This window comes from Arthrobacter sp. Y3221087 (genome assembly GCF_059089905.1).
Map to the genome: position 1 here is coordinate 1,811,510 of NZ_JBNHFE010000001.1, position 55,131 is coordinate 1,866,640.

Below are 55,131 nucleotides of genomic sequence, written 5' to 3' on the forward strand. Positions count from 1 at the left end.
CGAGGTGCTCTTGAAGTAGTTCAGCGAAAGGCCTGGGAACGGGTACCGGATGGGCGCCGAAGCTGATCCTCACGTTGCCGTTGGTTTCGCTGGTTTCGACGGCATCGGTCCGGAGTTTTGCTACCCGCACGAGCGGTTGGGCGTAGAGAAGAAGCAGGATGCCAGCGACTCTGTAGGGCAGGGATTCGCTGGTGCCGGTGAGCAGTTCCCGCAGCCATGCCACGCGTTGGTCCTGGGTGATTGTTGGGCGGGTTTTGGCGCTGTAGTGGCCCATTTCCACCCGGTGGTTTGTGCCGGTGTTGTTGATGAACACGATGAAGGTGCGGATGGCTTTTCTGGTTGTGGGGCCGGTGGCGAGCCAGGTTTCGATGTCCTGCTGGGTGCAGCTCGTTGCGGTGCGCTGGTGGGTTTCCCAGAGCCAGTCCAGGAACTTGATGGTTTCGGTGATCTCTTGTTTGGCGGAGTGCACCGGGGCTTGGGCACTCTTTTCGGGGGTTGTCATGGACCGTATGCGGCGGAGGTGATGCCAGGTGGCGAATTGGCTGACGGGTTTGGCGATCTCCTCGGGCAGGGCGCGGAGCTTGTTCTCAATCCAGGTCTCGAACCGGGCCAGGTGCGGGTCTTGATAGGGGAGGAGCCCGTGATGGATGAACAGGGCACGCAGGTGATTCGCCGGTCGTTCCGCCGACTCAGCCACGGCGTCGAAGCCTTCGTGAGTCAAGGGAGTTTCACCGCGTGACAGAGATGTCAGGAGGGCTTGGACTTTGGGGGAGCGCTTCCAGGTGATGATGCTTTCGGGCCGGTCTGCCTTGCAGAGAACATCGACGATTTTGCGGGCAGTCTTCGGGTCGGCAGGTTGTGTGAGCAGTAGTTTGTTGAGGTCGTCCCGGAGGCCGCAGCGGGCGCAGATGCCGCGCCGGTAGAACTCGCCTTCCGTGTTGCAGCGGGTGCAGTGAAAGTCGTGGAGGATGCCGGCGCATGGTGCGCAGCGGGGCCCTCCGGCGGCCGCGGGCGGCCCGGGCAGCAGCCGCTGCCGACCGCAGCCGGGGCAGATCCCGTGGGTGCGGGTGGCAGTGGTGAAGCAGGGGCCGCAGATTCGGCCTTCGGGCCAGGTAGCGCGTGTTCTGCCCGCGTTTCGGCCGCATCGTGCGCAGGTGGCGGTCCCGGTGGTGCGCGGCCTGCCGAGCTTGGTGTTGCGGGGCGTCAGTCCTTCGGGCGAATCAGTGGTCATCGTCGATGATGCGGGCCCGTCGCGGGCGGACGGTGCGGTTCAGGTCGACGACGTTGGGGGCGCTGGTGCCGGTTTTGCGGGCGCGGACGTCAGCGGCTGTGACGGTGATGAGGTCCTCGGGGCCGCAGGAGAAGATGTCGCAGATCGCAGCGATAACCTGCAGTGCGACGCGTTCTGGTTTCTGGTTGACGAGCCGGTAGACCTGTGGCCGGGACAAGGTGATGCCGCGCTCGGCGAGCAGAGGGATGAGGTCGGTGGTGTTGTGGAGTCCCCGCGCTGCCATGAGCTCGGAGAGCCGCCACTTGTATTCGACTTCGCGTCTCACCATTGACCTCGCATCTGCACGCCCAGGATTTCGTCGATGGTGCGGTCCAGGGCTGCCCGGAGGGTTGTGTTGCGGAAGTCGTCGCTGACGAACTGGTAGATCCCTGTGGTGGAGGCGTGTTCGTGGCCCATTTGATGTTGCACGAATCTAGGATCCCATCCGTCCTCCAGCAGGTGCGTTGCGTAGGAGCGCCGGAGCGAGTGCAGGTCCAGGCCATCCATTGGCAGGCCCAGCTCGGCCAGGTAGCGCCGGAGCCGGCGCAGCAGGGTGGATTCACAGATCAGGCCGCCGCGTTCGCTGGGGAACAGATCCAGGGTTTCGAGCGTGCCTCGTCCGTTGGCGAGCCAGTCGTCGATGACGCCGGCGGTCCAGTCGAAGACCGTCAGGACGCTGCGGGGTTTGTGCGGGGAGCCCTTGCGTGACTTGCCGAACCGGACCTTGCAGACGCCTGCCTTGCCGAACCTTCGTGCCTGGGGGTTGGTCGCAAAGTCGATGGTTTGCAGGTGCCTGAGTTCGTTGAATCTAAGCCCGTATGAGTAGGCGACTTTCAGCATGACGGCGTCCCGGTAAGCAGCTTCCCAGCCTTTCTTGCCTGAGGCGGCGATGACTTCGACCTGGTCGTCGGCGTGATCGAACAGCATCTGCAGTTCCGTCTTGGTGAAGGGCCGCTTGGAGGGGCGTCCCTCGTACTCCTGTGTGTGGGAGGCGGTGTTCCAGTCAAAGAAGACCTGGGACGGGTGCGTTCCGAAACGCTGTTCACAGACCCGGTCCCAGCCGTAGTCGGGGTTCGACACGTATGACGTGAACCGGCGGAGCGTGGACTGGTAACCGCGGACGGTGGAGTGCTTCAGCTGGTGGATCGAGCGGCTCCGGTGCCCAGTTCCACGGGAACTCGTTCACATGGTTGACGAACCGGCGGACGCACTCGATGCCCTTGTCGATAGTGTCGAACTGGAGGTTCCTGGAGAGCTGCTGGTTGCGCCACCCGGTCAGCATGTCCTCAAGCGTCTGTTCCTCGGGATACAGCAGCTGAACAGCGCTCAGCTGCAGCACACGCCCGGACGCGTCGACCGCCATTTTCGCCCCACAGTTCCGTCGAAGTTTGTGCTCAAATCCTGAATCAATGATTCATCAAATGCATCATCAGCACAAAACCGCAGGTCAGAGACACGTATTAGCCGCCTTCGAAGTTGGGAGTTGCAGCCGTCAGGAGCGCCTGGGCAGCGTCACACAAAGCAGTCAGGCCGCAAAGTCTGCGGAATCTCAAGGAAGTCGGAGAACTCCGTTGCGTATCCGGGGGATCGGGCCATTGATTCATCTGATGCAATACGCAGAGTACAACTTGACATAATGTAGATTATCGGCGTTTTGGGGACCCCGGCGAAAGTGGGGGCTGAGGCCTCTGAGCTTCAGTGCATCCGGAGCCGTCGGTCCAGCAATTCCGCAGGTCGGCGGCACACGCCATTGTCTTAATGTGGGGCCTCGTTAAGAATGGGTCAATGACGGTCTATGTGCGATCACTCGAAACTGCGGTCCCTAAAACCATGCTGGTCCAGTCTGAAGCCCGTGACGTATTTGCCGCCCAGCCAGGCCTCACGAGGTTGGGTTCGCGGCTGGTCAGCACCTGCTTTGACTCGGCCGCCATCGATACGCGGTTCACAGCCGTCGAGGAACTGACCAACGACTTCCGCTCCGACGACCCGCAGTTCTACGACCCTTCGTCGGGCCTTCTGCTCAACCCGAGCACCAAGGTCCGCAACGAGATCTTCGCCCGCGAGGCCACCAAGCTGTTCGTGGAAGCCGCCCGGGCAGCCCTGGCCTCCGCCCCTGAACTAGATTTACTTGACATAACTCACCTCGTGACCGTTTCCTGCACGGGTTTCTTCAATCCTGGCCCGGACTACAAGATCGTCCGTGAGCTTGGCCTGGATCCGGCAGTCCAGCGCTACCACCTCGGATTCATGGGCTGCTATGCCGCCTTTCCCGCACTCCGCGCTGCGAAACTCTTCTGCGAGGCTGACCCGAACGCCGTGGTCCTGGTGGTGTGCGCCGAGCTGTGCTCGCTGCACGTCCGGACGTCGAACGACCCCGACACCATCATGGGTTCGGCGCTGTTTGCTGACGGTGCAGCCGCCGCCGTGGTCACCGCCCGGCCGGACGCGGCGGAAAACGCACTCCTGCAAGTGGACCAGTTTGAGACGGTCCTCACGCCGGTTGGCGAGGACTCCATGGCATGGAACATCGGCGACAACGGCTTCGAGATGGTCCTCGGAAACTACGTCCCGCACATTATTGACGACCACATCGTGGGAGCACTGCAACCACTCCTGGCGCGGGAGCCTGAACTGGCAGCACTCCCCTACACGTCCATCCAGCACTGGGGAATCCATCCGGGCGGGCGGAGCATCCTCGACAAGGTCCAGTCCCGGCTCGGCCTGACGGACCCACAGCTGGTGCCCGCGCGCGAAGTCCTGCGGAACTACGGCAACATGAGCAGCGCCACTGTGCTCTTCGTCCTCAGGCACATCCTTCAGCAGGAAGGACAGCCACAGGACGGTGCCGGCGGCGGCCGCATCTGCTCCATGGCATTCGGGCCCGGCCTCACGGTGGAGACGGCCCTGTTCACGAAATTGCGGCAGGCACCTGCGGACGCCACCGCCTTGCAGGGCGTTCGGACCGCGGAGATCCGGCAACCGCTGGAAGCGGAAGCCCCGGTGGCCTGACCGGCGTGGATTTCCTGATGCGGGAGCGCGACACCACGGCAGTGGAGCTGATGGACCTGCCTGATTGCGACCCCCGCCGGCTGGACAACACCTACCGCCAGTTCGGCGTCGTCAACCGGGTCCTCAGCGGCTGGCAGCGGCTCTACCGGCGGGAGCTCCGTCCCTTGCTGGCGGCACAACCGATCCGGCTCCTGGACATTGGCTCGGGTGGCGGCGACCTTGCCGTCCTGCTGGCCCGCTGGGCCCGGCGCGACGGGCTCACCCTCACCATCACAGGAATTGATCCCGACCCCCGCGCAGCTTCCTTCGCGCAGAAGCGGCCTCCCGTACAGGGCGTTCAATTCCGGCAGGCGCACAGCGCGGACGAGGTGGCCGTGGGCCGGACCTATGACGTGGTGATCTCCAACCACGTCCTCCACCACCTCCCGGTAGAGGAGTTCCAGGTCTTGCTGGCACACTCGGAGGTGCTCGCCGGGAAAAAGGTCCTGCACAACGACCTCCGCCGAAGCCCCGCAGCCTTCACCCTGTTTGGCGTAGCGGCCCTCCCCTTTGCCGGCTCCTACATCCGCGTGGACGGGCTGACCTCGATCCGCCGAAGCTACACTCCTGCTGAACTTTCCGCCCTCGCTCCCCCGGGCTGGACTGTGGAACGCAGCGCGGCCTTCCACCAAGTCCTCACCTACCGCCAGGGCTGACCATGGCGGTGGATGTTGTGGTGGTGGGCGGCGGTCCGGTGGGCCTGTACCTTGCGGCGGCGCTTCTCCAGCAGGGCATCAGTGTCCGGGTGCTTGAGCGGCGGCAGTCCCGGGACCTTCACACGCGCGCCATCGGCATCCATCCGCCGGCGCTCTCTGCCCTGGATGAGGTCGATGTGGCCTCCGCCCTGGTGCGGGAGGGCGTACCGATCCGGACGGGGATGGCGGTCAGCCGGGGAAAGACGTTGGGCGTCATGGCGTTCGACGGCGTCTCGGACACCTTCCCGTTCGTGCTGGCACTGCCCCAGTTCCGGACCGAGCAACTGCTGGAGGAACGCCTCCGTGCCCTGGACAGCGACGCGCTGGTGCGGGGCGTGGAAGCCACGGCGGTGAACGACGACGGCGGCCGCGTCACCATAGAGGTCCAGCGGGCTCCGGGTACCCCGGCAGGAATCACGTCATTCAGCGCTTCCATGGTGGTGGCTGCAGACGGCGCACGGTCCAGGTTCCGGGACCTCCTGGGCGTTCCGGTACAGAGGAAGACGTATCCGGACCACTACCTGATGGGGGATTTCGCGGATCCCGGCCGGCACGGGGACATGGCGGTCCTCTTCCTGGAGCGCGGCGGGATTGTCGAGTCGTTTCCCCTCCCGGGCGGCATCCGGCGCTGGGTGGTCCGCCTGGGCTGGCCGGCACGAGATGCAGGGGCGCCGGACCTTGTAAGAATGGTGGGCCAGCGCACCGGCATCCTGCCCGACGCCGGCACCAACAGCATGCTCAGCGCATTCAGCGTCCGTTCCACCCTGGCGCTTCAAACAGTAGTGGGACGGACCGTGCTGCTCGGCGACGCCGCCCATGAAATCAGTCCCATCGGAGGCCAGGGCATGAATCTCGGCTGGCTGGACGCCCATGCCCTGGTTCCGCTCCTGCGTGAAGCCCTCGCAGGAGGGCGTACCGATACCGGCTTCGAGCAGTTCGAGGCGGACCGGCGCCGGGCTGCGCTGCTGGCCCGCCGACAGTCAGAGATCAACATGCTGCTGGGGCGCGCGCTGCCGCCGCCCCTGCTGCACCTGCGGAATTCGGCCATCAGGGCCGCAGCGTCAACGCCGGCCGTGAATGCGTGGGCGGCGCGGCGGTTCACCATGCAGGAGGAACGGCTGCACCCCGGCGGCTCCGTCCAGGCTCACCGGAAGTAGCAGTCATAACTGTCCTGGCTGACGATCAAGCCGTCGCTGACTTCGAACACGGACGACGTCCTTGCCCGGATGGTTTCCCCTGCATCCCAATACCGGAGGTCCATCAGCACCGTGGCGGACCAGTCCGCTTCCACGGCTACCCGGCCCGCCTCGCAGGTGGTGCGGCGGATGGCGAACTTCTGGTCCCGCACAACTGTGGCGCTCTGGTCTGCGCCGGCCAGGACCTCAGCCAGCGTCCGCGTGGCCCCCTCGGGAGCCAGCAGGTGCGGGGCCTCGACCAGGACGAACGCATCGGCAAGGAGCGGCTTGATGCCGGCCGCTCCCCCGCCCGATTCCAGCACCTTGAGGAAACCCAGGACACAATCGAGTGGCGACGCGCCGGGCAGCGGGGAGATGGCCATGACATCGACAGTAGCAAGCCGCCCGCTTTCCCGGTCCCCAGTAGGCTTTCGTCATGACGCCAAGCACGCCCGGGACCGCCATGAACGACGAACAGATCCGTGAACTTGTGGAGCGTATCCTCTCGGCCGGCATGATGCCGCCCATCGTCCAGGCGGGCCATCCGGCCCTTCGCCAGCGCGCGGCCGCCTACAACGGGCAGCTGCCCGCGGAGCAGCTGGCCCGGCTGATCGAGCTCATGCGCCAGGTCATGCACGAGGCGCCCGGGGTGGGGCTGGCAGCGCCCCAGCTTGGCATACCCCTTCAAATTGCGGTCCTCGAAGACCTGTACGACGTCGACCCGGAGGCGGCCGCCCTGCGCAACCGGAGCCCGCTGGAGTTCCTGGCGATCCTCAATCCCCGCTATACGCCGCAGGGCAGCGGAACCGCCGCTTTCTACGAAGGGTGCCTCTCCCTGAACGGGCTCCAGGCCGTGGTGGCCCGCCCGGACAACGTGCTCCTTGACTATGAAACGCCCGACGGCACGGCAGCCCAGCGCCAGTTCGCCGGCTGGCAGGCCAGGATCGTGCAGCACGAAACCGACCACCTCAACGGAATCCTCTACATCGACAGGGCCCAGCTGCGGTCATTGAGCAGCAACAGCGAATACGCGGCACATTGGGCCGCGCCCGGAATCAGCAGGGCCCGGGAGGGCCTCGGCTTTGACGACCGGCCGGCTGGCATCAGCATCAGTTGACGGTCCCGGCCGGATGGACCCGCCGCCTAAGATGGTGCAATGCCCCCTGCATCGGACCTTCCCCTGCTGTGCCCGGTCTGCGCGGCTCCGTTGACCTTCGCCGCCGCCCAGCCGCCGAAACCAGGAAGGCTCGCCTGCGCGTCACGGCACAGTTTTGATGCCGCCCGGCAGGGTTACTTCAACCTGCTGGTCGGAAAGGGCACCGCCTTCGAGGCTGATTCCGCCGCGATGGTGAATGCCCGCTTCAACTTCCTTGGCCGGGGCCACTACCGGCCGCTGGCACAAGCCGTGGCGGCCGCCGTCGTACCCGTCCTGTCCGACCGGGCAGCCGTGCTGGACTCGGGCACCGGAACAGGGCACTACCTGCGCGAGCTGCTGGACACCGCCGCCGCTCAGGGCCGGACAGTGGCTGCCGCAGGGTTGGACATTTCCAAATTCGCCCTGCGCCGCGCCGCCCGGCTCAACCCCGAAGCCGTCAACCTGGTCTGGGACATTTGGCAGCCGCTGCCGTTGGCGGCCAACTCTGTTGACGCCGTCACGGTAATCTTTGCGCCCCGCAACGCTGCCGAGTTCGCGCGTGTGCTCCGGCCCGGCGGTCGCCTGGTGGTGGTCACCCCGCGCAAGGGCCACCTTGCCGGCATCGCAGCCCTGGCAGGCATGCTCGCCATCGAGGAAGGCAAGGACGCCCGGCTGGCTGCCGCCATGGCGCGGCACTTCGAGGTGGAGGAAAGCTCCGACGTCGACATTCCGCTTGCGCTCAACCACCAGGAAGCAGCGGACCTGGCATTCATGGGACCGGCAGGCCATCACACAAGCCGGGATGCCATCGCCGTCCGCCTTGACGGCACCCCGGAGCCCCTCCGGGCCGAGGCGAAGTTCCGGCTGATGGTCTTCCGGCCCAGGCTGCCCGCCGGCACGTAACGACTTGGCCACTATCGCCTCTACCGTCTGCATGACCCAGCCCACAGGCGGGGGCCCCGGACTAGGATAAGAAGACAGGTACCGAAGGGCCCGCGACGGCGCCCGGTGTCCAAGGGGGCGGCAGTGTTCGAATGGTTGGGGGAAAACTGGTGGGCCCTGTGGCTCACGGCTTTCCTGGCATTTGCAGTGGTCGAGATGATCACGCTTGACCTGTTTTTCATCATGCTCGGCGGCGGTGCCCTGGCTGCCCTGGTAGCCGACTTTGCCGGTGCCGACGGCTGGCTGCAGATCGTGGTTTTCTGCGTGGTGTCCCTGCTCATGATCGCTTTCGTCCGTCCGGTGGCGCTGTCCCACTTGAAGAAGGGCCCCGCAGAGCAGCGGAGCAACGTCGACCGGCTGATCGGCGAGCAGGCAGTGGTGATGGAGGCCGTGACGTCGGACGGCGGCCTGATAAAAATCGGCGGCGACATCTGGAGCGCGCGTTCTGAGGCCGGGGTTCTTCACGCCGGACAAAAAGTGGTGGTGGCGGCGATCGACGGCGCCACGGCTGTAGTTTCGGTGCCACCCGCCAGCGGCGCGTCCTGACACAGCAATATCAATTGGGGAACAAGGGAGACGCATGGAAAACGCAGGAGGAACGGCTTTGGCCGTCGTGCTGGTAGTCCTGATCGTGTTTGTGATCATCGTCCTGGTGCGGGCGGTCCGGATTATTCCGCAGGCCCGGGCCGGCGTGGTGGAGCGGCTCGGCAAATACCAGCGCACGCTGAATCCGGGGCTGACCATCCTCATCCCCTTCGTGGACCGGCTCCTTCCGCTGCTGGACCTCCGCGAGCAGGTGGTGTCGTTCCCGCCCCAGCCGGTGATCACCGAGGACAACCTGGTGGTCTCGATCGACACGGTCGTCTACTTCCAGGTCACCGACCCCCGCGCCGCCACCTACGAAATCGCCAACTACATCCAGGCGGTGGAGCAGCTCACCACCACCACGCTCCGTAACGTGGTGGGCGGATTGAACCTCGAAGAGGCGCTCACGTCGCGTGACCAGATCAACGGCCAGCTCCGCGGCGTCCTGGACGAGGCCACCGGCCGCTGGGGGATCCGCGTTTCGCGCGTTGAACTCAAGGCGATCGATCCGCCCCACTCCATCCAGGACTCGATGGAAAAGCAAATGCGCGCCGAGCGTGACCGACGGGCAGCCATCCTGACGGCCGAGGGTACCAAGCAGTCTGCCATCCTGACGGCAGAGGGCCAGCGGCAGGCTTCCATCCTTGCCGCGGAAGGTGACGCCAAGGCCGCTATCCTTCGCGCCGACGGTGAGGCCCAGGCCATCCAGAAGGTCTTCGATGCCATCCACCGCGGCAACCCGGACCAGAAACTGCTGGCCTACCAGTACCTGCAGACCCTGCCGAAGCTCGCGGAAGGCACCTCCAACAAGCTGTGGATCATCCCAAGTGAAGTCGGCGAAGCCCTCAAGGGAATCGGGAACGCGCTGGGCGGAACCAATCCGGATCCGGGGGCAGCGGGCGGCCTTTTCGACGAAGTGGGATCGAAGTCCACCGAACCATAAGCAGTACGGCTGACGGGAAGGGACCTGCCCTGCGCGGGTCCCTTCCTGTTTTGGTTCCCGCGGCATGACCCACGTATAATTGGGTATTTGTCCGGCAGGAGCAGTCCGCTGGAACAACAAAGCTTCGCAATGCGTTGAATCCTATGATGCAGCGCAGAGCAAACAGTAGCCCGGTGGTGCTTCATCGCCACCGGCAGGCGCGGGGTCCTGCCCCGCGAACCGAGAAGAGGGAGAAATCATGAGCGATCGCAGCCTGCGGGGTATGCGCCTTGGTGCGCAGAGCATGGAGACCGAGTCCGGGGTTGAGCCGGCTCCGCGCCAGCGCGTCGAGTACCGTTGCGAGGACGGCGAACAGGTTTTCGTTACCTTCTCCTCCGAAGCCGAGATTCCGCCGGTATGGGTTTCCAAGACCGGCAAGGAAGCCCTTCTGGTTGACGGCGAACGCCCGGACACCAGCAACGACAAAGCTGTCCGGACCCACTGGGACATGCTGCTGGAACGCCGTTCCCTGCCCGAGCTTGAGCAGATCCTTGAGGACCGCTTGACCATCCTCCGTGAACGCCGTGGAGAACGCCGCTCCGCTTAGGACCATTCAAAAGGGGGCCGTTCCCGCACTGCTGTGCGGGAACGGCCCCCTTTTTTGTTGCCGTACGGCGCGCGGCCTACGGCTGGGCTGAAGCCTTTTTCCGGGTGAGCGCGTTCCAGCGGGCAGCGAGCCCCCACTTGGTCACGTTGACCATGGCCTCGAGAACGATATTGCCGCTCATCTTCGATGCGCCGAGTTCACGCTCCACGAAGGTGATGGGACGTTCCTCGATGCGCAGGCCCATCCGGGACACCCGCCAGGCCAGGTCCACCTGGAAGCCGTAGCCCACGGAGTCCACCTGGTCCAGGTTAAGTTTCTCCAGGGTTGTCCGGCGGAACGCACGGTAACCGCCTGTCACATCCTTGATCTTCAGGCCCAGCATGAGGCGCGCATACGTGCTGCCCACGCGGGAAATCGCCTGGCGGTACAGCGGCCAGTTCACCACGCGTCCGCCGGGCACCCAGCGCGAACCCATCGCCAGGTCCGCGCCGTGATCGATGGCTTCCAGGAGCTGGGGCAGCTGCTCCGGCTGGTGGGAGCCGTCCGCGTCCATTTCCACGAGCACGTCGTAGCCGGCATCCAGGCCCCACTTGAAACCCGCGATGTATGCGGCGCCCAGGCCCTCCTTGCCCTTCCGGTGCAGGACGTGGACCTGGGAGTCTTCGGCAGCGATAGCGTCCGCAAGCTGGCCGGTGCCGTCAGGGCTGTTGTCATCCACCACCAGGACATCCGACGCCGGAACAGCCGAGCGGAGCCGCTGAAGGGTCTTGGGCAGCGATTCCAGTTCGTTGTAGGTGGGAATGATCGTAAGGACGCGCACAAAGGGCCTTTCCTGGGAGGAGCGGTCGGTGTGCACCTGACGGCCTGGCTAGCCGCCGGCAGGCGCAGCTACCCATTATAGGGCGGCGGGGTGCAGGCTCAGGAACGCAGTGCCTGGCTGGAGAACAATTCGACGCCGTCCCGCACCGTCTGCAGGCATACCGGGTCTTTGCCGGTATCCAGGGCGGGCAGCAGAGGAGTCCGGGCGCGGGGGTCGGTGCTCCACGACTGGACGCGCCCGTCGGCCACCTGGACCATCAGTTCCTCCACCTCCCAGACGGCGAAACTGGCGGGGGCACCCGGCACGAGCTGGCCCGCCATGGGGTTGTGGTATCTGGCCGCCCGCCAGCCGGCACGGGTGTGCCCCAGGAACGCGGCGCGGGCAGAAATCCGCTCCTCGGGGTTGTGGTGCTCCAAGCACGCCCGGACACTGGACCACGGCCGCAGCGGGGTCACCGGACTGTCGCTGCCGAAGCAGACAGGGACGCCGGCAGCGTAGAGGGTGGCGAAGGGATTCATGGCAGCACTCCGCTCCCCCAGTCGCTGCTGGTACAGCCCCCCGGCACCGCCCCAGGCGGCATCGAACGCGGGCTGGGCGCTGACTGTCACCGAGTAGCGGGACAGTTTTTCGATTGACGCGGCGTCGACCATCTCCACGTGCTCGAAGCGGTGGCCCGCAGCCCGTACGCGCTGCTCCCCCACCTGCCCGGCGGCGAGGTCCAGGGCGGACAGGGCAGCGTCCAGGCCGGCGTCCCCGATGACGTGGAAGCCGCCCGGGATGCCCAGCAGGGAACAGGCGGCGAGGTGGGCTGCGGCCTCGTTCACACCCAGGTAAAGCGAGCCCCTTTCGTCCGGGGCGTCACTGTAGCCGGACCGCAAGGCGGCAGTCCGCGACCCGACCGATCCATCAATGTTCAGGTCGCCGGCCAGTCCGCGGAGTCCGAAGCCAAATCCGTCCAGCACGCGGCGGGCGTGGTCTTCCGAGGACACAAGTTCGCCCCAGTAAGCGAGGACCTCCGGGACGAACGGGGCCTCGGGCCATGCGCTGTTCCACGATGCTGCCAGGCGCAGGTCGTCGGCCCCGCCGATATGCGGAGCGCCCATCTCCGCCACAGCAACATAGCCGTTGGCGGCCGCCTCGGACAGGGCACGGGCCTGGTGGCGGCGGAGGTCGGCCGCCGGAAGCCGGCGGGCGGCCTGCCTCGCCGCAGTATGGGCGGCACGCCTGACCCGCGGACCGCCGTCGAACCCGTCCTGGTCCTGCAGCCCGGCGGACCGGGCCAGCGACGCCGAAACCAGGGCCGAGTGCACGTCCACCCGGGAGAGGTAGACGGGCCTGCCGGCTGACGCCCGTTCCAGCTCCTCAGCCGTGGGCAGGGCGGCGTCCGCCCAGGTAGTCTCATCCCAGCCGTGGCCCAGGACCGGTCCGTCGCCGGGCGCTGCTGCCACTGCATCCAGCAACTCCCGCGCGGAGGAGATTCCGCCCAGCTGCAGGGATTCCAGCGCTATCCCTGTCTCGGTCAGGTGCATGTGCGAATCGACGAATCCGGGCGCGACGAGTGCGCCCCGCAGGTCGATGATGTCCATGGAATTGTCGGCTATGGACGAGGCGGCCTGCTCCGAGCCCACCCACGCCACAGTGCCACCGTCCACGAGCATGGCGGTGGCGAAGGGGTCGGCAGCGCTGTAGACGGAACCGTTGCGGTAGAGGACAACTGGCGGACGGGACGGGTTTGCGGGACCGGGCTGGGTCATATCGGGGCAGGGCTCCTGGAAATTGCATGCCGGCGGTTGGGCCGGGGGAAAGTTAGAGGACGGAGGAATATGCCACGACGCCGCGGCGGATCAGGGTGATGGCCTCGGCGCACAGCCGGGCGAGCCGGGGTTCAAGGCCGGGGATCTTGGCCAGCTGGTCCAGCAGGTCCACCACCTGTTTCACCCAGCGGACGAAGTCGCCCGCCGCCAGGTCCGTCCCGCTCAGGACATCCTGGAGATGCCGGCCGCGTGCCCACTTGTAGATGGGCCACACCAGTCCCAGTTCCGGTTCGCCGGTCAGCGGAAGCTTGTTCTCCTCTTCCACGTCCTCCAGCGCCGACCACTCCCGCACCACGATGTCCACCGCGGTCTCCAGGGAGACGCTGGGCATCCGGGGCCGGAGGCCGCGGTCTTCCCGCTTGGCCTGGTACACCAGGGCACTGGCAAGGGCTGCGACTTCCACCGCGTCAAGATCGTCGAAGGCGCCCAGCCGCAGGGACTGGGAGATCAACAGGTCCTTCTCGCCGTAGATCCGCCGCAGGCGCTGGCCGTCAGGGCTGATGAGCAGCCGCCCCTCCCCGGCGTCCTCCAGGTAACCGTAGGCGGAGAGGACATCGCAGACGCGGTCGAAGGTCTTGGCGATAGTGTTGGTGCGGCCCTGGATCTGCCTGACCAGTCCATCCGTTTCCCGCCGGAGCTTCCACCAGCGCTCCGACCACCGCGCGTGGTCCTCACGCTCGCTGCACCCGTGGCACGGGTGTGCGCGCAGGGCCCGCCGCAGGTCCGCGATGCGTTTCTCCTGGTTGGGCATGGCGCTGGCGCGGCCGAAATCGTTGTTGCGGTTATGTCCCGGTGCTGGCGGGCGGTTTTCCCGCAGCGCGTTCCGGGCTGAAGACGCCAGGTCCCGGCGCGACTTTGGCACCTTGGCGTTGAACGACTTCGGAATCCGGATCCGGGTAACGGGCGAAATAGGGCCTTCCAGATCGTCGGTGCTGATCCGGCGCAGTTGGTTGTCCAGGGTGAGGACGGCGGGCCGGGGTTCCCGGCTGCTGTGGTCGGAACTGAGCACGATGGCCGGGCCGGGCGCCCTGCCGCCCGGGACGTTGACCACGTCGCCTGGCAGGAGCCGGGCCAGCGAGTCGTCGCTGAGCGACTTCCTGGCCCGGGACTTCGCCCGGGAGGTGGCGTTTTCCGCATCCGACAGTTCCCGGCGCAGCCGTGCGTATTCGGTGAAGTCGCCCAGGTGGCACGTCATGGATTTGGCGTAGCCGGCGAGGGATTCCTCGCGGCTGCGAACCTGCCTGGCCAGGCCCACCACGGACCGGTCGGCCTGGAACTGGGCGAACGAGGATTCCAGGATCTCGCGCGCCCGCGCACGGCCAAATTGTGCCAGGAGGTTGATGCTCATGTTGTAGGTTGGCCGGAAGCTCGAGTTCAGCGGATAGGTGCGCCGGGATGCCAGGCCCGCCACCGCCGTCGGATCCGTGCCCGGCTGCCACAGCACCACCGCATGGCCTTCGACGTCGATGCCGCGCCGGCCGGCACGGCCAGTCAGCTGCGTGTACTCGCCGGCCGTGATATCCACGTGGGCTTCGCCGTTGAACTTGTCCAGTTTCTCGAGCACCACTGAACGGGCCGGCATGTTGACGCCCAGGGCCAGGGTTTCCGTTGCGAAGACGGCCTTGACCAGGCCATCGGCGAAGAGCTTCTCCACCACTTCCTTGAACGTGGGCAGCATTCCGGCGTGGTGGGCGGCGAACCCGCGGAGCAGGCCGTCCCGCCAGGTCCAAAAGCCCAGTACGTCCAGGTCATCCGGGGGAATATCGTAGCCGGCCTCGTCCACCCGCTGGGCGATGATCCGCTGTTCCTTCTCAGTGGTCAGCCACAGCCCCGAGCCGACGCACTGGGCCACCGCGGCGTCACAGCCGGCACGGGAGAAGATGAAGGTGATGGCCGGCAGCAGGTCCATTTTGTCCAGGCTGGCGATCACCTGGGGCCGGCTGGCCCTGCGCACGCCGTTCGGTTCGGCTCCCCGGACAGGGCGGTCGTTGCCGCGGCGGCCGCGCTGTCCCGGGCCTCCCGGGCCTGGCCTGCTCCGGAAGCCTTGCTGGCCCTCGCTGCGGGCAATGGCCAGGAGGTCCGGATTCACATCGAACCCCCGGCCTGTGCTGGTGTTGCTTTGCACCTGTGACTGCCCGGGATCGTCGGCATCCACCGGCGGGGCAATCTCGTCGAACGTGGTTTCGCCGGCGAACAGGTCCATGATCTGGCGGCCCACCATGACGTGCTGCCAAAGGGGAACAGGGCGGTGCTCGGACACAATGATGTCGGTATCGCCGCGGACAGTGTCCAGCCAGGCACCAAACTCCTCAGCGTTGGAGACTGTGGCACTGAGGGAAACCACCTGGACCTCGCTGGGAAGGTGGATGATCACTTCCTCCCACACGGCACCGCGGAAGCGGTCGGCAAGGTAATGCACTTCGTCCATCACCACGTAGCCCAGGTCGTCCAGGGTGGCGGAATCGGCATACAGCATGTTCCGCAGGACCTCGGTGGTCATTACCACCACGGGGGCATCGCCGTTGATGCTGGTATCCCCCGTCAGCAGGCCCACCTTTTCGGCGCCGTACTTGTCGGCCAGCTCTGTGAACTTCTGGTTGCTCAGCGCCTTGATGGGGGTGGTGTAGAAAGCCTTGAGGCCCCGCTGCAGGGCGAGGTAGATGGCGAACTCGCCCACGATGGTCTTGCCGGCGCCCGTGGGTGCAGCCACCAGGACACCCCTGCCGTCCTGGAGGGACCGGCAGGCCTGCTTCTGGAAGTCGTCCAGCTCAAAGTCCAGCGTGCGGATGAACGCTCCGAGGTCCGAGGAGGCCTCGGCCCTGCGCTCGGCGCTGGCCCTGTACCGTTCCGCCGGTGAGAGCTCGTCATCGCCGGGAGCCGTGGAGGAAGGTCCGCTGGAAGATGGGCCTGAAGCAAACGGCCCGGTGTTGGTGGACATACACCAAGCCTAATGGGAGCTCAGAGGTTCTTCAGCTCACTGCTCGGGGTGGCGATGTCAGCCGTGGCCTCTGTTTCCGCCGCCCTCTTGGCCTGGCGGCGGTCACGGCGCTTGTCATTCATGAGGCAGATGCCAATGGCCGCGAAGAAAAGAACAAGCAGCGGGCCCGCCAGCATAAACATGGAGATGGCGTCAGCCCCGGGGGCCGCAATTGCGGCAAGGACGAAGACCAGGAAGACCGTTATGCGCCACGCCTTGAGGATGGTGCGGCCGGTGATAACACCAGCCATGTTGATGCCTACCAGCACCACGGGAACCAGGAATGCGATACCCAGTACCAGAACCATCCGGGTGACGAACTCGATGTACGTTCGCGCGTCGATCACGCTCGACGAGCCGTCCGGCGTGAACTGGGTCAGTGCCCGGACCACCTGTGGCACCACGAGCCAGCCCGCCCAGATTCCGGCGAGGAACAACGGAACCGCTGCCGCCATGTAGCCCAGCGTGTACCGGCGCTCCTTGGAAGTAAGCCCCGGAGTGATGAAGGCCCACAGCTGGTAGATCCAGATGGGGCTGGAAATAACCGCCCCGATGAGGAGCGACATCTGCAGCTTGAAGTCGAACGGGGAGGCAATGGTCCCGAAGTTGATCGCCGAGAGTCCCCCGGTCTGCTGGGAAATGCGGTTGACCGGGTCGGCCAGCGCCTTCAGCAGCGGATCGTAAAGTATCCAGCCCCCAATGCCGCCAAGGACCACGCCAATGGCCGACTTGATCAGCCGGTTCTTGAGTTCCTTGAGGTGGTCCCAGAGCGACATCCGCCCCTCAGGGTTGGCTTTACGGGCCCGCGACAGTGCCACTGGGGGTCAGGCGCGGTTCGACGGCGGGACGTCCGTGCCGTCTGTCGGCTCACCGGGCTTCGCCTTGGGGTGGTTCACGATGGTGCCTTCCACCGGGCCGGAGGCGTCGGTGGTGTCGGTCTTGCCGTCGTTCTTCATTTCCTTGACCTCGGACTTGATGATCCGCATGGACTGGCCGAGGCTGCGCGCCATGGCCGGAAGTTTGGGCGCGGCAAAGAGAAGCAACGCGACGACGATGATAATGACGATTGGCCAGGGGCCATCAAAGAGTCTTCCCATGGGAAATCCTTTCCTCTAAATACATCCTACTTCTATGTGAAGTCGAGATCCCCGAGCGCCTGCGGCTGGCCCCGGTCCGCTTTGCGCTGGACCCTCCGGCGGCGGCGTTCTTCCCGCCGCGCTGACGTGGATGCCTCGTAATCATGTCGCATGACGGCAGGCGAGGCAAAAACCGCGGATCCGGGCATGGTGGCCAGCGCTGCTGCCGGCTCCTCCTGCTCCTGGAACGGGCCCAGCTGCCCCAGCTTTTCCCCCGCCGCCCCCAGGTCCTTGACCGTCGCCATGAACTGGCGGAAGAGGCGGATGCCCAGCAGGACATAGAACAGCAAGGAGAGCGCGACCAGCGCCACCCACAAAAGAATCCAGGACCACCAAGGCATGCTGAGAAGTCTATCCGCCGTACCGGGCCAGCGACGCCGCCAGCCACTCCCGCGCCGCTGACGCCAGATCCTCCGGTGCCAGGATCCGCGCCGCACCGCCGTGCTGGGCTACGAACATCGGGAGCCACGCCGTGTTGCCAAAGCGGATCTCGGCAACCAGGTTGCCGTCAGGAAGCTCTGCCGTCCGCTCGGCGTAGTAGTCGTCTGCCAACCCCCTCCCCTGCCGGGTGAGCTGGACGGTGACCGTGGTGTCGTCGTCGTTCGGGGTGAAGAGTTTGGCGGGGACTCCCGCAGCAGGCGTGATGCCCTCCGCCACGGGCCGTCCATTGGGACGGACATCCTGGACGCGGTCAAGGCGGAAGTTCCGAAAACCGTCCACCAGGTGGCAGTACGCCTCGAAGTACCAGGTGTTGTCGAGGGAGTAGAGCCTGAGCGGATCCACGTCACGTTCGGTGACCTTGTCGCGTTGCGGGGAAAGGTATGTCAGATGCAGCTGGGCTCCTGATTCGATGGCCTGCCGGACGGTGGCGTGGGTGGCGGCATCGGCAGGTTCCATCTGCGGTCCGGCGAGGGACGCCGCCCGCAGGCCCTCCTCGCCCGCAGCTGCCAGCAGCTTGAGGGTAACGGACTCAAGGGCGCCGCCCTCGGCGATGCCCGGGAGTCCGTTGAGGGTTTCGAGGCCGGTCAGGAGCGCGCAAGCCTCTTCCACCGTGAACCGGACCGGCCGCTTGAGGTCCAGGTCCTGGGTGATGAAGACATGGTCGTTCTCCCACTGGATGTCCAGCAGGTCATCCGGATACCCTTCCGGAAGCCCCGAGCAGATGAGGATCCGCAGGTCGTCTTCGAGCTCCTTCCGGCTCACGCCGAAGTGGCGTGCCACGTCCTGGATGTGTAGGCCCTGGTTGTGCACCAGGAACGGAACCAGTTGGAGCATCCGCTTGAGCTGGTCCTCGGAGGTCCGGGGACGCGCCTGCCGTGCACGGGCCGGCGGGAAGGAGTAGTCCGGCGCCGGCGAGTCACTGAAGGCGGCGGCAGCGCGCAGCCTCCTTCGGACCGCTTCCACCAGCTCTTCCGGGGCGGCAGCGACGGCGTCAGGGCCGTAGGATGCGAGTTCCTCGGCGAGAGTTTCGGGGTCTCGGTAGTGCAGGCTGATCCGGTCATAGCCGGCGGCTGGACCTGCGCCATCAGTGGGAGGGGAAACCGGCAGGGCGCGGCGCCGCAGGGCGAGCAGGCGGCCCTCCCTCACCTGTACGACGGCGGTGCGGAGCGGCAGTTCGGGGAGGCGGTCCAGTTCTGTGCGGATGTTGAAGTCGGCCGGGGGCGAGTACTGGTCGTTGTCCAGGGTGGCCACGGCACTGGTGAAGCGGGACAGGCGGAAGTGTCGTGTGGCCTGGCGTGCCCGGTCGTGGCCCACCAGGTACCACTGCCCGAACCTGCTGCCGAGGCCCCACGGCTCCACAGTCCGCTCTTCCTCCTTGCCGGTGCTGCCCGCAAGGTACCGGAAGGTGACCGGGTGCCGTGCATGCATGGCAGCAACGAGGTCGTCGAAGGCCTGCCCGGCGGGCTTGATGCGCGGCTGCAGGCCGGCGGGCAGTTCCACGTCAGCCATCCGGCCTGACGCCTGGAGCTTGCGGAGGGCGCTTTGCGCGGCTGTGCCCAGGGCGGCGCGCTCCCACAGCTGCGAAGCCAGGAGGAGCACGGTCCATTCTTCCGGGTCCAGCTGGACGTCCGGCAGGCGGTTGGATTCCTTGCCGATGCGGTAGCGGGTGGTGGCGGGATCGTCCCCGCTCCAGCCAAGGTCCGTCAGTGTTTCCACCTCGAAGCCGAACTGGCGCAGGTCGTTCTTGTCCCGCTCGAACATCCTGCCAAAGGCAACATCATTGCCAGAGGTGTCGTGGTACACCTTTTCCCGCAATTCGCTGCGGCGCAGGCCGTACCGGGTGTTCAGGAGCGCGATCAGCAGATTGAGGAGTCGTTCAGTGCGGGATGCGGACACTCTGGCTACGTTACTAAACTCCGGGCGGAACGCAGAAAGCGCGGCAACTGCCGGGAACTGAACGTCCCGGCGGTTGCCGCGCTTCCAAGGGGCGGAACCGTTCGATGCCGCCCGTCAGCAGCTGTAGGGTCAGCGGACGCCGACGAGGTCCACAACGAAGATGAGAGCCTCGTTGGGCTTGATGGCGCCGCCTGCTCCACGGGAGCCGTAGGCCAGCTCGGAGGGGATCTCCAGCCGGCGGCGGCCGCCCACCTTCATGCCCAGCAGGCCCTGGTCCCAGCCCTGGATGACCTGGCCAACGCCCACACGGAAGTCCAGCGGCGCGCCGCGGCCCCACGAGGCGTCGAATTCTTCGCCGGTGGACCAGGCCACTCCGACGTAGTGGGTGGAGACGGTGTCCCCTGCCCTGGCTTCGCGGCCGTCACCTTCGATGAGGTCCTTGATGACGAGTTCGGTGGGAACGTCGCCTTCCGGGAAATCGATCTCGGGCTTCTGGCGGTCGAATTCCCGCTGTCCGAATGACATGGTTGCTCCTTTGTGGGTGCTGATGGTTGGTACCGCAAGCCAGCCGGCTGCGGCCTCCTTGTAAGTCTTGCTACTTGGCGCCGAGGATGTCCACTACGAAGACAAGATCGCCCTTTGCCTCGCCCTGGCCCGCGTCGCCGTAGGCCAGGTCCTTCGGGATGACCAGCAGGACGCGGGAACCGACGGTCTTGCCGGCCAAGCCCTGGGTCCAGCCCTTGATGACACCGGTCAGCGGGAAGCTTGCCGGTTCGCCGCGGTCGAAGCTGGAATCGAACTTGGTGCCGCCGGCCAGGGTCACGCCCACGTAGTTGACGGTCAGGGTGTCGCTTTCCTTGACCACGGCGCCGTTGCCCTTGATGAGGTCCTGTGACACCAGCGCGGTGGGCGCGGCTACGCCTTCGACGTTGATCTCCGGTACGCCGTCCTTCTCGGTCACGGTGGGCAGTCCCGCGGGAGGGGTGACGGTCTCGCCTTCCGGCTTCTCAAGCGCCGGCGTCACATCGGTGGCCGAGAGGACCTTGATCACGAGGAGCTGGGTGGGCTGGGCTTCCGCACCGGCGGTGGCAGCCTGTCCCGGAACTGCCAGCGCAAGGCTTGAGCCCACCTTGGTGCCTACAAAGGCGTTGTAGATGACGGGGCTGCCGGTTTTCAGTTCCTCGTTGAGTTCCAGGGGTTCCGGATCGTTGGGGAACGTATCTTCGAGCGTGGCGCCGTCGGTGCCGTTGAGGGCAAGGATGGAGATGTTGGCGATCTGGTCTGCCTTCACCGTTTCCCCGCTGCCTTCGCTGACCACCTTGATGGTGGGTTCGGCCACCTCGAGCGGCTTGGTGAACTCCACGCCTGGGGCCTTCTTGTCACCGTTGTCGGTCAGTTTAAGGGTGTCGAACTTTGCAGTCTCGCCAGCGGATTGGCTGGTGGGTTCCGGCTCTGCGGGGTTTGAGCCGCCGCAGGCGGTGAGCAGCAGCAGGCCGGGAAGAAGGATTGCTAGTAGTCGGCGCACGTAAGAGAACTTTCGTCGGGGCAGGATGGATGCGATGCTCCGCGTTGCAGCGGCCGTGATCGCGGCAGGCCCTGGTAAAGGGCCTTATCCAGAATAGACCCTGAAGCTGGGTGTCAGCCCATAGAGTCAAGAAGCGCATCCACGCGCTCGTCGACGCTCCTGAACGGGTCCTTGCAGAGGATGGTCTGGTGGGCACGGTCGTTGAGCTTCAGGTGTACCCAGTCCACGGTGTAGTCGCGGCCCAGTTCCTGGGCCCGCCGGACGAAGTCGCCGCGCAGCTTGGCCCGGGTGGTCTGCGGCGGGGCGTCGACGGCGTCCTTGATGACGGTGTCGTCCACGATCCGCCGCACCGCACCGCGGGACTGCAGCAGGTAGTACAGGCCGCGGCCGCGGGAAATGTCGTGGTAGGTCAGGTCAAGCTGCGCAATCCTGGGCGCATCCAGGCCCAGCCCGTGGCGTTCGCGGTAGTTGTCCATCAGCTTTTTCTTGATCGCCCAGTCAATTTCGGTCTCGATACTGCGGGAATCCCCGCTCTCGATCGCCTTGAGCGTGCGCTCCCACAGATCAAGGATCAACGGGACATGCGGGTTGTGGGCACCGTTTTCCTTCACGAAGGCGGTGACCTTGGTCAGGTATTCCTGCTGGATTTCGAGGGCGGTGAGCTGGCGGCCATTGGCCAGCCGGACCAAGGCCCTGCCACTGAGGTCGTGCGAGATCTCGCGGATGCTGCGGATGGGGTTCTCCATCCTCATGTCCCGCATGATCACACCGGCCTCGATCATCCGCAGGACGAGGTCCACCGTGCCCACTTTCATCAGGGCAGTAGCTTCGGACATGTTCGAATCGCCCACGATGACGTGCAGCCGGCGGTAGAACTCGGCGTCGGCGTGCGGTTCGTCGCGAGTGTTAATGATGGGGCGCGAGCGGGTGGTGGCCGAGGAGACGCCCTCCCAGATGTGGTCCGCGCGCTGCGAGAACGCGTACGTCGCCCCGTGCGGCGTCTTCAGGATCTTGCCCGCACCGGCGATGAGCTGGCGGGTGACCAGGAACGGAATCAGGATCTCGGCCAGCCGGGAGAATTCACCGCGGCGCGGGATGAGGTAGTTTTCGTGGCTGCCGTAGGAGTTGCCGGCGGAGTCCGTGTTGTTCTTGAACAGGTAGACGGTGCCGTTGAACCCCTCCGCGGCCAGCCGCGCCTGGGCCTCATCCACGAGGTCGTCCAGGATTAGCTCGCCCGCCCGGTCGTGCGCGATCAGTTGGGCAAGGTCGTCGCATTCGGCGGTGGCATACTCGGGGTGGGAACCCACGTCCAGGTAAAGCCTGGAACCGTTGGTGAGGAACACATTGGACGAGCGGCCCCAGCTGACCACCTTGCGGAAGAGGTACCGGGCCACCTCCTCCGGGGCAAGAGGCCTGGAATCGGGGCTCGAATAGGAGATCCCAAACTCGGTTTCAATACCGAAGATTCTCTTGTCCATGTTTCCTCCTAGGCCAGCAGTGCAGTGATGTCCGCGTCATTCAGCCGGCGGAAGGCGCGCCGGGAGCCGCGTGTACTCTCGGACAGCCTGTCCAGGACTGCAACTTCCAGCGCCCTGGCCGGCATCGCCTTGGCTGATTCATCCGAATCGGCTGCCGGCGCCAGCCCGGACAGGGCCAGCCGGACGGCCTCGGAGAAGCTGAGCGTGCTGCGCCATCCGCCTTCAATGGCTGAAGAAACTTTCTCCGCCTGGCCACCCATGACCACGAAGCTGTGTTCGTCGGCGATCGAACCGTCGAAGGTCAGCCGGTAGAGGTGGTCCTCCTCCTGGGTGGGGCCAACCTCGGCCACAGCGAGTTCCACCTCGAAAGGTTTCTGCTCCGCGGTGAAGACGGCCCCCAGGCTCTGTGCGTAGACGCTGGCAAGGCCGCGGGCGGTGACGTCCTCGCGGTCGTACGAGTATCCGCGGACGTCCGCGTACCGGACGCCGGCCTGCCGGAGGCTTTCAAATTCGTTGTATTTCCCGACGGCGGCGAACGCGATCTTGTCGTAGATCTCGCCGATTTTGTGCAGTGACGGTGACGGGTTTTCTGCCACGAGCGCTATCCCGTCGGCGCAGCTGATGACCACCACGGACCTGCCTCGGGCGATGCCTTTCCGTGCGAAATCCGCACGGTCCTTCATCAGCTGTTCGGGTGATACGTAAAACTGCTGCGTCATCTCAAGCCTCCCGTCCGGCAATGGTGCGGGCGTCGATGACGTTGCGTGCCGCGGCGGCGAGTTCAGCCTCGGGAATCCGGCGGGCGCCGGAGCTGTCCACCGTATAGACCACGGGCCACAGCTGTCGGACGGTGTCGGGGCCACCGGTGGCCGAATCGTCGTCGGCGGCGTCGTACAGGGACTCCACCGCGACGGCAAGCGCTTCTGCCGCCGTGAGGTTGGGCCGCCACAGTTTCTTCAGGGCTCCGCGTGCGAAGACCGAACCGGACCCCACGCTGTGGTGTTCGTGCTCCTCGTACCGGCCACCGGTCACGTCATAGGAGAAAAGCCTTCCCACGCCGGCGCTGGTGTCGAATCCGGCGAACAGGGGGACGACGGCCAGGCCCTGCAGGGCGAGCGGCAGGTTGCCGCGGATCATGGCCCCCAGGCGGTTGGCCTTGCCCTCGAGGCTGAGGAGCGTGCCTTCGATTTTTTCGTAATGCTCAAGTTCAACCTGGAACAACCGCGTCAGGTCTATGGCAATGCCGGCAGTCCCCGCGATGCCCAGAACCGAGAACCGGTCCGCGGGGAACACTTTTTCGATGTGCCTGCTGGCGATGACATTCCCCATGGTGGCCCGCCGGTCCCCCGCCATCAGCACGCCGCCGTCGTAGCTCATGGCGACGATCGTGGTGGCGTGCGGAACCTGCAGCGGGGCGGCTGCGGACGCAGCACCCTGGGGGCTCCGGCTAAAGGGCAAAAGCTCCGGCCGGTCCCGCTGCAGATGTTCGGTAAAGGACGAGGTTGCATTGGCGGCTACCTGGTTGGCGGTTGATTCCTGCACTCATGAACTCCTTGAACGTAGTACTAAAGTCGGTACAGATTCCGTCCGTCCGGGGCTTCCGCCACCTGTCCGGTCCGGGTTACTGGCCGCCTTTTTGGACGAATGCCCGGACGAATTCTTCGGCGTTGGATTCCAGAACGCCGTCGATCTCGTCCAGAAGGTCGTCCACGCCTTCCGTGGATGCCGAAGCTTGGGCTTCCGGCGGTGCGGGTGGCGCCTCAGGAATGTCCTCGTCGACCTGGCTGTCGCGTGTTAGCGGCTGCTGCTGCTCCTGGCCTGCCATCGTTATCCCTCCCTATGTTGGTCATTGGATCCGACGGATCCTCCGATATCCCAATCCTGCCACGCTGGGAGCCGTCCGGCGCGGTTTACGCCGCAGGCGGAGCGGTATTGTGTCCCAGCAACTCTGCGAGGAAGGGACCCGCTTCCCGGTAGCGTTCGAACAACGCTCCGGTGAGGGCTTTGGTTCCCCGCAGGGGCTCCCTGGTGGGGACCCGCTGCAGCCGCCCATATCCGGGTACGTCGAAGATCACCGAGTCCCAGCTCGCGCCCACCACGTCCTTGCCGAAGCTGCTGATGCACTTGCCCCGGAAAAATGCGCGGGTGTCTCCCGGCGGCTCCCCGACGGCGGCGGCGATCGCGGCGTCGTCCACGATCCTTTGCATACGGCCCCTCGCAAGGAAGCGGTAGTACAGCCCTTTTTCGGGCCGGATGTCGGACCATTGCAGGTCCACGAGTCCCAGCCGGGCGTCATCCCAGTCCAGGTTGTCCCGCTGGCGGTATCCGTCAAGGAGCGAGAGCTTCGCGAGCCATTCAACGGAACTGGCTGCCGCCGCCCGGTTGCTGTCCAGCTGGGTGAGCACGGTGGCCCACCGCTCCAGGACATCATGAGTGTGTCCGTCCCCGTCCACGGCATCGCCGACGCCCGTATCCTGTGCCAGCTTGGCTGCGGCCTCGTGGTACATCCACTGCAGGTCCAGGGCGGTGACCCGCCGGCCGTCGAGCAGCCGCAATGTTGCCGTCAACGACGTATCATGGCTGACCGTCTGGAGGGCCTGCACGGGTTCGTACACCTCCACTTTTGGCGCCAGGCCTGCCTCGATCAGGCTGAGGACCATGGCGGTTGTGCCGAACTTCAGGTAGTTGGATACCTGGCTGAGGTTGGCATCGCCAATAATCACGTGCAGGCGCCGGTACTTGTCCGCGGTGGCGTGCGGCTCGTCGCGCGTGTTGATGATGGGCCGGCGGATCGTTGTTTCCAGGCCCACCTCGGCTTCGAAGAAATCCGCCCGCTGGCTGATCTGGTAGCCGGAGGCGGAAGCGTCCTGGCCAATCCCCAGCCGGCCCGCCCCGCAAAAGATCTGGCGGGTCACGAAGAACGGCGTCAGCCCCCGCACGATGTCGCCGAAGGGCACCGAGCGCGGCATGAGGTAGTTTTCGTGGGAGCCGTAGGACACGGACTTGTTGTCCGTGTTGTTCTTGTACAGGTTTACCGGCGGGAGGTCAGGGTCCGCGGCCAGCCGCCGCACGGCCGCCAGCCCCACCAGGTCGCCGGCGGCATCCCAGGTGACTGCGTCGCGCGGGTTTGTGACCTCGGGGCTCGAATACTCGGGGTGGGCGTGGTCCACGTACAGGCGCGCACCGTTGCCGAGGACCATGTTCATCAGGAGCGTGCCGGACTCGTCCTGCCCGTCGAGTTCGAGTTCTTCACGGCCGTACGCCAGGGCTACCGCCTCCGCGTCCAGGACGGGCGGCTGGTCGGTCAGCTGGCTGGGGTGTGCCGCGCCGCGGTCCACGGTCCAGCCGCGGGCGTCGTGCAGCGGCTCCTCGTCCGTGTAGTCCCAGCGCGTTTCGGCGCCCCCGGCCGCGCGCTGTCGGGTGACTTGGGCGTAGGCCTGGACCACCCGGGCACTCATCATGGTTGCGTTGGCGGAGGGCGCGGACGGGGCATGGATGCCGTATTCAGTTTCCGCGCCCATCACCCGCATGGCCCCGCCGGCGGGAAGTGCTCCCCCGGCGGCGGGTTCCGGTGCAGCCGTCATAGATACTGTCCCGTGGTGGGCATGGTTTCGATCGACTTGCCAGGCTCCTGGCCGGCCTTGCCCTGCACGATGGTGCGGATGTAGGTGATCCGCTCGCCCTTCTTGCCGGAGATCCGGGCCCAGTCATCGGGGTTGGTGGTGTTGGGCATGTCCTCGTGCTCACGGAATTCGTCCACGACAGCCCGCAGCAGGTGCTCGATCCGGAGCCCCTTCTGGTGGGTGGTCAGGAGGTCCTTGATGGCGTACTTCTTGGCGCGGTCCACAACGTTCTGGACCACGGCGCCGGAGTTGAAGTCCTTGAAGTACAGCATCTCGGTGTCACCGTTGGCGTAGGTGACTTCCAGGAATTCGTTCGACTTGTCGGTGGAGTACATGGCCTCCACCGTCCGCTGGACCATGGCGTCCACCGTTGCCTGGACATCGCCGTCGTGCTCGGCCAGGTCGGATTCGTGGAAGGGCAGGTCGGTGGTGATGTACTTGTTGAAGATATCGGCCGCCGCTTCGGCGTCCGGACGGTGGATCTTGACTTTGACATCCAGCCGGCCGGGCCGGAGGATGGCCGGATCGATCATGTCCTCGCGGTTGGACGCGCCAATGACAATGACATTGTCCAGCCGCTCCACGCCGTCGATTTCGCTCAGCAGCTGCGGCACGATGGTGGTTTCGACGTCGGAGGAGATGCCGGTGCCGCGCGTGCGGAACAGCGAATCCATCTCGTCGAAGAACACTACTACCGGGCTGCCGTCCGAGGCCTTTTCCCGTGCCCTGGAGAAGATGAGGCGGATGTGCCGTTCGGTTTCGCCGACGTACTTGTCCAGGAGTTCCGGACCTTTGATGTTCAGGAAGTAGCTCTTGAGGTCCACGTTGCCGGAGCGCTCCGCGGCGCGGGCGGCGAGGGAGTTGGCAACGGCCTTGGCGATGAGGGTTTTGCCGCAGCCCGGAGGCCCGTAGAGCAGGATGCCCTTGGGCGCCTTCAGCCCGTGTTCCCGGTAGAGGTCCGGGTGCAGGAACGGAAGTTCGACGGCGTCGCGGATCTGTTCGATCTGCGGGCCGAGACCGCCGATGTCCTCGTAGGTGATGTCCGGGACTTCTTCCAGGACGAGGTTTTCCACCTCGGAGCGGGGCACCTTTTCCAGCGCGTACCCGGTCCGGGAATCGATGGAGAGCGCATCGCCCACGCGGAGTTTCTCAGCAAGGAGGGCGCCGGAGAGGCGGACCACCCGTTCTTCGTCGGCGCGGCCCACCACCAGGGCGCGGTCGGCGCCGAGCATTTCCTTGAGCGTGGCCAGTTCGCCGGCCCGTTCGTAGCCGAGGCCGGCCACGATGAGGAGTGCTTCATTCAGCAGGACTTCCTGGCCCACGGCGAGCTGGTTGATGTTCACCAGCGGGCTGATGCCGACGCGCATTTTCCGGCCGGCGTTGAAGATGTCAGCGGATTCCTCCGTGGCAGCCTGCCCGCTGCTGCCGGGCGCCGGAGGGCGCTTGGGGTTCAGCTGGAGGATGGTGCCGAAGCTGTACGGCGGCTGTCCTTCCTGGTCCAACGCGTTCTTCAGCCGGAGGATCTCGGCTTTCGCGGTCTCAAGCATGCTGACCAGCTTGGTGTTGTTCTGCGTTGCGGCAGCCAACTGTCGGTCGATGTGCCTGAGCTTGTCCCGGAGGATGTTGACCTGGCGGTCGGCAACCGAGAGGTCATTGGCGGCAGACTGCTCTGCCGGTGTACGTCCGGAGTCCTGGTTTGGAGTCTCCATTTGTATCAGCCCCTTCCTGCGCTTCTATTAAGACATTAGCCCCAAGAAGGCAGGTAGGGATGGCGACTCCCGAAATGTGGACTAGTTCGTGACCTCCGGGCCGTCCTTGACATTGGTGCCGGCAATCGCGTCGCGGGCGGCGCGGCGCAGCTTCTTGTCGGACACCAGCCGCTCCCCCACGGCGCCGGGCGTCCAGGCGTTGACGTCTTCTTCGTTGAATTCGGTCTTTGACGGGCGGCGCTTGACCGAGATGCCGGTGACGCCGTCGGCCAGCCTGCGCGTGACCAGGAGGAAACCGGTGTGGGCCACCATGCGGTGGTCGGGGCGGACGGCCAGTCCCTCGAGGTGCCAGCCGCGGACCAGGGACTCCCAGGCGTCCGGTTCGGTGAAACGCCCATCTGCACGGATGGCTTCGGCCGTACGGGAAAGCTGGGTGACCGTGGCGACGTAATTGATCCAGACGCCGCCGGGGGCCAGGACGGTGGCGACGGCGTCGAGGCACTCCCAAGGTGCCAGCATGTCCAGGACCACGCGGTCCACTGAGCCGGGCGCCTCGCTGCGGACCACTTCCTCCTGGAAGTCACCGAGGGAGATCTGCCATGCGGGGTGCGGGCCGCCGAAGATGGTTTCCACGTTTCCGCGGGCGATGTCCGCGAACTCCTCGCGCCGTTCGAAGGAGTGCAGGTAGCCCTGGTCGCCTACGGCGCGGAGCAGGGAGATGGAGAGGGCGCCTGAGCCCACACCTGCTTCCACCACGCGGGCGCCCGGAAAGATGTCCGCCATGGTGACGATCTGGCCGGCGTCCTTGGGGTAGACGACGGCCGCGCCCCGCGGCATGGACAGCACGAAGTCGGAGAGCAGCGGGCGCAGGGTCTGGTACTGCTGGCCAACGTTGTTGACCACCACGGAGCCGTCCACCTTGCCGATGATGTCGTCATGGTTGAGGAAGCCGCGGTGGGTGTGGAACGCGCCGCCGCGCTCAAGGGTGACGGTGTTCATGCGTCCGCGCTCGTCGGTGAGCTGGACGCGTTCGCCTTCCCGGAACGGCCCGCGGCGCCTGGCCGCTCCCACCGGCTGCGAGCTGCCGGCGGCGGCGCCGGACCCGGCTGCTGCTGTGGCGTCGTTGACGGCGGTTTCGCTGCTCATGATGTTCCTCGCTCCTGTAAACCTGTGGGCCGCGCAGAGATGTCCTGTGGCAGACATGGTGGCTTCTGCGGCGGCGATGCACACCGGCAGGTAACTCTACCGGTTCTGGCCCTGCGGGCGCCTATCGGGCCGCGGCCGCTTCCCGGTGATGGCTGTCAGCACCGCCTCCTGCGAGAGCAGGCCGGTGACCCTGCCGTTATGGTCGATCACGGCGTAGTGGTGCCCTGCCACCTGGGACAGGAAGGTGATGAGCTCCTGTCCTTTCGCCCATTCCGGGACGTAGGCGCCGGGGGCCAGCGCAAAGGAGACTGCTGTAACGGGGGTGGAAGGGGCGGCAGCAGGCGGAACGGCAGCCAGTGCCGTGGCATCCACCACAGCCTGGGGCCGGCCGTCAGGTCCGTACACCACCACGAAGCTTTGTCCCGCGGCCCCGTGGCGCAGTGCGTCCTGGACCGTCGCGGTAGCGGGAAGTCCGACGGCGGGGCTCGCCAGGGCCTGCGCGCTGACCAGTGGCAGCCGGCTGCGGAGCGTGCCCTGCTGGATTGAAGCGGAGGCGCCCATCCACAGGAACCCTCCCACCAGGACGGTGATCAGGACCAGGCTGAATTCAGGTTCTTCGCCGGCGAGCAGGGGGCGGAGAAGGAACCAGTACGCAATGGCGATCACGATGATGCGGCCGCCCCAGCCGGCGGCGATGGTTCCCTTGGCTTGGCTTCCGGTGGCTTTCCAGACTGCAGACTCCACCAGCCGGCCGCCGTCGAGCGGCAGCCCGGGCAGCACGTTGAAAACGGCGATCAGGAAGTTGGCCCACATGAAAATGTTGATGAGGATATCCGCCACACTGCCCAGCGTCGCAGAGGAAAGCAGCAGCCAGGCGCCGCCGGCCAGCACAAAGTTGGCTGCAGGCCCGGCCAGGGCCACCAGCACCGACCTTCCCGGCGAAGCGGTGAAGCTTTCGAACTGGGTGTGGCCGCCCCAGAGGTTAAGGACAATCTTCTGCGTGGGCCAGCCGTAGATCCTGGCCGTCAGGGCGTGGGCCAGTTCGTGGACAAGCACGGAAATCAGGAGCAGGACTGCGTAGGCGAACGCAATGATGTAGGCGCTGGCGCCGAGGGCGGGGTTGCTGCGGCCAAGGACCGGGCCGTAAGCGATCACTGTGAAGGCGGCGATGACGAACCACGAGTAGGCGAGCACCACGGGCACGCCGGCGATCCTGCCGAGCGGGATGCCTTCGCGGCGCACTGGAGTGGGGGTCTCAGTCACGGGCATGTCCGACGGCGGAGGCCGGCTCCCCTGCGCTGCCCGCGGCAAGGGCCTGGCTTGCTGGCAGGAGGGCCTCCAGGTCAGGCAGGGACCGGCCGGAAAGGGAGTCCCACACCGTATAGCGGCTGTCCTCCGGCAGCGGAACAATGTGGGGTATTGCCACTGTGGGCACCCCAGAGGCAACGGCTGCTGCCACGCCCGGCGCCGAGTCCTCGAGCGCCACGCAATGCTGGATGCCCAGGTCCGGGTCGCGTTCCTGCAGCCGCTCTACGGCCGTGAGGTAGGCCTCGGGGTGGGGTTTTCCCCGGGACACGGTATCGCCGGTCACGAGGAATTCGAAGTACGGGCGGGGCAGGCTTTCCACCACCTGCCGCGCGAGGGGGCCCTCGGACATGGTGACCAGGGCGCACCGGACCCCGGCCTGGTGAAGCTCCTCAAGGAGTTCCCTTGCACCGGGCCGCCAGGGTACCTGCTGCCGTACGCTGCTGATGACCGTGGAGGTAAGGCTGTCGATGATCTCGCGGATCCCCATCCGGACCCCGGCCTCCTGGAGGAGCCCCGCCGAAAACGTGAGGGACTGACCCACCAGCTGCATGGCCTGTTCATGGGACCATGAGCCGCCATGGGCTTCCACGAGTGCGCGCTCCGCGGCGATCCAGTAGGGCTCGGTGTCCACGATGGTCCCGTCCATATCCCAGAGGACGGCTTTGAGCGGGGAACTGGAGGCAAGCGATCGCATGTGCCCAGTCTACGGGGACTTGCTGGGCGGACCCTGTGGGCTTACGCCCTTGGCCGAATCCGGGATGGTTCCCGGCCGCTGGATGTGTATCCGGTGATTTGCGGCGCTTCAGTCATGCGCGGGGAAGCACCTTGGACGTAGGGTGAAGAAATGAATAGCTTCGAGGGAGACACCGACGCACCGGGTGCCGGACCCGAGCGGGAACGGTTCCTGCAGCCCGTGGCTGACGGGGAACGCGTAACCGTGATGCTTGCCGCCTTTGAAGGCTGGAACGACGCCGGGGAGGCGGCCAGCGATTCGCTGCGCTACCTGAACAAGCTGTGGGGTGGCAAGAAGGTGGCGTCCATAGACGCCGATGAGTATTACGACTTCCAGTTCACCCGCCCTACGGTCCGCAGGAATGCCGCCGGCGAACGCAAGATCAAGTGGCCCTCCACCCGTATCTACAAGGCAAGCGCACCCAACTCCAATGTGGACGTTATCTTCGTCCAGGGTACGGAGCCGTCCTATAAATGGCGCGCCTACACGGCCGAGTTGCTGGTGCATGCGGAAGCGCTGAACGTTGACTATGTGGTGCTGGTGGGTGCCTTGCTGGCGGACGTCCCGCACAGCCGGCCCATCCCGGTCAGCACGTCCTCGGACGATGCGCCGCTGCGGGAACGCATGAACCTTGAAGCCTCGCAGTACGAAGGTCCGGTGGGCATTGTGGGCGTTCTGGCCGAGGTGGCGCTCCTGGCGGGCATTCCCACCGTTTCGCTGTGGGCCGCCGTACCGCACTATGTGGCGCAGGCGCCGTCACCCAAGGCACAGCTGGCCCTCCTGCACCGGATCGAGGAACTGCTCCAGGTGCCGCTGGATACGCACGAGCTGGCAGAGGAAGCGGATGCCTGGGAGCGGGGCGTGGACGAACTTGCCACCGAAGACCCCGAGATCGCAGCGTATGTCCGTCAGCTGGAGGAAGCGAAGGACACCGCGGACCTGCCGGAAGCAACCGGGGAATCCATTGCCCGCGAGTTCGAGCGCTACCTGAAGAGACGGGGCCAGGACAGGCCCTGACCCCGTATAACGCGATACAAAGGGACTTGACGGGAAAAACGTTCCCGTCAAGTCCCTTTGCTGGTAAGCCCCGGAATCCTGTGTGAAGGCCTAGAGCCGGATGCCCAGGAGGGCGTCCACCGCATCCTTCACGAGGTCCCGGTCGGCGGGGCTGGCGGCAGCACCGCCGTCGTTCGCCTCGCGTGCCCACCGCGACACTGCGGCAACGGCCGCCGGTGCGTCAAGGTCAGCGGCCAGCGCAGCCCGCATGTCGGAGATCAGCGGTTCGGCGGAACCTGACGGGGCGTGCTCGAGGGCCCGGCGCCAGGCCGCGAGGTCGGCTTTCGCAGCGCCAAAGCTTTCGTCAGTCCAGGACCAGTCGGAGCGGTAGTGGTGGGCCAGGATGGCGAGCCGGATGGCGCCGGGGTCCTCCCCTGCGGCCCGCAGCTTGGAAACCAGCACCAGGTTGCCCTTGGACTTGCTCATTTTCTCACCGTCGAGCCCCACCATGCCCGCATGCGCGAAGTGCCTGGCCAGCGGCACACCCGCGAGCGAGAACGCGTGGCCGGCGCCCATTTCGTGGTGCGGGAAGATCAGGTCAGAGCCGCCGCCCTGGACGGTGAACGGGGACGGCAGGTACTTCTGCGCGATCACTGTGCATTCGATGTGCCAGCCGGGCCGGCCCGCGCCGAGGCTGCCGCCGGGCCAGCTCGGCTCGCCGTCGCGTGCCACGCGCCACAGCAGCGGGTCAAGGGCCTGGCGCTTTCCTGCACGGCCGGGATCGCCGCCGCGTTCCGCGAAAAGCTCCAGCATTTCGCTCTCCGGCAGTCCCGAAATGCTGCCCAGGCTCCATGCTCCCGGTGCCACAGACTGCTTGCCGGCCGCTTCGACGTCGTAATAGACGTCACCATCCGGCTCCCCGTTGGTGCCTTCAACCGTGTAGGCCAGGCCGAGGCTGACCAGCCGCTCCACCTCGGGCACGATCAGTCCAATGGATTCAACCGCACCCACGTAATGGTCCGGGGAGAGGACGTTGAGCGCCTCCATGTCTGTCTGGAACAGCTCGATCTGGCTGGCGGCGAGGTCCCGCCAGTCCACTCCGGTGGCCGTGGCCCGTTCCAGCAGCGGATCGTCGACGTCGGTCACGTTCTGGACGTAGGAGACGTCCTTGCCAGAATCGCGCCACGCCCTGTTGAGCAGGTCGAAGGCCACGTAGCTGGCTGCGTGGCCCATGTGCGTGGCGTCGTAAGGGGTGATGCCGCAGACGTACATGGACGGCCGGGCCTCAGGCTCAAGCTCCACCTCGCGGCCTGCCGCAGTATCGAACAACCGGATGGCAGGCATGCTTCCGGGCAGGGCAGGAACGGGGCGGGAAGACCAGGATTTCACACACCAAGCCTAGTGCTAGGCGCTGATGACTCCGAAACCGAGCAGCAGGTACAGGCCCAGGCCCAGCAATATGCGGTACCAGACGAACAGGCGGTAGCTGCGGGTGGAGACGAATTTCAGGAACCAGCCGATGATGATGTAGCCCACCACGAAGGCGATGGCCGTCGCCAGGGCCGTTTCAGGCAGTCCGTAGGGTCCGGTGATGCCCTCCTTGGAGACCACCTTGTATAGCTGGTAGAGCCCGCTGCCGAATACTGCGGGGATGGCGAGAAGGAAGGAGTAGCGCGCCGCGGCCTCACGGGTATATCCCATGAGCAGGCCGACCGTGATGGTGCCGCCGGACCGGGAGACGCCGGGAATCAGTGCCATGGCCTGCGCGAATCCGTAGAGGATGCCGTGCTTGTAGGTGAGGTGGTTGAGGTCGCGCTTCTGCTTCCCGACCGCGTCAGCGATGGCCAGGAAGAGGCCGAAGACGATGAGCATGGTGGCCACGATCCACATGCTGCGCAGCACCGACTCGATCTGATCCTGGAACAGCAGGCCGAGCACGATGATGGGAAGGCTGCCCAGGATGACCAGCCAGCCCATCCGGGCGTCGGGATCCTGCCGGGACACTTGTCCACGCAGAGAACCTGCCCAGGCTTTGACGATCCGGACGATGTCCCGCCAGAAATACACCAGCACGGCCGTTTCGGTACCCAGTTGGGTGATGGCGGTAAAGGCTGCTCCCGGGTCAGCGGCGTTGGGAAGGAATTGACCCACGATCCGCAGATGCGCACTAGAAGAAATTGGAAGAAATTCGGTCAGTCCCTGCACTAGGCCCAGCAGGGCCACCTCAAACCAGTTCACGCTAAGACCCTACGGCATGGGTACGGGTGGTTCTGCCCGTAAGCTTGCTGCTATGCAGCAGCGTTACGTCGGCAACAGTGGATTGCGTGTTTCAGCCATCTCGCTCGGCACCATGGACTGGGCCGGCGAGACCGACGAACAGGACGCTTCCGAGCTGCTGCGCACCTTCCTCAACGCCGGCGGGCGGCACGTGGATACGGCAGCCTCCTACTCCGAAGGACGCGCCGAAGCCATGCTGGGTTCGCTGCTGGGCGACGTGGTGGCCCGGACCGAGGTCACCATCTCCACCAAGGCGGGAATGACGACGCCGGATGGCCGTCGCGCCGTCGATACCTCCCGTAACGCGATGCTCACCGGGCTGGAGGCCAGCCTGGCCAGGCTCGGCACCGATTACGTGGACATCTGGTTCGCCCAGGCCTGGGACGGAAACGTTCCCTTGGAGGAAACCCTGTCTGCCCTGGAGTTTGCGGTCCGGACAGGCAGGGCCCGGTACGCGGGTGTGTCCAATTTCACCGGCTGGCAGGCGGCGAAGGCGGCGGCTGTTGCGGGCTTCCCGCTGGTGGCGGTGCAGGCGGAATATTCGTTCGTCCAGCGGAAGCCGGAAGCCGAGCTCATTCCGGCCGTGGAGGATGCCGGCCTGGGCCTGATGGCCTGGGCTCCGCTGGGCCGCGGCGTTCTGACCGGAAAGTACCGCGGCAGCATTCCGTCCGGGTCGCGGGGCGCTTCCGCTTCCGGGGCGGCGTATGTGGAGCCGTACCTGGCAGAGCAGCCGTCCCGGACGGTAGAAGCGGTCTGCATGGCGGCAAAAGGGCTGGGCAGGTCACCGCAGGATGTGGCGCTTAGCTGGCTGCTATCGCAGCATGGCGTGTCCACCGCGATCGTGGGCGCACGGACACCCGTGCAGCTGAAGGAAATACTAGAGGCGCAATTGGCGCCGCTGCCGCCTGAAATTGCCCTGGCCTTGGAGGACGTGTCCGCGGCGCGGTAGCTTCAGTCCGATCCGCTGTCCCGGGAGTTACTCCTCGACGATCTCCAGATCCTCGTCGTCCACGTCGCTCTCCTCGTCCTCTTCGTCCTCGTCATCAAAGACCTGCAGCGGGGTTACTTCGTTGTAGGCCTCGTACAGTGCATCTTCATAAACTTCAAAGGCGTCTGCCACTGCGAAAAATGCTGCCTCAACGGACGGATCACCATCTCCGCGGCGGTTGGATGCTGCTATAAGGTGTTCTTCCAAAGCGGTGGTCAGGGACGAAAGCGCGACACGCGGATCGATGCTCATGACTTCACGTTAGCCGGAAAAGGACGAAAATGGAGAGCAATGAAGGAACAATTTCTCACCAGCTCGGTCCAGCGGGAACGGGACTATTTGAGGCAGTACGAGTACCTCGTACTGACGGTGAGTCCCGACGATTCGCTTCATGACGCACGGCGCCGCCTGGTGGAACACTCCGAGTACGGCAAGTGGGAACTGGAACGCAGCAAGCTGTATGTGGGCGGCGGCCGGCGGTTCTGGCTCCGCCGCAAGGTGTTGCAGGTCCAGCGGACCGTCTAGCTATTCACTCGTCCAGCGGACCGTCTAGGTATTCATCCGTCCAGCGGACCGTCTAGTTCTCGAGTGGCCCCAGCCAGGCGTTCGCCACCGTGTTGTGGGCCGATTCGTCGTCGGACGGGTGGAACATGCCGGCGAGGACATCCCGGTAGAGCCGCTCAAGTTCGGAACCACGAAAATAGCTGGATCCGCCGCTGACCCGGATCGCCAGGTCCACCACCCGCCGGGCCGTCTCGGTCGCATTGACCTTTAGCCCCACCAGCTTCGGGAACCACTGGGCGCCATGGTCGGCAACGGTGTCCACGTCGGCGGCCACCGATTTCAAATGCGGGTAAAGGTTGTCCATGGCCATTGCTGCCTCGGCAACCTTCCAGCGGATGTCCGGATCCTGGGCGTAACTCCGGCCGCCGTTCTTGAATGAGGTGCGGCGAGTAACTGTTTCGACGCCCACAGCCAGCGCCCGCTCCCCCAGTCCCGTGTAGACGGCGGCCAGCAGCGTTTCAAAGCAGGCAAAGATGGCGAAGACCAGGGGATCCGGGTTGGGCCCGACGGGGAGCTTGCGGAAGATCCGTTCCGCCGGGACCTGCACGCCCTCGAGGACAGTGGTGGCGGACTGGCTGGCACGCATGCCCAGGGTGTCCCAGTCATCGAGGATGCGGTAGCCGGCCGTCTCGCGGGTGATGAACCCGTGGACGAGTTCGCCGTCGCCGCCCCTTGCCTCCGGATCCTTTCCGAAAATCCCCAGCCGCGTCCAGGCCGGTGACAGGCTGGTGAAGATCTTCGTGCCCGTGAATGAGTAACCACCATCCGGAAGAGGAGTAGCTTCGGTGCGGGAATCGAAAAGGACCGCGTCGTTTCCAGCCTCGGAATTGCCGAATGCGAAGACCTCGCCCTCTGCCGCTTCCTTGAGGACGAACTCCAGCGAGCTGTCCCCGCGGCTCTTCAGAACATAGGCGACGCCGGTCCATACCAGATGCATATTCACGGCCAGGGCGGTGGCCGGGGCAGCCGTTGCGAGCCTCCGCTGGCACTGCGCCGCCGCTTCCAGGCCAAAGCCCACGCCGCCGTCGGACGCGGGGACAAACAACTTCAGGTAACCTGCGGCAGCAAGCTCCTGCAGGTCCTCGTGGAAAAAGCTGTTGTCCCGGTCGTAGCCGGCCGCCCTGTTGCGGATCCGTTCCAGGAGGGAGTCCGGCAGCACGTCTTCAGGCGTCATGGGCTTCCTTGGTCAGTAGTTGGTGAGCAGGGTGTTGAGGACCCTGGCGCCGAACTTGAGCGAGTCCGCGGGAACGCGCTCATCGACGCCGTGGAACATGCCGGTGAAGTCGAGTTCATCCGGGAGCATCAGGGGTGCGAAGCCGTAGCCGGTGATGCCCAGCCTGCTGAGGGACTTGTTGTCCGTGCCACCGGACAGGGTGTAGGGCAGTACCTTGGCTCCGGGGTCTTCGGAGTGGAGGGCGTCGATCATCGCGTCCACAAGGTTCCCGGCGAAGGGCACCTCAAGGGAAACATCCTGGTGGACGTAGCTGACATCGACGCCGGTTCCGGCCAGTTCGCGGACGATCTCCAGGACCTGCTCCTGCTGGCCGGGCAGGGTCCGGCAGTCTATGAGGGCTTCTGCCGATTCTGGGATGACATTGTGCTTGTAGCCACCCTTGAGCAGGGTGGGGTTGGTGGTGTTCTGGAGGGTGGCGCCCACGAAACGTGACACCGTGCCCAGCTGGTCAAGCAGGCGGTCCGGATTGTCGGCGTCGAACTCCACTCCCGTGAGTTCGGTCACGCCGTCAAGGAACTGGCGCGTGGTGGACGTCAGTTCGATGGGCCACTTGTACTCGCCGATGCGGGTGACGGCCGCGGCCAGGCGGGTGACGGCGTTGTCCGTGCTGATCTGGGAGCCGTGGCCGGCGCGGCCGTGCGCCACGAGGCGGAGCCAGGAGATGCCCTTTTCCGCCGTCTGCAGGAGGTAGGTGCGCTGGCCGCCTATAGTGGCGGAGAACCCGCCCACCTCCGAGATCGCTTCCGTGGCCCCCTCGAAGAGTTCGGGGCGCTTGTCCACAGCGTAGCGGGCGCCCAGGGCCCCGCCTGCTTCCTCATCGGCGAAGAAGGCGAAGATGATGTCCCGCTTGGGCTTCTTTCCTGTCCGGGCGAAGCTGCGCAGGACGGAAAGGATCATGGCGTCCATGTCCTTCATGTCGACGGCGCCGCGTCCCCAGATCAGCCCGTCCTTCAGTTCGGCACCGAACGGGTCCACAGACCACTGGTCGCGAAGGGCGGGGACGACGTCCAGGTGGCCGTGCACCACCAGGGCGCTGGCGGACGGATCCTCGCCTGCCAGGCGGGTCACCACGTTCGCCCTGCCCGGGGCGGACTCGAAGATTTCTGCGTCCAGGCCCACTTCCTCGATCAGCCCGGCGGCGTATTCAGCGGCCGCCCGCTCCCCCGGCCCGGACCCGTCCCCGTAGTTCGAGGTATCGATCCGGATGAGTTCCTGGCAGATCCGGACAACTTCATCCTCGGGCAGGACGTCAGGCATTGAGAGCTCCTCGTTAGGGAATGACTGGCTGGCACGGGCGGAAACCGCTGCCCTCAGCCTACCCATATGGCCCGATTCGTTGTTCCCGGAAAGTCGTGTTAGAGTTTTTCTCGCTGCTTCGGAGAGGCGCGAAACACCGGAAGGTGTGAACGGCTCCCGGAATACCACCTGCGCGGGTGGCGGAATGGCAGACGCGCTAGCTTGAGGTGCTAGTCCTCGAAAGGGGGTGGGGGTTCAAGTCCCCCTCCGCGCACAAAGGGAAGCCCCGGAAAATCAAAGATTTTCCGGGGCTTTTTCGTGCCCTCACCCATACCCTCTCGGGCAGGGTGTGTTGGATACGACATTGCCGCAGGTCCCCGTCCTCCGAGTGCGCGTTTGCCGCTCTCCTGCCGGGGAGTAGCTGGAGAGTGACCGCGGCACGGGCGCCAAAGCACCGGATCCGCTCATGCCACACCTAAGCTGGTCCAGTGGATCCGACTCCCTCCCCCAGCCCCGTCCAAGTCATAGTGGACACCGGTCCGGCTGAGTGGTGGCAGATTCTGGCGGCCCTGGGTCCGCTGGCCGTGCTGCTTGGTGCCCTGCTTGCCGCTTTCATCGGGTGGAACACCCTCCGGCAGCGGACCACGGCCGACGAGAAGGCCCTCGCGCAGAAACGGGAGGCTGACAACCGGGCAGAATGGTGGAAGCGTACGCAGTGGGCGATCGACAGCTCGATGTCCGACGAGCCTGACCGGGCGAAGCTGGGGCTTCGGGTGATGTCGGTTCTGGCCGAGAGCACCCTTGCGGGGCCGGAGGAACTGCAGATCATCACGTCCGCGTGGGTGGACCCGCTGGAAGTAGCGGAGCAAACCCGGGCGGAATTGCGTCAGCAGGCGCGTCCGGGCAGGGTGGACGACGGGCCGGAACCGGGCGACAATGAATCAACAACCAAGGATGAGGTGTAGGAGGCGATGAGCATGATGACCGCCCCGGAATCAGACCGCGACCATGACTCAAACGGCGCCGCGGTGAAAGAACCCAAGCATGCCGCTGGCTCCCCGAAACTCTCCCACCGGCCCGCGTCCTATGACCGCGGTGTGCAGATTGCGGCCGCTCAGTTGAGGCTCGTGACTGACCGTCGGCTCGGAAGAACCACTCCGGAGTGGATCAAGGAACTCGCCCGGGAAGAACCGCAGGCGTCATAACACGAACTTTCCACACGGAAGAGCCAGCTCCACCGCGAACGGGGGCTGGCTCTTCTTGTTGCGGAGTCTGCTACGTCAACATTTGAGTGGAACCCGGCCAGGGCGGCCAACAGCTGTCCCCTTCAAAACAGCTGTAGTGCCTCCTGCAACATCCGGTGGCCCTGGGACTCAAAGCGCTCGTCGCCGATCAGGTATGCCCAAACGGCCGTGCCTACAGCTTCACGCAGCAGGTCAATCCGCCAGACAACGTTGTGCCGGGGGTCGTCACCGTACCCGTCGATAAAAGCTGCTTCGAGGCCCGGGCAATGCTGCCACTGCTGGACCGCCAGCCTGCAAAAGTCAGTGGCTGCAGGACGGAAATCGAAGCGACCGAAGTCTATGGCCCTGACCTCCGCTCCATCGCTGAGCCAGTTCCGGGGCTGCCAGTCCCCGTGCGTTGGCACCACTGCCCTGCAGCCCGGCCGGTACTCTGCAAGGCGCCGCCGGACTTCGCACTCCACCTCTGGTTCGATACGGTGTTCCCGGTCCAGCCAACTCAAGGCCTTAGCCGTGGCCGCGGGATCGTATTCCTCGTCAGCCCGCGAGTCCTGGCTATGTAGTGTCTTCAAAATCTTGCCAGCCTGTGCGTGCGTATCCCCGTCCAGTTCAAGTCCGGTGCCCCCGACCAGTTTCCCGTCCAGGTACTCAAGAACCAGAAGGTTCAGCTCCCGGCTGGAGTACAGCAGCCGCGCCGCCCGGCCCTGGCTGACCAGAGGCCCCGTGTAGGAGGAGTGGGCCGTGATTTCCCGGCCAATATGGTGATTGTCCTGCCCTGCAGCTTTGACGATGACATCCGTGTCGCCGTCGCGTACGTGCAGTACGGTGGTGTCCACCTGGCCCCATGACAGGTCAGCGATGAGCTCAGGCGAGCCGTGCCGGGAGCTGACCAATTCTGCCTGCTGCCGTGACAACCGCCCGGCACCCCATCGCCCCATGCGTCGGACCCTACCAACATGTCGCCGGGAAGCGCAGGTGGTTGTTTTGAACAACCTGCGTGCCCACCATGGAAACGTGGACATGAAGCACAGCCGGCACAGACCTGCGTTTGCGCTCTGCCTGCTGAGCCTGATTTGCGGCACTGCGGGGTGCGTCTATGACTACCCCGAACCCTTGGAGCCAACTGCTTCCGGACCGCCGGTTACGCCAACAGCTGGCAGCCCGTCTCAAACAACCACCCTCGAGCCTTACAGCGATTCGCAGATCCTGGAGCAGGAGGCCCAAAACTACGCTGAGCTGTACCGGCTCCTTAGGGCATCGCCGGGTCCAGTCCTCCTGTTTGAGGTAGGGCCACTGGACGGACCTGTCAGGGGCTTCGGCGCGACGGCTGCGGTGACTGCCTCTGGGCAGTACACCGTCACAGCAGCCTGCGTCGGCGCCTCCGGGGCGAAGGTCTCGGTGGGCCAGGAGCATCCGGGGGCCCCTTTTCGGCCGGTGGAACTCGCGCTGGACTGCACCGGAACCACTTCCGAAGTTATGGCCCTTCAACAGGGGTCCGTGTTTGCTCATCTGGTGTTGCCCGGCCCGGGAGATACGCCGTGGACAGGGGCAGTGGGCGGCGTCCGTGTGACTGGGGCGGGTTGACGCGTCTAACGCTCCCTCTGTGCGTACTCCCCGTCGTCCTTGGACTCGGGCCGGTATCGGTGGCCCGTGGCAGCGCAAAAATCATGATCGGATAACACCCGTCGAGCTGCCATTACGTGTCCGTAACCCTTGGCGCCGGAGCAGCTTTCAGTGGCACACCTGCTCCTACACTGAGCCATGGATACGATCACTGGTGTGGCCCTGATTATCGGTGCCGCCTTGGCCTGGATAGGCATGACGGTTTTCGTGATCCTGAGGCTGCGGCGCCGCCGGAATGGGTCGACGCTCGTGGCCTCCGCTCCCCGGTCTGCTGACAGCGGGAGCCTGCACTACAGGCCCTGGCGGCGCGTCCGTCCAGCGACGACGCGAATTTCCCCGCGGCGCCACCACAGACTGCGCCTGAAAAAAGTCCGGTGATGGCCCTTTCCGCTCTCCGCCGCAAACCCCACAGTTTGCTGGCAGCAAAAAGCCCGCCTCCAGGGAAGCGGGCTTCTTGCTGCTTAGGCCGGGGGCTAATAGCCAACCGGCCGGTCGAAGCGCTGGCCGGCAGGGTTGGACGGCAGGATCGCCATAACGATCAGGGCCAGTGCGCCGAGGAATGGCACCAGAATCAGCAGGGCTAGCCAGCCGCTCAAGTTGGCATCATGCAGTCGGCGGACCAGCAGGGCGATGGACGGAACAATGACGGCCAGCCCCCATACGATCAACAGGATACTGCCCACGAGCGCTCCGGGGCCGGGAACCGGCGTGCCATCGGCTGTCACCGTGGATCCGGCAGCGCCGGCCACGGAAGTGATGATGTTCAGGACGACGCCTACGGCAAAGGCAACAAGTGCCCACCACCAGTATTCGCTCCGGCTGGCCCGGCCGGAAAAGGTGGCGTACTTCTTGAAAAAGCGCCGGACGGCTACGGGCAGCGTGGCCCCGTAGTAGGGCGCCCACAGCGGCGGCTCCCCAGCCGTGCCGGGCTGGTAGGACTGTTGGTGCTGGCTCGGGTATTGCGGATAGCTCATGGTTTCCCCCGGAACTTGTTGAGTGATGAGACCAGCCCATCCTAGGACCACCCCGCACCCAAAGTCCTTTCGATGGATGAACTTCACTAAATATTTCCCCGGCTTTATCGCTGGTAAGTGCCGCCCGCCCGCGGCACCATGGGCAGATGAAGGAGATGACGACGACGGATGCCATTCCCGGCCACGTGGTCCTGCTGGGTGATTCCATCTTTGACAATGCCGCCTACGTTGACGGAGGCCCCGACATCGTTAACCAGCTGAGGCAGGAACTGCCGTCCTGGCGGTGCTCGCTGTTGGCCCTCGACGGCGACACGATAGCGGGCGTCCACCGGCAGCTCCGGGCGCTGCCCGGGGACGCAACCCATCTCGTGGTCAGTGCCGGCGGGAACGATGCCCTTGGCTATGCCCCATTGCTGGAGGAGAAGGCCCCCTCGGTTGCAGGGGCGCTCGCAATGCTGGCACGGGCACAGGAAAGGTTCGCCGCGGAATACGACGCCATGTTCAAACAGTTAGCGGCAACCGGCCTGCCCTGCGCTGCCTGCACCATTTATGACACGCCCCCATCCGGACCAGACCATCCGGTCCTCAAGGCAGCTTTGTGCCTTTTCAATGATCCGATTACCAGGGTGGCCTTCTCCCGGCAGGCAACCCTGATTGACCTCCGCCTGATCTGCAGTGAAGACGGGGATTACGCGAACCCGATCGAACCCTCGTCACAGGGCGGGCTCAAGATCGCCAAGGCCGTCGCTGAGTTCGCGCGAATGCGGCAGCAAAGCGCGAACTCAGTTGTGGTGCTGGGGCGGCCGCAACAGCGGTACCCGCTGCACTAATGGGGTCTTAATCTCCGCGGGCGCCTGCCCCGTTCCCCCGGGTCTGCACCGGATACTGCCGGACGGTACTGAACCCGGCGGTGCTCTATGCGCTCCGCGCGCTTTTGCTGCCGGCGCGCCTTGCGCTCCGAACGGTCGATGGCCGAAAGGATGCTCAGCGTCACCGTGACCCACAACAACGCTGCCAAAAACACCAAGCCAATTTCCATCTCAGTGCCCATGCTTAATTTTAGGCTGCCGGGCTCCCGCCGGCGGGGCTGCGGCGACAATTTATGAGCCGTCCCGCCGATCAGGGTAATCACCACCTAGAACAGGCCCAACTCCCGAACGGCAGCCAGAACGTCCGGGACCTTGATCGCCAGCAAAGCAGGGTCCGGCTCCGCTGAGAACGTGTCACCCCGCCGCAAATCCGCACGCGTCAGGACAATATGCGGGCCCGGCGGCGGCCCCCAGATTTCAGGCGGCGCGGGCCCGAACAGCACCACAGAGGGGGTGCCGTACGCCGAGGCCAGGTGCGCGGCTCCCGTATCCGCAGAGATCACCAGGCGTGCCGCGGCAATCGTCGCCGCGAACTCCCCCAGCGAAAGTTCACCGGCCAGCACAGCCCCGGGCGGGAGGCCGGCCCGGCGGCACACGTCCACGGCCCTGTCCTTCTCCCCGCTGCCCCCCGTAAAGACGACCTTGTGGCCAGCTTCCACCAGGATGGCGGCAACCGCAGCGAAACGCTCAGACGGCCACAGCCGGCTGCCGTAGGCTGCCCCGACGTGCAGGACCGTGGCGCCGGGAACGGGGCTCGGGACGTGCGGCGGGTGCAGCCCTACATCCAACGGGTCCGCGTCGATGCCATGCCACTCCAGGAGCCGGACCCAGCGTTCCCGTTCATGCAGTTCCGCGCGCCACGGCGGCCCCTCCCGGTCCGGGCTGCGATGCCCGATGGTCCGCCGGGCCTTGAGGGCGTCGATCCGTCCCTGGCTTTCTGGACCGCTTCCGTGCAGATTGACCGCAACATCCACCACTCCCGCTTCCATGGCAAGCGGCTCGTCAAGGCCGTGGGTGGGCAGCAGTTCGTAACCGCCCACCAGCCCCAAAGCTTCCGAAAGCCACCCCTGCGCCGCATACCGCAGCCTGTGTTCGGGATACGCCCGCCGGAGCGCCTTCAGCGCCGGGACAGCAACCAGGAGGTCACCCAGCTTCAGGGCACGCAGGACCAAAAGCTCCGGTTTTCCATCGATGACGTCGCTGCCACGTTCAAGGTTCTGCCCCACGCTCATGCGCCCTGCCTGACTGCTGCCGTTGCCATCAGGCTCCGTACATCCTCGTACACATCACGCACCGGGACGCCTGCAACAATGGAGTCGTTGTGCACGCAGCGCGGGGCGGTCCAGCCGACCTGCGTGACATCGATGCCGCAGGTCGGGCACGTGGTCACCCAGGCGGCATGGATCCGGTGCAGGCTTCGGCCCAGTGCCCCTGCATTAATAACGTTCCCTGCCCAGAAGATCCCTACCGTTGGCACGCCGAGGGCCTGGGCAAGGTGGCGCGGGCCGCTGTCATTTCCGACCACCACGGCGGCTTCCGCCATCAGGGACACTAACCCGGCCATGTCCAGTGCCCCGGCCAGCGAGGTGACGGCGGCCGATGCCGCCTGTTCCGCAATCTGCTCCGCCAGTTCCTGCTCGCTCTTGTCCCCGACGATCACCACCCGGCAGCCGTCGGCCGCGCAGGCGCCGGCAAGTTCGGCGAACTGCCCAATCGGCCAACGACGGCGGGGATCAGTCGCGCCGGGATGGATCACCACGAGGGGCTGGCCGCCGTCGTCCGTTCCGTTATAGTCGCCGCGCAACTTTGCGTGAGGTTCGAGGCGGGCCTCGAGGTCAACCGGGAACGCGCCGGCGAACCCCGCCACCTCCACCGCCCGCAGGGGTTCGTGCTGGTAGTAGAGGTATGGAACAGTCCGTTCCAGGCTGGCGGCGTCGGGCGTCCGGGTACCCACCGTGTGACGGGCTCCGAGCCGGAGCAGGAAAGGGTTTGAATATCTGCCCCCGCCGTGCACCTGGACGGCGAGATCGAAGTGCCGGGCCCGCATGTCCGCAAAAAAAGCCTCCAGCGCTTCCGGGTCTTCATCACCGGGACGGACTCCCTCTGAATACGGGAGTATGCACACCTCGTCCACCGGACTTTTCACTGCCGCGAGCAGCGACTTATGGATTGGTGAGCCCAAGAGGGTCAAGGTGGCATCCGGATATGCCGCCTTCAGGGCGGCCATGGCCGGGATGGCGAAGATCAAGTCGCCCAAACCGCCGCCCCGCAACACAGCGATCCTGGACACGGAATCGAACTTTTCCAGCACCGGGCCGACTCCTACGCCAACCTGCCCGGCACCACCGAACTCTGCAGTGAGCTGCTCCACATACGCCCCTTCGATTCGGGCGGAGATCGCGCCGCTTGCCGCGGGCCTCCGCTGCCTGCGCGGCCATGCCACCCGCCGGGTGTGATGGCCGCCTCCCCTGAACCCGTACCCAGGCGGGGGCAAATATACTCCGCCTATTGGGGAATAGCCGTCCGATGCTGTACGTTTCATACGCGACAGGCGAACCAAAGAAAAGAGAAGCACCCAAAGTGGCAACCGATTACGATGAACTGCGCTCCGACGTCAAGGAATCGCAGGACAACTCCCTCGAGCAGCTCCAGTCAGCAAATGCTCCCGACGCGCGCAGCGTCGTCCTTGAGCTGGATGAAGCTGACGGGCTCGACGGCGCCGGCGTTCCCGGTGGCGAATTCGTCGCCGAGGAGCTCGTGGTACAGGTCATTCCGCAGGCTGACGACGAGTTCACCTGCTACTCCTGCTTCCTTGTCCGCCACCGGTCGCAGATTGCCCGCCAGAAGGATGGGCACAGCTACTGCACCGAGTGCGAGGGCTAGGAAGACAGGCCAGACGCGGCGCTGCGGATTAGTCCGTGGCCCCGCCGGCTCGAATGGCACGCTGCCCGGCAGCGTGCCTTTCCGCTTTTAAGCCGCCTTCAAGGCAACGTCCAGCAGCCGCTAGTACTGTAGGCGGCTATGGAATTGTGGCAAACCCTGGTCGTCTCGCTCCGCCGTACGGAGGTTCCGGCCATTACCTTCCAGGAGCTCCTGCTGGTGCTGCTCGTGGCAACGGCGCTCTCCATTCCCCGGCGCTCCTGGCGGTACTTCGGCCTGCTGGCAACAGCGGTCCACGAGCTGGGCCACGCCTTCGCCGCAGTCACCAGCGGGCAACGGCTGTCCGGCATCAGGCTTCGGCTCGACCATTCCGGAACCACCACCAGCTACAGCCGGAGCAGGGCCGCGGCGGCCTGGTCCTGCTTCTGGGGTTACCCCGTGCCCGCCATCGTCGGCGCCGGATTCGTGATCGCCGGTTTCAGCGGGTGGGGACCGGCAGCGATTGCGGCCAGCATCCTTGTCCTGGCGGCATCCATGCTCTTCCTCCGGAACGTGGCGGGATTCCTTGTCACCGCCCTTGCCATTGCCTGTGCGCTGGCCCTCATCCTGCTGGTGCCGGACGCTTTCGTGGGCCATGTCGCCGTCGTCCTGGGCGTGGCCATGCTGGTGGCAGCCGTCAGGGACCTTTTCAAACTGGCAAACGTCCACCTCCGCCGCAGGGACCGGCTGGGGACGTCCGACGCCTACCTCCTGTACCGCGCCACCGCCGTGCCGTCCGCTGTATGGATTGCCCTGTTCGCCGTTCTTGTGGCCGTCTCCTGGTTGGCCGCCTGGCAGCCCATCTCCCTGATCCTTGCCAGGGGCGCTTAGGCTAGTGCCATGAGCCAGGAAACGGACAGCATCCAGCAGGCCGCCAGCGGCACGACGGCGGACCACAGCACCCGCGGCGCGTACGTGACCGGGGGTGCCGAATTCACCCGGGATACCAACTACATCGAGGACCGGATCACCCGGGACGCCAGGCCCGGGGACAACGGAGAGCCGGGCTGGCCAGTGGAAGCGGGGCGTTACCGCCTCATTGCAGCGCGGGCATGCCCCTGGGCCAACAGGACTGTGATCGTCCGGCGCTTGCTGGGCCTGGAAGACGCCATTTCCCTGGGACAGCCTGGCCCCACCCATGACGCACGTTCCTGGACGTTCGACCTCGACACGGGCGGCGTGGATCCCGTCCTGGGGATCGAACGGCTCCAGGAAGCATATTTTAAGCGTTTCCCGGGATATCCCCGCGGCATCACGGTCCCCGCGATCGTGGACGTCGCGAGCGGAGAGGTGGTCACGAACAATTTCCCACAAATCACCCTCGATTTTTCCACTGAGTGGACCGAATTCCACCGGCCAGGGGCGCCAAGGCTCTACCCGGGAAATTTGCGCGAAGAGATCGACCAGGTCAATAAGAGGGTGTTCACCGAGGTGAACAACGGGGTCTACCGGTGTGGCTTTGCCGGGTCCCAGGAGGCCTACGACTCAGCCTACGAGCGTTTGTGGGCCGCCCTGGACTGGCTGGAGGACCGGCTGTCCCGCCAGCGCTACCTGGTGGGAGACACCATCACTGAAGCAGACGTCCGGCTTTTCACCACGCTGGCGCGCTTCGACGCCGTCTATCACGGCCACTTCAAATGCAACCGCCAGAAGCTCACCGAAATGCCCGCGCTCTGGGCTTATGCAAGGGATCTGTTCCAGACGCCCGGCTTCGGGGACACCACCGACTTCGTGCAGATCAAGCAGCACTATTACATCGTCCATGAAGACATCAACCCCACCGGGATCGTCCCTGCCGGTCCCGACCTTGGCGGATGGCTCGAAGAGCACGGCCGCGAGGCACTGGGCGGCCGGCCTTTCGGGGACGGGACTCCCCCGGGCCCCGTCAGGAAGGGTGAGGAAGTGGCAGCAGGACACGGAGCCAGCCACTAGAAGGAAAGCGTTTTCTGGATAGACTGTCCGGGTGCAGACACCCCACGGCTTCGTAGCGCCCGGTTTTGACAACGTCCTGGACCTGTTCGAGTCCTTCCTCGCCGAGGATCCCGGCTACAGCGCCCAGGTTGCTGCCTATCATCACGGGACGCGCGTTGTAGACATCACCGGCGGCCCCGACATGAGCCCGGATACCCTCACCGGGGCATACTCCTGTTCCAAAGGCGTGGCAGCGATGGTCGTGGCCCTGCTGGTACAGGACGGACTCCTTGACCTGGACAGCACCGTGGCCAGCTACTGGCCCGAGTTCGCTGCACATGGCAAGGACCGGCTGCTGGTCCGCGAGGCCCTGTCCCACCAGGCGGGGCTGATGGGCATTGAGGGAGGAGTCGGCCTGGACGAGTTCACCACGCCTGCTGCTGCGGCACGGCTGGCAGCGGCCAAACCCACCTGGCAGCCGGGACGCCAGTTCGGCTACCACGCCCTGACCATCGGGATCCTCATGGAGGAGCTCTGCCGGCGTGCGGCGGGCGAATCGCTGCAAAGCCTCTATGAGCGCCGGATCCGCAAGCCGGAGAACGTCGACTTCTTCCTGGGCCTGCCGGCAGACCTGGAACCGCGCTACCGTGACGTCCTCTACCAGGAACCGGCCGGGCAACCCTGGCTCGATCCACTCAGTTTGGATGGCCTGAACAGCAACGCTCCGGTCAGCACCATCATGGAGCTCCCCAACATCCGCAGCGTCCGCGCGGCAGGAATGTCAGCAGCCGGCGGCGTAGGATCGGCCGAAGGCCTCGCCAGGCTCTATGCTGCCGCCACCACCGGCGCGGAGGGCGAACCGCCGTTCCTCACTTCCGAAACAATTGACCTGGTGGCGGAGGAACAGGTGTGGGGGCTCGATCGCTCCTCGGGGCTGGACAACGCCTTCGCCGTCGTCTTCATGAAGCCGCACCCCTCCCGGAACTTCGGCAGCCACCGCGCTTTCGGTCATGAAGGGGCCAACGCCGCGTTGGGTTTTGCCGACCCGGCCTACTCCTTGTCCTTCGGCTACATCCCCCGCCGGCAGGAGGACGGACGCACGCCTGGAAAGGCCCACCGGCTCGCTGCAGAGGTACGCCGTTCGGCGGCTGCATTGTCCTAGGAGTACCTCGGCAGCCCACCTTTCGCGTGCTTTTCCGGGCCTGACCAGCGGCTTTGGACGCTCCCGGAATGCGCCATAGTGTGGAACGGATGGGTAATACTCAAGTACGGCAGCAAGTCAGGTGGGCCAGGGGAACCCGTCTTCTGAAGCAGTCGTTGGAAGGACTGTCGGCGGCGTTCGCCGCCCAGCGGCTTCAACTGGCGGCGAAGGCCGCCGTTGCGGCCGGACTGGCTTTCGCCATCGCGCCGTTCATGCCGGGAGCCGCCGCCAACTATCCCTACTACGCACCGCTGGGCGCTTTGGTGGCGATGTACCACAACGTTGCCGGCTCCGTAAGGCAGGGCCTGCAGGCCCTGGTCGGGCTCGCCCTGGGCATCGGCATCGCCATCGTCCTGGTCACCATCACCGACCCGTCCCCGCTCGCCGTCGCAGCGCTAATGGGGATTGGTGTGCTGCTGGGTGGACTCCCCCGCATCGGGTCAGGCAGCGATTGGATTCCGACGGCGGCCCTGCTGGTCCTGCTGGTGGGCGGTAGCAATGCGGACGACTTTTCGTTCGGCTACCTGCTCCAGATGGGCGTGGGCGTTTCGGTGGGCATCGCCGTGAACTTCCTGCTTTGGCCGCCGCTGCACTTCAAGGCAGCAGCAGCCAGCCTGGACGATCTCCGGCGTGCCCTCGGCCGGCAACTGACCGATATGGGAACGGCCTTGAAGGAGGAGTGGCCTCCGGAGCATGAAGACTGGTCCCGCCGATCGGACGAACTTGCGGAGGCTGCCCGTTCCGTCCGGCACCTGGTCAACGAAGCGGACGCAAGCCGCCGGGCGAATCCCCGCCGGAAACGCCACCCGCGGGACGTGGACCTTGACTACCGGACCCTGCGTGAGCTTGAACGCGTGACTTTCTATATCCAGGACATGACCGATGTGCTCTCGGACGTGATCTGGGTCAGCGACGTGCCTTACGCGGTGCCGGTGCAGGACAGCGGCCCGCTTGCTGATGCCTTGACGGCGACCGGTGAGCTGCTGCACTCGTACAGCGACAGCGATGAGCCGACGCAGCGCGAGCGGTTCCAGGCCGCGAGGGATGCGGTGGAGGCCAGTATGGCCGCCACCGCATCCCGGAAAACAACGGGCGACACGGTTCCGGCGTCGGAATCGATCCTGCTGAGCCTCCACCGCATCCTGCGGGCCGTCCGGCCAGCCGACTAAAGCGCGGTGACGGAACCGCTGAAATGGCGTCGGCCGGACCGGGGGTTCCAGGCGACAAAGCGCGAACGCCGCCAGGCCCCCGAATCGTCCTGCTCGCTTCCGATCTCCAGGGCCACCCTGCACGGGAGGAACACCGGCGCGTCGAAATCGACGTCCCAGATGAAGGAATCGCCGCGGACGGAACCGACGTCGGCGAGCGCGCGTGAGGCCAGGTACATGCCATGGGCGATGGAACGACGCATGCCCAGGGCTTTCGCCGACAGGACGCTGAGGTGGATCGGGTTAAAGTCGCCGGACACGGCGGCGTACGCCCGTCCCGCGTCCACACCCAGTTGCCACAGCGCGGTCGGATCCGGTGCCTTGAAGTCGCCCTTCGGCGGTGCCGCCGAGGGCTTATCGACTCCGGGCAGGAACACCCCCTTGGCCAAATATGTGGAGGTTCCCCGCCAGGAGATGTCCTCTTTTCCTGTGAGGCGCACCTCCGCGACGACGTCCACTTGCGTACCTGCGCGGTGACCCCGGAGCTTCTCCACCCTGGCCGTGATGTCCAAGGCGTCCGTGAACAGGACGGGCGAGCGCTGTTCCACGCTGTTGTGCAGGTGGATCATGCCCAGCAGGGGCAGCGGGAAGTCATCCCTGTTCATCACACTCATGGCCACCGGGAAGGACAGGGCGTGGATGAACCCGGCGGGCAGGACGTCACTGGCCGTCTCTCCCAGCAGGTGCTGGTAGGCGGTCAGGTTGGCCACATCCACGGTCACGCCACGGACTTCATGGCTCTCCGACGGAAGGGCCGCCTGGTCGTGGGTCCCCAGCAGCCGGCGCCTGGCCGCCTGGGCGGCCGCGTTGACATACAGCTTGGACAGCGACGGCATATCGCCGAGGATGACCGGCTGCGAGGGCGTCATGCCCCCACCATGTTCTGCCCGCAGACCCGCAACACCTCACCGTTGATGCCCCCGGCGGCGTCACTGGCGAGGAACGCAATGGTTTCGGCGACGTCGGACGGCTTGCCGCCCTGCTGCAGGGAGTTGGCCCGGCGCGCCACTTCCCGCAGGGCGAACGGAATCCGCTCCGTCATTTCGGTCTCGATGAACCCCGGCGCGACGGCGTTAATGGTGCCACCGGCAGTCACCAGCAGTGGTGCCGTTGCGCGGACCATCCCCATCACTCCCCCCTTGGACGCGGCGTAGTTGGTCTGCCCCCGGTTGCCGGCAATGCCGCTGGTGGAGGCAACAGAAACAATACGTGGTGCCGGCCCGAACTGTTCAGATGCGAGCAGTGCCTCGTTGATCCGCAACTGGGCGGAAATGTTAATGTTGATCACCGAACTCCAGCGCCCGTGGTCCATGTTGGCCAGCAGCTTGTCCCGGGTGATGCCAGCGTTATGGACCATGATGTCCAACCGCCCATGCCGCTGCACGGCATGTTCCAGGATCTTCTGGCCGGCGTCTTCCCGGGTGATATCCAGCTGGAGGGCGGTCCCCTTCACCGCATTGGCCACAGCAGCCAAAGAGTCTCCTGCCGAGGGCAGGTCCACCAGCACCAGCGTTGCGCCGTCACGGTGCAGCGTGCGGGCAATCTGGGCGCCAATACCCCTGGCGGCCCCGGTTACCACGGCCACCTTGCCTGCCAGCGGCCTCTCGACGTCGTCCGGAAGGCTTCCGGCGGCGCTGGATACGGTCAGGAACTGGCCGTCCACATAGGCCGAACGGCCGGAAAGGAAGAACCGCAGCGCAGCCAGAACAGAAGGACTGGCTGCCTCCACTCCCCCGGCGAGGAGGATACCGTTCCCGGTGGCACCGGCACGGAGTTCCTTTGCCAGGGAGCGGAGGAACCCGTCCACGCCCTGCCGGGCAGCGGCCGCCGCCGGCGAGTCTGCCTCCCGGGACGGGCGCGAAACGGTCACCACGCGGGCAGAGGGGCCGAGGTCCCGGAGGGAGCCCGCTGCGGCAAGGACCGGCTTCTCAAGATCCTGGGGATGTACCACCTCGTCCAAGACCAGAATGATGGCGCCAAGCTTTTCCCGCGGTACGGCATGCCGCCGGACATCGAGGTCCCATGACAAAAGTTCTGCGGCCAGTTTGTCGGCCGCTGCCGATTCACCCAGGACTACAACAGGTCCGGTAACCAGCGGTTGCCCGGGTTCATACCTGCGCAGGACTGCCGGCTGCGGCAGTCCCAGCTTCCTGGCCACATTCTTGCCGAGCCCCTGGTTCACCAGCTGGGCGTACTTGTCCGTCATCAGGTTCCCCCTACAGCGATTCGAGAAGAGCGACGACGCCCTGTCCACCGGCCGCACAAACAGAGACCAGTCCCCGGGCCGGGCGGCCGTCGACGCTGCCCTTTTCGTGCAGCTGTTTGGCGAGTGAGGCCACAATCCTGCCTCCGGTAGCGGCGAAGGGGTGCCCGGCTGCCAGCGACGATCCGTTGACATTGAGGCGTGCCCGGTCGATCTTGCCGTATGCCCCGTCCAGGCCGAGCCGGGTCCGGCCGAATTCCTCGTCCTCCCAGGCGGCAAGCGTGCTGAGAACAGTGGCGGCGAACGCCTCATGGATCTCGAAGTAGTCGATGTCCGCCAGGGTGAGGTTGTGCCGGGCCAGCAGCCGGGGCACAGCGAAGACCGGCGCCATCAGCAGCCCGTCCTTGCCGTGCACAAAGTCCACCGCAGCGGCCTCGGCGTCCACTACCGCGGCGAGCTTGGGAAGGTCGCGGGCGTCGGCCCACTCGTCCGAGGCCAGCAGGACGGTGGAGGCGCCGTCGGTCAAGGGGGTGGAGTTGCCGGCCGTCATGGTCGCGTCGGAGCCCAGGCTCCTGCCGAAAACCGGCTTCAGGGACGCCAGCTTTTCCATCGAGGTATCAGCCCGGAGGTTGCCGTCCCGCGTAAGCCCCCGGTATGGCGTGATGAGGTCGTCGAAGAATCCCGAGTCGTATGCTGCGGCAAGGTTCCGGTGGCTGTTCAGGGCCACCTCGTCCTGCGCCTCACGGGAGATCTTCCACTGCGCCGTGGTGAGCGCCTGGTGCTCCCCCATTGAAAGACCCGTCCGCGGTTCCGCGGTACCCGGCGCCAGCGGGGCCAGGTCCTTTGGCCGAAGGCGGCTGAGGATCTGCAGCCGCTGGGGAAGGGTCTTGGCGCGGTTAAGGTCCAGGATCACTTCCCGGAGCCCCTCGCTCACGACCACCGGCGCATCGGAGGCGGAGTCCACACCGCCGGCAATTGCCGAGTCGAGCTGTCCCAGCTTGATCTTGTTCGAAAGCCCCACCACGGTTTCCAGCCCCGTAGCGCAGGCCTGCTGCAGGTCATAGGCCGGCGTCTCCGGGGACAGGGCCGAACCCAGGACTGCCTCGCGGGTGAGGTTGAAATCCCTGGAGTGCTTCAGGACCGCACCGGCCGCCACCTCGCCCAGCCGTTCATCCTGGAGCCCGAAGCGTGCGATCAGGCCGTCAAGGGCCGCCGTCAGCATGTCCTGGTTGGAGGACTTGGCGTAGGCGGCACCGGCACGGGCAAACGGAATCCTGTTTCCTCCCACAACCACCGCCCTGCGGAGGGCGGGGGTTGAACCGGCTGCGGGGCCGTTGATGGACTGTCCGTCATTGGACATGGCTGTCTCCTCTGGTCACAAGCAATTACCGATACCCAGCGTACCTGATACGCTGAGTATCGTGAATATTTCGGAACCCTTCCCTGACGCGTCACCTGCCGGGGCAACCGCCGACGGCAGATCGTCACGCTGGCAGACCCACCGGGAGGAGCGGCGGCGCGAACTGATCAAACAGGCGCGGCGCGCGGTGCACGCGCTGGGCAGCGACGCCTCCATGGAAGACATTGCCGCGGCTGCTGGAACATCCAAGTCGGTTTTCTACCGGTACTTCGGAGACAAGGCCGGCCTGCAGCAGGCCGTGGGTGAGGTAGTCCTCGACCAGATGCAGCGCCGCATCCGGGAGGCTGCCCAGAGCGCAGTGACGCCTCGGGAGGGGTTGCTGGCCATGGTGGCGGCCTACTTGCAGATGGCCGACACGAGCCCGAACGTCTATACCTTCGTAACCCGTTCCGCTGCCGCGGAGTCTGCCGACGCTGCCCCGGGAGGGCCGGTGTCCGGCGCCTTGGGACACTTCTTTGACGCCGTGGCGGAGATGATCGCAACGCCCATGCGCTCGCATCTGGGCGACGGCAAGGAATCCGTTATCGGTTACTGGCCCAAGGCAGCCATCGGCCTGGTCCGCAATGCGGGCGAACAGTGGCTGAGCACGCCTGATTCCCCCGCAAAGCCGGGCCAGGAAGCCATGGCACGGCAGATCACCGCCTGGCTGTGCGTTGGCATTGCCCCCGAACTGACCCCTTCAAGCACCACCAAACCGCCTGTCAGCACCAGCAAAGGATATTGACATGACCGAAGTAGTGGACCGCCCCGCCGGCAAGGGCCACAAGCCTGCCACCACGGCCCACCCCGTAACCGACCACGCCCAGCCTGCGGTCAACGTTGACGCGCTGGGCAAGCAGCTCCTCGGCAAGTGGGCGGCCGTCCGCCTGCAGTCAAGGGACCTGGCAGGGCGCCCCGAACTCTACAAGATCGAGGGGCTTCCGTTTACGGAGCACCGCGAACGGGTGTCCGGGCAGCTGCAGTACCTTGTGGATAACAGCGCCGTCCACCGCGCCTTCCCCTCCGCATTGGGCGGCTCGGACGACCACGGCGGCAACATCGCCGGGTTCGAGGAACTTGTCGTGGCCGACCCGTCCCTGCAGATCAAGGCAGGTGTGCAGTGGGGCCTCTTTGGTTCGGCCGTCATGCACCTGGGCACGGAAGAACACCACGCCAAATGGCTTCCCGGCATCATGAGCCTGGAAATCCCTGGCTGCTTCGCCATGACCGAAACCGGCCACGGCTCCGATGTGGCCAGCATTGCCACCACCGCCACCTACCACCCGGAAACCGAAGAGTTTGT

At 65.7% G+C, this 55,131-nt stretch carries 56 protein-coding genes and 1 tRNA gene (2 of these 57 only partly in view); 22 read left to right on the forward strand and 35 right to left on the reverse strand.

Annotated features, from left to right (window positions below):
- The 4 genes in view from AC5RUO_RS08620 to AC5RUO_RS08635 are tightly spaced (each overlapping or abutting the next) and all read right to left on the reverse strand, a layout consistent with a single transcriptional unit that may run on beyond the window.
- A protein-coding gene (locus tag AC5RUO_RS08620; protein WP_494103260.1) for a site-specific integrase crosses the window boundary here: on the reverse strand, positions 1-1,231 show its 5' portion. Its footprint begins 287 nt before the window's first position; the window shows 1,231 of its 1,518 coding nt (coding positions 1-1,231); the start codon lies at positions 1,229-1,231; the stop codon falls past the left edge of the window.
- A complete protein-coding gene (locus AC5RUO_RS08625) occupies positions 1,221-1,559 on the reverse strand; it encodes a helix-turn-helix domain-containing protein (protein WP_217432637.1) in 339 nt (112 codons plus the stop codon). Before AC5RUO_RS08625 ends, AC5RUO_RS08620 begins: the two co-directional genes overlap by 11 nt.
- Complete coding sequence (locus AC5RUO_RS08630) at positions 1,553-2,350, reverse strand: tyrosine-type recombinase/integrase (protein WP_494103261.1); 798 nt, start codon at positions 2,348-2,350, stop codon at positions 1,553-1,555. Before AC5RUO_RS08630 ends, AC5RUO_RS08625 begins: the two co-directional genes overlap by 7 nt.
- On the reverse strand, positions 2,313-2,633 hold the full coding sequence (locus AC5RUO_RS08635) for a hypothetical protein (protein ID WP_494103262.1): 321 nt from the start codon (positions 2,631-2,633) through the stop codon (positions 2,313-2,315). The genes AC5RUO_RS08630 and AC5RUO_RS08635 overlap by 38 nt, the downstream gene beginning before the upstream one ends.
- Positions 2,634-3,055: 422 nt before the next feature.
- Between AC5RUO_RS08635 and AC5RUO_RS08640 the strand changes: the two genes are divergently transcribed.
- From AC5RUO_RS08640 to AC5RUO_RS08650, 3 genes are read left to right on the forward strand one after another with little or no spacing between them, the layout of a single operon-like run.
- The gene (locus AC5RUO_RS08640; RefSeq protein WP_494009197.1) at positions 3,056-4,279 is read left to right on the forward strand and encodes a type III polyketide synthase; all 1,224 of its coding nucleotides are present in this window, start codon (positions 3,056-3,058) and stop codon (positions 4,277-4,279) included.
- 17 nt (positions 4,280-4,296) lie between these two features.
- Positions 4,297-4,974, forward strand: a complete 678-nt coding sequence (locus AC5RUO_RS08645) for a class I SAM-dependent methyltransferase (RefSeq protein WP_494103395.1) — start codon at positions 4,297-4,299, stop codon at positions 4,972-4,974.
- Positions 4,975-4,976: 2 nt separating this feature from the next.
- On the forward strand, positions 4,977-6,170 hold the full coding sequence (locus AC5RUO_RS08650) for an FAD-dependent oxidoreductase (RefSeq protein ID WP_494103263.1): 1,194 nt from the start codon (positions 4,977-4,979) through the stop codon (positions 6,168-6,170).
- On the opposite strand, the gene AC5RUO_RS08655 is transcribed toward AC5RUO_RS08650, so the two are convergent.
- Entirely contained in the window at positions 6,158-6,571 is a 414-nt protein-coding gene (locus AC5RUO_RS08655) for a nuclear transport factor 2 family protein (protein ID WP_494009194.1), read from the reverse strand. The two genes, AC5RUO_RS08650 and AC5RUO_RS08655, sit on opposite strands and share 13 nt — an antisense overlap.
- A 53-nt stretch (positions 6,572-6,624) precedes the next feature.
- Here AC5RUO_RS08655 and AC5RUO_RS08660 point away from each other — a divergent pair, with 53 nt between their 5' ends.
- From AC5RUO_RS08660 to AC5RUO_RS08680, 5 genes are all read left to right on the forward strand, one after another.
- The gene (locus AC5RUO_RS08660; protein ID WP_494009193.1) at positions 6,625-7,305 is read left to right on the forward strand and encodes a peptide deformylase; all 681 of its coding nucleotides are present in this window, start codon (positions 6,625-6,627) and stop codon (positions 7,303-7,305) included.
- Between the two features lie 39 nt (positions 7,306-7,344).
- Positions 7,345-8,226, forward strand: coding sequence for a putative RNA methyltransferase (locus tag AC5RUO_RS08665; protein WP_494103264.1), 882 nt, complete (start codon positions 7,345-7,347; stop codon positions 8,224-8,226).
- A gap of 123 nt (positions 8,227-8,349) precedes the next feature.
- On the forward strand, positions 8,350-8,811 hold the full coding sequence (locus AC5RUO_RS08670; protein ID WP_494103265.1) for an NfeD family protein: 462 nt from the start codon (positions 8,350-8,352) through the stop codon (positions 8,809-8,811).
- Between the two features lie 34 nt (positions 8,812-8,845).
- A complete protein-coding gene (locus AC5RUO_RS08675) occupies positions 8,846-9,793 on the forward strand; it encodes an SPFH domain-containing protein (RefSeq protein WP_494103266.1) in 948 nt (315 codons plus the stop codon).
- Positions 9,794-10,031: 238 nt separating this feature from the next.
- Positions 10,032-10,379, forward strand: a complete 348-nt coding sequence (locus AC5RUO_RS08680; RefSeq protein ID WP_013600997.1) for an RNA polymerase-binding protein RbpA — start codon at positions 10,032-10,034, stop codon at positions 10,377-10,379.
- Between the two features lie 76 nt (positions 10,380-10,455).
- Here the strand turns inward: AC5RUO_RS08680 and AC5RUO_RS08685 are convergent, their stop codons facing one another.
- From AC5RUO_RS08685 to AC5RUO_RS08770, 18 genes are all read right to left on the reverse strand, one after another.
- Complete coding sequence (locus AC5RUO_RS08685; protein WP_494009189.1) at positions 10,456-11,199, reverse strand: polyprenol monophosphomannose synthase; 744 nt, start codon at positions 11,197-11,199, stop codon at positions 10,456-10,458.
- Between the two features lie 98 nt (positions 11,200-11,297).
- Positions 11,298-12,953, reverse strand: coding sequence for an amidohydrolase (locus AC5RUO_RS08690; RefSeq protein ID WP_494103267.1), 1,656 nt, complete (start codon positions 12,951-12,953; stop codon positions 11,298-11,300).
- Between the two features lie 52 nt (positions 12,954-13,005).
- The gene (locus tag AC5RUO_RS08695; RefSeq protein WP_494103268.1) at positions 13,006-15,951 is read right to left on the reverse strand and encodes a DEAD/DEAH box helicase; all 2,946 of its coding nucleotides are present in this window, start codon (positions 15,949-15,951) and stop codon (positions 13,006-13,008) included.
- Between the two features lie 20 nt (positions 15,952-15,971).
- Positions 15,972-16,766 (reverse strand): twin-arginine translocase subunit TatC, encoded by a 795-nt coding sequence (gene tatC, locus AC5RUO_RS08700; RefSeq protein WP_494009186.1) that lies wholly within the window; start codon positions 16,764-16,766, stop codon positions 15,972-15,974.
- A gap of 48 nt (positions 16,767-16,814) precedes the next feature.
- Positions 16,815-17,087: a Sec-independent protein translocase subunit TatA gene (gene tatA, locus AC5RUO_RS08705; RefSeq protein WP_009358592.1), complete on the reverse strand. Its 273-nt coding sequence runs from the start codon at positions 17,085-17,087 to the stop codon at positions 16,815-16,817.
- A gap of 32 nt (positions 17,088-17,119) precedes the next feature.
- Positions 17,120-17,467 (reverse strand): hypothetical protein, encoded by a 348-nt coding sequence (locus tag AC5RUO_RS08710; RefSeq protein ID WP_494103269.1) that lies wholly within the window; start codon positions 17,465-17,467, stop codon positions 17,120-17,122.
- Between the two features lie 10 nt (positions 17,468-17,477).
- Positions 17,478-19,463: a helix-turn-helix transcriptional regulator gene (locus tag AC5RUO_RS08715; RefSeq protein ID WP_494009184.1), complete on the reverse strand. Its 1,986-nt coding sequence runs from the start codon at positions 19,461-19,463 to the stop codon at positions 17,478-17,480.
- A 129-nt stretch (positions 19,464-19,592) separates the two neighbouring features.
- On the reverse strand, positions 19,593-19,988 hold the full coding sequence (locus AC5RUO_RS08720; RefSeq protein WP_494009183.1) for an FKBP-type peptidyl-prolyl cis-trans isomerase: 396 nt from the start codon (positions 19,986-19,988) through the stop codon (positions 19,593-19,595).
- 70 nt (positions 19,989-20,058) lie between these two features.
- Positions 20,059-20,988 carry an FKBP-type peptidyl-prolyl cis-trans isomerase gene (locus AC5RUO_RS08725; protein ID WP_494009182.1) on the reverse strand — a complete coding sequence of 310 codons (930 nt, stop codon included), beginning with the start codon at positions 20,986-20,988 and terminating at the stop codon, positions 20,059-20,061.
- Between the two features lie 113 nt (positions 20,989-21,101).
- Positions 21,102-22,466 (reverse strand): Pup--protein ligase, encoded by a 1,365-nt coding sequence (gene pafA, locus AC5RUO_RS08730; protein ID WP_494103270.1) that lies wholly within the window; start codon positions 22,464-22,466, stop codon positions 21,102-21,104.
- A gap of 8 nt (positions 22,467-22,474) precedes the next feature.
- Positions 22,475-23,185 (reverse strand): proteasome subunit alpha, encoded by a 711-nt coding sequence (prcA, locus tag AC5RUO_RS08735; protein WP_494009180.1) that lies wholly within the window; start codon positions 23,183-23,185, stop codon positions 22,475-22,477.
- A gap of 1 nt (position 23,186) precedes the next feature.
- Entirely contained in the window at positions 23,187-24,008 is an 822-nt protein-coding gene (prcB, locus tag AC5RUO_RS08740) for a proteasome subunit beta (RefSeq protein WP_494009179.1), read from the reverse strand.
- A 79-nt stretch (positions 24,009-24,087) separates the two neighbouring features.
- Positions 24,088-24,291, reverse strand: a complete 204-nt coding sequence (locus tag AC5RUO_RS08745; protein ID WP_494009178.1) for a ubiquitin-like protein Pup — start codon at positions 24,289-24,291, stop codon at positions 24,088-24,090.
- An 85-nt stretch (positions 24,292-24,376) separates the two neighbouring features.
- Positions 24,377-26,050, reverse strand: a complete 1,674-nt coding sequence (dop, locus tag AC5RUO_RS08750; RefSeq protein ID WP_494009177.1) for a depupylase/deamidase Dop — start codon at positions 26,048-26,050, stop codon at positions 24,377-24,379.
- Positions 26,047-27,798, reverse strand: coding sequence for a proteasome ATPase (gene arc / locus AC5RUO_RS08755; protein WP_494009176.1), 1,752 nt, complete (start codon positions 27,796-27,798; stop codon positions 26,047-26,049). Before arc ends, dop begins: the two co-directional genes overlap by 4 nt.
- 81 nt (positions 27,799-27,879) lie before the next feature.
- Positions 27,880-28,944, reverse strand: a complete 1,065-nt coding sequence (locus AC5RUO_RS08760) for a tRNA (adenine-N1)-methyltransferase (protein WP_494009175.1) — start codon at positions 28,942-28,944, stop codon at positions 27,880-27,882.
- A gap of 96 nt (positions 28,945-29,040) precedes the next feature.
- Positions 29,041-30,213, reverse strand: coding sequence for a site-2 protease family protein (locus AC5RUO_RS08765; protein ID WP_494009174.1), 1,173 nt, complete (start codon positions 30,211-30,213; stop codon positions 29,041-29,043).
- Positions 30,200-30,946 (reverse strand): HAD family hydrolase, encoded by a 747-nt coding sequence (locus AC5RUO_RS08770; protein WP_494103271.1) that lies wholly within the window; start codon positions 30,944-30,946, stop codon positions 30,200-30,202. Before AC5RUO_RS08770 ends, AC5RUO_RS08765 begins: the two co-directional genes overlap by 14 nt.
- A 150-nt stretch (positions 30,947-31,096) precedes the next feature.
- Here AC5RUO_RS08770 and AC5RUO_RS08775 point away from each other — a divergent pair, with 150 nt between their 5' ends.
- Positions 31,097-32,002, forward strand: coding sequence for a PAC2 family protein (locus AC5RUO_RS08775; protein WP_494009172.1), 906 nt, complete (start codon positions 31,097-31,099; stop codon positions 32,000-32,002).
- Positions 32,003-32,092: 90 nt separating this feature from the next.
- Here the strand turns inward: AC5RUO_RS08775 and mshC are convergent, their stop codons facing one another.
- Positions 32,093-33,370: a cysteine--1-D-myo-inosityl 2-amino-2-deoxy-alpha-D-glucopyranoside ligase gene (gene mshC, locus AC5RUO_RS08780; protein WP_494103272.1), complete on the reverse strand. Its 1,278-nt coding sequence runs from the start codon at positions 33,368-33,370 to the stop codon at positions 32,093-32,095.
- A gap of 15 nt (positions 33,371-33,385) precedes the next feature.
- Positions 33,386-34,219, reverse strand: coding sequence for an undecaprenyl-diphosphate phosphatase (locus AC5RUO_RS08785; RefSeq protein ID WP_494009170.1), 834 nt, complete (start codon positions 34,217-34,219; stop codon positions 33,386-33,388).
- 52 nt (positions 34,220-34,271) lie between these two features.
- Here AC5RUO_RS08785 and AC5RUO_RS08790 point away from each other — a divergent pair, with 52 nt between their 5' ends.
- A complete protein-coding gene (locus AC5RUO_RS08790; RefSeq protein WP_494009169.1) occupies positions 34,272-35,207 on the forward strand; it encodes an aldo/keto reductase in 936 nt (311 codons plus the stop codon).
- 27 nt (positions 35,208-35,234) lie between these two features.
- Here AC5RUO_RS08790 and AC5RUO_RS08795 read toward each other — a convergent pair whose 3' ends face one another.
- Positions 35,235-35,498: a hypothetical protein gene (locus AC5RUO_RS08795; RefSeq protein ID WP_013600974.1), complete on the reverse strand. Its 264-nt coding sequence runs from the start codon at positions 35,496-35,498 to the stop codon at positions 35,235-35,237.
- 39 nt (positions 35,499-35,537) lie between these two features.
- Here AC5RUO_RS08795 and AC5RUO_RS08800 point away from each other — a divergent pair, with 39 nt between their 5' ends.
- Entirely contained in the window at positions 35,538-35,771 is a 234-nt protein-coding gene (locus AC5RUO_RS08800) for a DUF5703 family protein (protein WP_494009168.1), read from the forward strand.
- A gap of 52 nt (positions 35,772-35,823) precedes the next feature.
- Here the strand turns inward: AC5RUO_RS08800 and AC5RUO_RS08805 are convergent, their stop codons facing one another.
- Together AC5RUO_RS08805 and AC5RUO_RS08810 are read right to left on the reverse strand one after the other, a co-directional pair.
- Entirely contained in the window at positions 35,824-36,984 is a 1,161-nt protein-coding gene (locus AC5RUO_RS08805; protein WP_494009167.1) for an acyl-CoA dehydrogenase family protein, read from the reverse strand.
- Positions 36,985-36,996: 12 nt separating this feature from the next.
- Positions 36,997-38,301, reverse strand: a complete 1,305-nt coding sequence (locus tag AC5RUO_RS08810) for a M20/M25/M40 family metallo-hydrolase (RefSeq protein ID WP_494103273.1) — start codon at positions 38,299-38,301, stop codon at positions 36,997-36,999.
- 170 nt (positions 38,302-38,471) lie between these two features.
- Between AC5RUO_RS08810 and AC5RUO_RS08815 the strand changes: the two genes are divergently transcribed.
- The 3 genes from AC5RUO_RS08815 (at position 38,472) to AC5RUO_RS08825 (ending at position 39,485) form a co-directional block, all read left to right on the forward strand.
- A tRNA-Leu gene (locus tag AC5RUO_RS08815) sits at positions 38,472-38,554 on the forward strand.
- A gap of 214 nt (positions 38,555-38,768) precedes the next feature.
- Entirely contained in the window at positions 38,769-39,245 is a 477-nt protein-coding gene (locus tag AC5RUO_RS08820) for a hypothetical protein (RefSeq protein WP_494009165.1), read from the forward strand.
- A gap of 6 nt (positions 39,246-39,251) precedes the next feature.
- A complete protein-coding gene (locus tag AC5RUO_RS08825; RefSeq protein ID WP_494009164.1) occupies positions 39,252-39,485 on the forward strand; it encodes a hypothetical protein in 234 nt (77 codons plus the stop codon).
- Positions 39,486-39,607: 122 nt separating this feature from the next.
- Here the strand turns inward: AC5RUO_RS08825 and AC5RUO_RS08830 are convergent, their stop codons facing one another.
- Together AC5RUO_RS08830 and AC5RUO_RS08835 are read right to left on the reverse strand one after the other, a co-directional pair.
- Positions 39,608-40,459 (reverse strand): phosphotransferase family protein, encoded by an 852-nt coding sequence (locus AC5RUO_RS08830; RefSeq protein WP_494103274.1) that lies wholly within the window; start codon positions 40,457-40,459, stop codon positions 39,608-39,610.
- Positions 40,460-41,617: 1,158 nt separating this feature from the next.
- Positions 41,618-42,118, reverse strand: coding sequence for a DUF805 domain-containing protein (locus AC5RUO_RS08835; RefSeq protein WP_494009162.1), 501 nt, complete (start codon positions 42,116-42,118; stop codon positions 41,618-41,620).
- 146 nt (positions 42,119-42,264) lie between these two features.
- Here AC5RUO_RS08835 and AC5RUO_RS08840 point away from each other — a divergent pair, with 146 nt between their 5' ends.
- The gene (locus AC5RUO_RS08840; protein WP_494103275.1) at positions 42,265-42,948 is read left to right on the forward strand and encodes an SGNH/GDSL hydrolase family protein; all 684 of its coding nucleotides are present in this window, start codon (positions 42,265-42,267) and stop codon (positions 42,946-42,948) included.
- Between the two features lie 305 nt (positions 42,949-43,253).
- Here AC5RUO_RS08840 and AC5RUO_RS08845 read toward each other — a convergent pair whose 3' ends face one another.
- Together AC5RUO_RS08845 and AC5RUO_RS08850 are read right to left on the reverse strand one after the other, a co-directional pair.
- Positions 43,254-44,219 carry a glycosyltransferase family 9 protein gene (locus AC5RUO_RS08845; RefSeq protein ID WP_494103276.1) on the reverse strand — a complete coding sequence of 322 codons (966 nt, stop codon included), beginning with the start codon at positions 44,217-44,219 and terminating at the stop codon, positions 43,254-43,256.
- Positions 44,216-45,358 (reverse strand): glycosyltransferase family 9 protein, encoded by a 1,143-nt coding sequence (locus AC5RUO_RS08850; RefSeq protein WP_494103277.1) that lies wholly within the window; start codon positions 45,356-45,358, stop codon positions 44,216-44,218. Before AC5RUO_RS08850 ends, AC5RUO_RS08845 begins: the two co-directional genes overlap by 4 nt.
- Before the next feature lie 209 nt (positions 45,359-45,567).
- Here AC5RUO_RS08850 and AC5RUO_RS08855 point away from each other — a divergent pair, with 209 nt between their 5' ends.
- The 5 genes from AC5RUO_RS08855 (at position 45,568) to AC5RUO_RS08875 (ending at position 50,187) form a co-directional block, all read left to right on the forward strand.
- Positions 45,568-45,870, forward strand: a complete 303-nt coding sequence (locus tag AC5RUO_RS08855; RefSeq protein WP_009358564.1) for a DUF4193 domain-containing protein — start codon at positions 45,568-45,570, stop codon at positions 45,868-45,870.
- A 138-nt stretch (positions 45,871-46,008) separates the two neighbouring features.
- Complete coding sequence (locus tag AC5RUO_RS08860; RefSeq protein WP_494103278.1) at positions 46,009-46,737, forward strand: M50 family metallopeptidase; 729 nt, start codon at positions 46,009-46,011, stop codon at positions 46,735-46,737.
- A gap of 9 nt (positions 46,738-46,746) precedes the next feature.
- On the forward strand, positions 46,747-47,838 hold the full coding sequence (locus AC5RUO_RS08865) for a glutathione S-transferase family protein (protein ID WP_494103279.1): 1,092 nt from the start codon (positions 46,747-46,749) through the stop codon (positions 47,836-47,838).
- A 31-nt stretch (positions 47,839-47,869) separates the two neighbouring features.
- Positions 47,870-48,979, forward strand: a complete 1,110-nt coding sequence (locus AC5RUO_RS08870; RefSeq protein ID WP_494103280.1) for a serine hydrolase domain-containing protein — start codon at positions 47,870-47,872, stop codon at positions 48,977-48,979.
- Between the two features lie 155 nt (positions 48,980-49,134).
- Positions 49,135-50,187 carry an FUSC family protein gene (locus tag AC5RUO_RS08875; RefSeq protein ID WP_494009155.1) on the forward strand — a complete coding sequence of 351 codons (1,053 nt, stop codon included), beginning with the start codon at positions 49,135-49,137 and terminating at the stop codon, positions 50,185-50,187.
- On the opposite strand, the gene AC5RUO_RS08880 is transcribed toward AC5RUO_RS08875, so the two are convergent.
- From AC5RUO_RS08880 to AC5RUO_RS08890, 3 genes are read right to left on the reverse strand one after another with little or no spacing between them, the layout of a single operon-like run.
- Positions 50,184-51,095 carry a MaoC family dehydratase gene (locus tag AC5RUO_RS08880; protein WP_494009154.1) on the reverse strand — a complete coding sequence of 304 codons (912 nt, stop codon included), beginning with the start codon at positions 51,093-51,095 and terminating at the stop codon, positions 50,184-50,186. The two genes, AC5RUO_RS08875 and AC5RUO_RS08880, sit on opposite strands and share 4 nt — an antisense overlap.
- Positions 51,092-52,432: a 3-oxoacyl-ACP reductase gene (locus AC5RUO_RS08885; RefSeq protein WP_494009153.1), complete on the reverse strand. Its 1,341-nt coding sequence runs from the start codon at positions 52,430-52,432 to the stop codon at positions 51,092-51,094. Before AC5RUO_RS08885 ends, AC5RUO_RS08880 begins: the two co-directional genes overlap by 4 nt.
- A gap of 10 nt (positions 52,433-52,442) precedes the next feature.
- Entirely contained in the window at positions 52,443-53,789 is a 1,347-nt protein-coding gene (locus AC5RUO_RS08890; protein ID WP_494103281.1) for an acetyl-CoA C-acetyltransferase, read from the reverse strand.
- Between AC5RUO_RS08890 and AC5RUO_RS08895 the strand changes: the two genes are divergently transcribed.
- On the forward strand, positions 53,788-54,573 hold the full coding sequence (locus tag AC5RUO_RS08895; protein WP_494103282.1) for a TetR family transcriptional regulator: 786 nt from the start codon (positions 53,788-53,790) through the stop codon (positions 54,571-54,573). The genes AC5RUO_RS08890 and AC5RUO_RS08895 overlap by 2 nt on opposite strands.
- 1 nt (position 54,574) lies before the next feature.
- On the forward strand, positions 54,575-55,131 hold the 5' portion of the coding sequence (locus AC5RUO_RS08900) for an acyl-CoA dehydrogenase family protein (RefSeq protein WP_494052321.1). Its footprint extends 1,552 nt past the window's final position; 557 of the gene's 2,109 nt are visible here — the first part of the coding sequence; the start codon lies at positions 54,575-54,577; the stop codon falls past the right edge of the window.

Bases quoted from the DNA above. Each gene is read 5' to 3' on its own strand.
- tatA (WP_009358592.1), bottom strand. From the start codon at position 17,087: ATGGGAAGACTCTTTGATGGCCCCTGGCCAATCGTCATTATCATCGTC.
- AC5RUO_RS08790 (WP_494009169.1), top strand. From the start codon at position 34,272: ATGCAGCAGCGTTACGTCGGCAACAGTGGATTGCGTGTTTCAGCCATC.
- AC5RUO_RS08665 (WP_494103264.1), top strand. From the start codon at position 7,345: ATGCCCCCTGCATCGGACCTTCCCCTGCTGTGCCCGGTCTGCGCGGCT.
- AC5RUO_RS08625 (WP_217432637.1), bottom strand. From the start codon at position 1,559: ATGGTGAGACGCGAAGTCGAATACAAGTGGCGGCTCTCCGAGCTCATG.
- AC5RUO_RS08650 (WP_494103263.1), top strand. From the start codon at position 4,977: ATGGCGGTGGATGTTGTGGTGGTGGGCGGCGGTCCGGTGGGCCTGTAC.
- AC5RUO_RS08760 (WP_494009175.1), bottom strand. From the start codon at position 28,944: ATGAGCAGCGAAACCGCCGTCAACGACGCCACAGCAGCAGCCGGGTCC.
- AC5RUO_RS08690 (WP_494103267.1), bottom strand. From the start codon at position 12,953: ATGACCCAGCCCGGTCCCGCAAACCCGTCCCGTCCGCCAGTTGTCCTC.
- tatC (WP_494009186.1), bottom strand. From the start codon at position 16,766: ATGTCGCTCTGGGACCACCTCAAGGAACTCAAGAACCGGCTGATCAAG.
- AC5RUO_RS08745 (WP_494009178.1), bottom strand. From the start codon at position 24,291: ATGGCAGGCCAGGAGCAGCAGCAGCCGCTAACACGCGACAGCCAGGTC.
- AC5RUO_RS08885 (WP_494009153.1), bottom strand. From the start codon at position 52,432: ATGACGGACAAGTACGCCCAGCTGGTGAACCAGGGGCTCGGCAAGAAT.
- AC5RUO_RS08845 (WP_494103276.1), bottom strand. From the start codon at position 44,219: ATGAGCGTGGGGCAGAACCTTGAACGTGGCAGCGACGTCATCGATGGA.
- AC5RUO_RS08895 (WP_494103282.1), top strand. From the start codon at position 53,788: ATGGCTGTCTCCTCTGGTCACAAGCAATTACCGATACCCAGCGTACCT.
- AC5RUO_RS08835 (WP_494009162.1), bottom strand. From the start codon at position 42,118: ATGAGCTATCCGCAATACCCGAGCCAGCACCAACAGTCCTACCAGCCC.
- AC5RUO_RS08795 (WP_013600974.1), bottom strand. From the start codon at position 35,498: ATGAGCATCGATCCGCGTGTCGCGCTTTCGTCCCTGACCACCGCTTTG.
- AC5RUO_RS08805 (WP_494009167.1), bottom strand. From the start codon at position 36,984: ATGACGCCTGAAGACGTGCTGCCGGACTCCCTCCTGGAACGGATCCGC.
- AC5RUO_RS08695 (WP_494103268.1), bottom strand. From the start codon at position 15,951: ATGTCCACCAACACCGGGCCGTTTGCTTCAGGCCCATCTTCCAGCGGA.
- pafA (WP_494103270.1), bottom strand. From the start codon at position 22,466: ATGGACAAGAGAATCTTCGGTATTGAAACCGAGTTTGGGATCTCCTAT.
- AC5RUO_RS08860 (WP_494103278.1), top strand. From the start codon at position 46,009: ATGGAATTGTGGCAAACCCTGGTCGTCTCGCTCCGCCGTACGGAGGTT.
- AC5RUO_RS08800 (WP_494009168.1), top strand. From the start codon at position 35,538: ATGAAGGAACAATTTCTCACCAGCTCGGTCCAGCGGGAACGGGACTAT.
- AC5RUO_RS08680 (WP_013600997.1), top strand. From the start codon at position 10,032: ATGAGCGATCGCAGCCTGCGGGGTATGCGCCTTGGTGCGCAGAGCATG.
- AC5RUO_RS08635 (WP_494103262.1), bottom strand. From the start codon at position 2,633: ATGGCGGTCGACGCGTCCGGGCGTGTGCTGCAGCTGAGCGCTGTTCAG.
- AC5RUO_RS08840 (WP_494103275.1), top strand. From the start codon at position 42,265: ATGAAGGAGATGACGACGACGGATGCCATTCCCGGCCACGTGGTCCTG.
- AC5RUO_RS08655 (WP_494009194.1), bottom strand. From the start codon at position 6,571: ATGGCCATCTCCCCGCTGCCCGGCGCGTCGCCACTCGATTGTGTCCTG.
- AC5RUO_RS08675 (WP_494103266.1), top strand. From the start codon at position 8,846: ATGGAAAACGCAGGAGGAACGGCTTTGGCCGTCGTGCTGGTAGTCCTG.
- AC5RUO_RS08645 (WP_494103395.1), top strand. From the start codon at position 4,297: ATGCGGGAGCGCGACACCACGGCAGTGGAGCTGATGGACCTGCCTGAT.
- AC5RUO_RS08775 (WP_494009172.1), top strand. From the start codon at position 31,097: ATGAATAGCTTCGAGGGAGACACCGACGCACCGGGTGCCGGACCCGAG.
- AC5RUO_RS08810 (WP_494103273.1), bottom strand. From the start codon at position 38,301: ATGCCTGACGTCCTGCCCGAGGATGAAGTTGTCCGGATCTGCCAGGAA.
- AC5RUO_RS08660 (WP_494009193.1), top strand. From the start codon at position 6,625: ATGACGCCAAGCACGCCCGGGACCGCCATGAACGACGAACAGATCCGT.
- AC5RUO_RS08880 (WP_494009154.1), bottom strand. From the start codon at position 51,095: ATGACGCCCTCGCAGCCGGTCATCCTCGGCGATATGCCGTCGCTGTCC.
- arc (WP_494009176.1), bottom strand. From the start codon at position 27,798: ATGGAGACTCCAAACCAGGACTCCGGACGTACACCGGCAGAGCAGTCT.
- AC5RUO_RS08825 (WP_494009164.1), top strand. From the start codon at position 39,252: ATGAGCATGATGACCGCCCCGGAATCAGACCGCGACCATGACTCAAAC.
- dop (WP_494009177.1), bottom strand. From the start codon at position 26,050: ATGACGGCTGCACCGGAACCCGCCGCCGGGGGAGCACTTCCCGCCGGC.
- AC5RUO_RS08770 (WP_494103271.1), bottom strand. From the start codon at position 30,946: ATGCGATCGCTTGCCTCCAGTTCCCCGCTCAAAGCCGTCCTCTGGGAT.
- AC5RUO_RS08640 (WP_494009197.1), top strand. From the start codon at position 3,056: ATGACGGTCTATGTGCGATCACTCGAAACTGCGGTCCCTAAAACCATG.
- AC5RUO_RS08830 (WP_494103274.1), bottom strand. From the start codon at position 40,459: ATGGGGCGATGGGGTGCCGGGCGGTTGTCACGGCAGCAGGCAGAATTG.
- prcA (WP_494009180.1), bottom strand. From the start codon at position 23,185: ATGACGCAGCAGTTTTACGTATCACCCGAACAGCTGATGAAGGACCGT.
- AC5RUO_RS08865 (WP_494103279.1), top strand. From the start codon at position 46,747: ATGAGCCAGGAAACGGACAGCATCCAGCAGGCCGCCAGCGGCACGACG.
- AC5RUO_RS08710 (WP_494103269.1), bottom strand. From the start codon at position 17,467: ATGCCTTGGTGGTCCTGGATTCTTTTGTGGGTGGCGCTGGTCGCGCTC.
- AC5RUO_RS08890 (WP_494103281.1), bottom strand. From the start codon at position 53,789: ATGTCCAATGACGGACAGTCCATCAACGGCCCCGCAGCCGGTTCAACC.
- AC5RUO_RS08720 (WP_494009183.1), bottom strand. From the start codon at position 19,988: ATGTCATTCGGACAGCGGGAATTCGACCGCCAGAAGCCCGAGATCGAT.
- AC5RUO_RS08765 (WP_494009174.1), bottom strand. From the start codon at position 30,213: ATGCCCGTGACTGAGACCCCCACTCCAGTGCGCCGCGAAGGCATCCCG.